This is a genomic window from Pseudomonas sp. 2848, assembly GCF_003253945.1.
GTDB lineage: Bacteria > Pseudomonadota > Gammaproteobacteria > Pseudomonadales > Pseudomonadaceae > Aquipseudomonas.
Window position 1 is genome coordinate 1 of the sequence record NZ_QKZD01000015.1, and the last position, 56310, is coordinate 56310.

Sequence of the window (56310 nt, forward strand, 5' to 3'; positions counted from 1 at the left end):
GCCCGTCACCTCCCTCCGCAAGACCTCCGTTCGGCCTCCTGAAGTCGCGAAGTTACGGGCGGCGCCTGCACTAACGCAGCTAGTCGCTAGTTGCCAGCGTGGGAACTCTAGATCAACATCGCGGGGCAAGCCCGCTCCCACCATAGTTTGACTACGTGATTCAATGTGGGAGCGGGCCTGTCCCGCGATGGCGTAATGAAGAACAACATAACAGCCACTAACAAAACCAACATATCTGCTCTTGATCTGCTCTTGATCTGTAAGCGTCCGGCGAATTCACCTTCCGAACTCCAGCTTTAAGGGCGATGGTGTCCGCGTATTTTTAAGCGGACGCAATCACCCTTATCGCCAGGATTTCCATGCGCCAACGAAGCTCTTATCCGAAACCCTTCAAAGCCCAGGTCGTTCAGGAATGCCTGCAACCTGGGGCGACCGTATCCAGTGTCGCCATCAGCCACGGCATCAACGCCAATGTCATCCGCAAATGGATGCCGCTCTATCGAGACCAGCCTGCAACAACCTCGCTGCCAGCCTTCGTCCCGTTAAAAGCCGCACCTAAACGGCCAGCCGAAGCGTCAGCGATCATCGAGTTGCCCATGGCCGGGCAAGTGATGACCGTCAAATGGCCAACCTCAGATCCCGAGGGCTGCGCGCAATTTATCCGGGCTGTCGCTCGATGATCCGCATCGATGCGATCTGGCTGGCCACCGAGCCGATGGACATGCGCGCCGGCACCGAAACGGCATTGGCCCGGGTGATTGCGGTGTTCGGTGCGGCGAAGCCGCACTGCGCTTATCTGTTCGCCAATCGCCGGGCTAACCGGATGAAAGTGCTGGTGCACGATGGCGTCGGCGTCTGGCTTGCCGCGCGTCGACTGAATCAAGGCAAGTTTCACTGGCCCAGCATTCGCCATGGTTGCGAGGTCGAACTCGACAGTGAACAACTCCAGGCGTTGGTACTGGGCCTGCCGTGGCAACGAGTCGGCGCAGGTGGTGTGATCAGCATGCTGTAATCGCCGGCCATTTGACTGGTCTGCTTGTCGTCGTCCTGCGCCTGCTCTGGCACAATCGGCAGCATGACTTTCTCGCCCAATCTCGATCAGATGACCCCGGAACAGCTTCGTGCCTTGGCGGCACAGGCGTTGCAGTTGCAGTCTCAGGTCGAGGCGATGAGCAGGAAGATCCAGAACGATGAAATCCTCATCGAACAGTTCAAGTTCGAAATCGCCCTGCTCAAACGCCACAAGTTTGCCAAGCGCAGCGAGCAAATCAGCCCGGCACAAGGCAGCTTGCTGGATGACCTGCTCGATACAGACCTTGAAGCTATCGAGGCAGAACTAAAACAGCTTCTTCCCGCTTCGTCACAGGCCGAGCCACGGCAATCACCCAAACGTGCACTATTGCCGCCGCAATTTCCGCGTACCGTGATTCGCCACGAGCCAGAAAACACTCTGTGCGCCTGTGGCTGCCAACTTCAGCGTATTGGGGAAGACGTCAGCGAGAAGCTGGATTACACGCCGGGCGTGTTTGCCGTCGAGCAACATGTGCGTGGCAAATGGGCCTGCCGTCAGTGCGAAACTCTGATTCAGGCGCCGGTGCCCGCGCAGGTCATCGACAAAGGTATTCCAACCGCAGGCCTGTTGGCCCATGTGATGGTGGCCAAGTTTTCCGATCACTTGCCGCTCTACCGGCAGGAGAAAATCTTTGGCCGCGCCGGGCTGGCGATTGCTCGCTCGACTTTGGCCCAGTGGGTTGGACAGACCGGCGTGCGACTCCAGCCGCTGGTCGATGCGCTGCGTGAAGCTGTCCTGAAACAGGGTGTGATTCACGCTGACGAAACACCGGTGCAAATGCTTGCGCCGGGCGAGAAGAAAACCCACCGGGCTTACGTCTGGGCCTACAGCACTACGCCGTTTTCGGCACTCAAAGCTGTGGTTTACGATTTCAGCCCCAGTCGTGCAGGCGAACATGCGCGCAACTTCCTGGGCGACTGGAACGGCAAGTTGGTCTGCGATGACTTCGCTGGCTACAAAGCTGGTTTTGAGCAAGGCATCACTGAAATCGGCTGCATGGCCCACGCCCGTCGCAAGTTTTTCGATCTGCATGTTGCGAACAAAAGCCAGTTAGCCGAACAAGCGCTGCACTCGATCAGCGGCTTGTACGAGATCGAACGCCAGGCGCGGGACATGAGTGATGAAGATCGCTGGCGAATACGTCAGGAACTGGCGGTACCGATCAGCAAAACACTGCATGACTGGATGTTGGCCCAGCGCGACCTGGTGCCCAACGGATCAGCCACAGCTAAAGCCCTCGATTACAGCCTGAAACGCTGGGTAGCGCTGACGCGCTACCTGGACGATGGGGCTGTGCCCATCGACAACAACCAGGTCGAGAACCAGATACGGCCGTGGGCACTCGGACGCTCGAACTGGCTGTTTGCCGGGTCACTGCGCAGTGGCAAGCGGGCGGCTGCAATCATGAGCCTGATCCAGTCAGCGCGCATGAATGGGCATGATCCGTATGCCTACCTTAAAGATGTGCTGACGCGGTTGCCGACGCAACGGGCCAGTGAGATCGGGCAGCTACTTCCGCATCAGTGGGTATCGGCCTAGCTGCAACAAGGTGATTTCTGAATGGACAATAGTTCGAAAATCCAAGCGATTATCTCAGATGACCCCATTCGGTGGCGGTTACTCGAAATAGTGCGCTCCTTGGGATTGCCAGACTGCTGGATCGGAGCAGGCTTTGTACGAAACGCGGTTTGGGATTATCTGCACGGGCGCGATTCATCCCCGATTTCAACAGACGTTGATGTCATCTGGTTTGATGCACAACGCTGCACACCAGAGCAAGATGAAGCCCTGGAAGCAGTTCTCAGAGGTCTAGAGCCGAACGTATTATGGTCTGTGAAAAATCAAGCGAGAATGCATGCTCAGAACGGCGATAAGCCATATCTCTCAGCGACCGACGCAATGCGCTACTGGCCAGAAACCGCAACGGCGGTAGCCGTAGCACTGCGAGAGAAAGGCTCATGCGAGGTCGCGGCGCCCTTGGGGCTTGATGATCTTTTTGACTTGATTATCAGGCCAGCGGGGAGGTTCGCCACGGAGAAAACTGCGATCTATCAAAGCCGCCTCAATTCCAAAAATTGGGTGAAAATCTGGCCGCAGCTCAAGCTTGCGCTCGTAGCGGTACCTCCCATCCCTCCGACAAAGTAACTTAGCCGGACGCATATCTTTTAGGAGAGAACCATCAAGGCTTTATCAATTGTACGGCCCAGTGGCAGTCGAATCGCTTCTGGCCAGAAAACACTCGAAGTCCGTCGTTGGCATCCAGACTTACAACCTACCGAGGATCTTCTGATTGTCGAAAATGGGCGTTTTCTTCATGCCGACGGGGAGGAAGATGATGACGGTATTGCGGTCGCGATTGTGCGCGTAAAAGCCGTGCGTCCGTTCATCCTGGCTGACATGGAAGCAGCCTGCGCAAGTTATTTTGAAGACGGCTGGCTCGCATGGGAGTTGAGTGACATAAGACCAATATCCCCTGTTACCATCCGCGCGGCGCGGGGTATCTACGAGGTAGATTTCCTGCATACAGAAGAACCCTGAACATTGAGCAAGATGTGTTGGGCAGACGCTTACCTTGATCTGCTCTTGATCTTGCTTCTAAGCGCGCGGTAGTTCAGGCGACACAAATTGCGACTTCAGGAGGCCGAGTGGAGTTCTTGCGTAGTGGGGCGACGGCCATGGATGGCCGTCGAGCGCTGCGCCCCAGGATGGGGCGTTCAGCGCGGTACCCACGGGAGCAAGAGCGGAGCGAGGGAACCCCGTAGCGAAGCGTAGGGGCCGTATGAACGGAGCCGAACGGTTTTGCCTACTTTTGTCAAGACAAAAGTAGGTCGCCGTAAAGGCGAAAGGGTGACTAAGTGTCGACATCTTCTACGAATGCGCTCACAAAAAACAAAACAATCGCCCCGAACCCAACCCAAAGAAAAAAAGGAACCGCAGCGCCAGGGGAGATCCAACGCCACGGTCCAAGGGGAAACCCCGTCACTGCTGGGTAACAGTCGCCATATTGGCATTCCCGAACTGCGTAACAGTGGCCGTCTGACTAGCCCCACTCTGGTCGACAAACGCCTGGTTCCCATTACCCCCCTGGGTCACGTAGGCGAGGTTGACCCCATCGGTCTGCTTGATGGTCGCCTCGTTGCCACTGCCATACAGCTGATAGGTGTAGCTCTGGTTGCCACTACCCGACTGCTCGAGGGTGATACTGCCGCCATTGCCCGCAGCCAGGCCCTCGGCGTAGTTGGCGGTGCCGCGCTGGTCGGCGATGAGCAGGTTGTCGCTGCCGTTCTGCTCGAAGTACAGCTCGTTGTTGCTGTCGGCCTGGCGGGTCTCCATCTGGTTGCGGTTGCCATCCTGATTCAGCCGGGCGATCTGGCTGTTGCCTTCCTGGGTGAGGTTGACCCCGTTGCCATTGCCCGCCTGGTTGATCTGCGCCTGCTGGCCGACACCGAATTGCCCGCCAGACTTCTCGCCCTTCCAGTTGCTGGCCATGATCTTGTTGGCGTTGCCCACCGTGCTGATGGTCAGGCTGTGGTTGTCGCCGGTCTGGTAGGTGAAGTGCAGGTTGTTGTTGCCCGTCTGGGAAATGCTGGTCACCGCCTGGTTGGTCTCGAACTGGTCCGACCAGCTGGCGTTGCCACGGCCGGTCTGGCTGAGACCTGCGCTGTTGGCCTGGCCGAAACTCTGGTCGATGTAGCCTTCGTTGCTCTGGCCGTTCTGGTAGACATTGGCTTGGCTGGCGGCCTGGTTGTCCTGCCACACCTCCACCGAGTTGCCGGTGCCGTACTGGTTGATGCCGATGGTGCCGCCCAGGCCGTCGCGCTGGTCACCGTAGGCCCAGTTCTGCCGGCCTTCCTGGTAGATGGCGATATCGCCGTCCTGGTGGGTCATGTGCTCGGCGGCGGCCTGGTTGTCGCTGCCACCCTGCATGATCACGCTCTTGTTGTTGCTGCCGCCGAACAGCTGCTCCACCGTGGCGTCGTTGCCATGGCCGGACTGCAAGGTGGTGGCCTGGCTGCCGTACTGGGTGTCCTGCCAGATGACCGAACGGTTGCCGCTGCCTTGCTGGACCTGCAGGGCTTCGTTGTTCTCGCCCACCGACTGGCTGGCGAAGGCGTCGTTGAGGCTGCCGCCGGACTGCTGGGTGATCTGGCTGCCGTTCTCGAACAACTGCTCGGCGTAGCCGGCGTTGAACGAGCCGGTGGCGCTCTGCTGGATATGGCTGGTGCTGCTGTCCTGCAGCGCCATGTGATTGTGGTCGTGGCCAGCCTGGTTCTGCGTGGCCGAGGCGAACGGTGCCTGGGTCTGCTTGACCTCGGCGATGTTCTGGTTGCCCTGTTGGGACTGGGTCGAAGTGCTGTCGTCGGCCATGGCCTGGCCGGCAAGGGCCAGGACGATGGCAGCGCTCAGAGGGGCGAGCTTGTGCATGGTATTGCCTCCAGATCTGTCGATGAGGGCCTAGCGGTACTGGGTGATGTGGACCTGCTGGCCGTTTCCGGCCTGGGTCACGGCGCTGTTGAGCCCCGTGCCGCGCTGGTCGATGGTGGCGCTGTTGTGGTTGCCGATCTGCTCGATGGCGGCGCTGTTGCCGCTGCCACTCTGGCGGATCGTGGCGTCGTTACCCTGGCCCTGCTGGCTGATCGCGGCCGTCAGGTCGCTGCCTTCCTGCAGGATGTAAGCCTCCTGCGCGCCCCCGGCCTGGACGATCCGGCCGAGCAGGGCCTGGCCGTTCTGGTCGAGGGCAGCGCGGTTGCCGGTGCCCAGTTGCTCGATCACCGCGACCTGGCCGGCGCCGCTTGGCAGCAGGCGCAGCACCAGTGGCTCGCCCAGGTCGCTGCCGGCGGCGAGGTCGGCGTTGTCCATCAGGTCGTCGGCTAGAGCCTGGCCGGTAAGGGCCAGGCACAGCAGCAGCGGGTACAGGGCGTTCATGGCATCCTCCCGGGGGTTACTGCACCACCACGTTGACCGTGCGCGTGCTGCCCTGGCTGCTGGTCACCGTGGCAGTCGGTGCGGCGGTGGGCACCAGCGTCGTGCTGTTGCTCACCGACAGGCGCCAGCGGCCGGTGACCGGTACGGTGGTGGTGCCCAGGGTCTGCACGCCGCTGGTGGTGGTCACCCGCACCGTGATGGTGTTACCGGTGGTCACCGAGGACGTTCCGCTGATGTCCCAGTTGAAGCGGTTGTTGGAGCGCGCCGTGACTGTCGCCGCGGTGACCGCGAAGGTCTCCTGGGCCGGTCGTGGCGATACCTGCACCGTGACTGTGCCGGGCGTCGAGGTGGCGCCGATCGCGTCACGGGCGACGTAGGTGAAGCTGGTGGTGAACGCCGCAGTGACCGTGGCCGGTGGCGTGTAGGTGATCACGTTGCCGTCGGTGCTCACCGTGCCGCGCCCGGTCGGGGTCGGCTGGGTGACGCTGGCGATGGTCAGTGGCAGGTTGCCTTCCGGGTCGGTGTCGTTGGCCAGGGCGTTGATGGTCAGTGGCACGCCGAGGGTGGCGGCGCTATCGGCCACTGCGGTTGGTGGACGGTTCGGCGCGACGTTGACGGTCACGATGGTGACCGGCGACTTCAGGCCCTTGGCGTCTTGCGCGCGGTAGCTGAAGGTCGCCACCAGCGGCGAGGTGGCCCCGGCCGGTGGGGTGTAGGTGACCGCCGTGGTGCCGTTCATCAGCACGCCGCCCAGGCCGGTGCCCGGCTGGGTGAGGTCGGTGATGCTCAGCGGCACGTTGCCGTCCGGGTCGCTGTCGTTGGCCAGCAGGTTGAGGGTGATCGGTATGCCGACACTGGTGCTACCGCTGTCGGCCTGGGCCACGGGGGCTTGGTTCTCGGCCTGCACCGGGGCGCTGCCGACCACCACCACCGGTTCCACGTCGACACCGCCATGTGCCGACTTGACCGTGATGCTGGCAGGCGGCTGGGCCAGGTCGTTGACCGTGAGGCTTTGCTGGACACCGGACTTGGACATCCGTCCGAAGCCCTGGACCAGCAAATCCGGCACCACGACTTCGTCGCTGGACCGGGCCTCGACCAGCAACCGCTTGGCGCTCCAGTCATAGCGTGCCGTACCCACCTTGACCACATCGCTGAGCTTGCTCGACAGCGATGTCGGGCGCGTGGTGCCGGCCGGGCTGCTGGCGGTGACCACCACCACCGACGGTGGCACTGCCTGGCTCAGTTGCTGGTTGAAGAACAACCCGTTGTTGTCGGCGAGCATGCTGAACTGGCAGGGCGAAGGCGGCGAGCCGACCAGCGCCAGGCCGTTGCGCAGGCACAGGCTGGCGCTGTTCGGCGCCTTGGCGAAGACTTCGACGCGGGTGCCCGCGGCGTTGCGCTGGTAGGTGGCGCGTTCCAGCGTCGCCGGGGTTTGCTGGCGTTGGTCGAGGACCTTGCCGGAAACGGTGAAGACGTTGGTCTGGATGGTGCCCGCCGGGCCCTGGATGCGCACGAAGTTGGTGTTGTTCGGGCTGCCGGTCACCGCCTCGGTGATGTTCGGGTCGCCGACGAAGGTCTCGGTGGCGCCGGTGTCCGGGTTGACCTCGGTGTAGGGGCCGCCGACACCGCGCAGGAACGGGCCGAGGTTGCCGTTCAGCGCACCGCTGAAGTTGCCGGGGGCACCGATGCCGATGTCGCGGGTGATGTTGATCGCCCGCCGGCCCGCCGTGGTCACGTTGACCGTCTCGACCCCATAGGGGTGGGTGATGGTGTAGGTGCCGGTGCTCGGCACCGAGGCGCGGATGCGGATGCGGGCGAAGCTCTGCTGGTCGCCATTGACCGGATTCTCGGCGGCGAAGGCTGCCTCAAGGCCGGCAACGTAGACCTCCAGCTCGTAGCCACTGTTGCCTACCTGGGGTATCTCGGTCTCGGCCAGGAACCAGAACATCTCCGGTGGCCAGTTGTCCGGGAACACCAGCGGCAGGGCATCGTCATAGACCCCGGGCTCGGGCAGTAGGGTGCACATGTAGGCCGGAGCGCCCGGGCCGCCCGGTGACCGGGTGCTGGTGGCGCGCGACTGGCACAGCTCCAGGGCGAGGTTGTTGGCGTCCTTGTACCACATGGGGTAACCCCCGGTGGCGAAGGTGTAGGGGCCGGGATCGACCTCCGACAGCGCGGCCCAGGCCGCGCTGCTGAGGGTGAGGGTGAAACCGGCGGCGCAGAGTGCGCGACGCGACCAAGTATTCATGCTGCCTCCTTGAAGGCGTGTCCTGTTCATGGCACCAGCACCACGTCTTCGCTGTCGCTGCCGCCATGGGCGCTGGTGACCTGCACCGTCGCTGGCGGGATCGGCGAGAGCCCGGTGGTCAGGGTCTTGACCGCGCCGTTGCCGCTCAGGCTGCCGATCAACGCACCGTTGCCGGTGCGGGCGGTGAGGGCCGGCGGGCTGGTCTCGTCGCTGCTGCTGGCCACCAGGGTCAGCTGGCCACTGCCCAGGCTGTATTCGGCGCGGCTGATGGTCACCAGGTCGGTCAGCGGCATCGGTGCGCTGGTCGGGGTGCTGGTGGCGATGGCCAGGCTGTTGTCGGCGGTCACCTGCAAGGTCAGCGGCAGGGTCGGGTTGAGTGGCGACTGGGCGTACCAGGCACCGGTGCCGTTGGCCTCGCCGAGGGCCAGGGTGGGGGTCTGGCTGGTCAGGGTGACCGTGGCGGGCGCCGGCGGCGCCATCACGAACACATCCTGCTGGGCGCGCAGGTCGCCATTCACGGTGTGCCGCGAATAGGTGCTGCGCAGCGGGATCAGCGGCGTTGGGCGGTTGACCGTGGACAGCTTGCCGGAGATGGCGAACAGCTCGGTACGCAGGTCGATACCGTTGGGCCCTTCGATGCGCACGTAGTTGGTGTTGAACGGGCTGCCGGTGACCGGCTCCTCCAGGTTCGGGTCGCCGATGAAGCGTTCGCTGGCGCCTGTACCTGGGTTGGTTTCGGTATAGGGGCCGTTGACGCTGCGCAGGAACGGCCCGATGTCGCCCCTGAGCGCGCCGCTGTAGTCGCCTGGCGAGCCGATGCCGATGTCGCGGGTCATGTTGATCGCCCGGCGCCCGCCGGCCGCCACCTCGAACACATCGACACCGTAAGGGTGAGTGATGGTGTAGGTACCGGCCACCGGCACATCGACGCGGATGCGCACCCGGGCGAAGCTGACCTGGTCGCCATCCACCGGCTCCTCGGCGCTGAAGGCGGCCTCGATCGCCGATACATAGGTCAGATCGATGCCGCGGGCGGCATCGACGATGGCGGCGTCGGCGGTGAACCAGAACGCTTCGTCGGGGAAGTTGCTGGGGAAGACGATCGGCTGGGTGTCGTCGAACACGCCGGGTGTGGGCAGCAGCGTGCACATGTACGAGGGCGCGCCGGGAGCACCGGCGACCCTGGAGCTCACCGCCTTGGTCAGGCACAGGTCGAGCACCCGGCCATGGCTGTCCTGGTACCAGGCGGGGAACTTACCGGTGGGCAGGGTATAGGGGCCGGTATCGACCGCATACAGCGCAGCCTGGGCCGGAAGCTGGAGCAGGCCGGCGAAGATCGCCACGGCCAGCGGGTGGGGTGTCGGTCGGTGCATGAGTTGCTTCCTCCTGCAAACGGGCCCATGGGTTGGGGCGTCTGGGGAGGGATCGGCAACTGTTGTGCCAGGTTTTGCAGAGGGGCGTCCAGGGCTTTTGCGACGAGGGTTTCAGCGTCCCGACAACGGTCTGGCGAGGTAGCCATGGTGGGCGGGTGGCCCCAGCATTGGGGAATGGGGTGAGGCTCGGTCTCTGTCGTAGCTGATGACTGCCAACCAATTCTGACGCACACTGCCGAAAAATCCGATGCCCGTTGCCCCGCCTGAGCGGGGCACACCAGGAGCACGCAATGGCGCGACAACTTCCAACAACAACCGCCAACGACCCCTTGCAGCAGTCTCGCCTGGTCCGCCTGAAGCTTGCCAGCGAAGGCGAACTGCCCTGCGGCATGCTGCGCGACGAGATCGACGCCTCTTGGCGACGCAGCCTCGGCCATGGCCTGGACTGTCTGCAGGGCGAGCAGGTCGGCCTGGGTATTCGCCACGGCCTGGACCTGGACACGCTGCTGGAACACAACCGCCTGCTGATCGACGCGGCCACCCCTGAGCTGGACTACCTGATCAAACGCCAGGGCAAGAGCGGCATCGTCATCCTCGGTGATTCCCAGGCCAACGTGCTGACGATTGACGGCCAGAAGCATGTGCTCGAGCGCGAGGGCCTGCGCGACCTGCACCCTGGCAGTTGCTGGAGCGAGGCCCTGCGCGGCACCAATGCAATCGGCACGGCGGTGGTCGAGGGCCAGCCGACCCTGATCAACTGCGGCGAGCATTACCTGGATCGGCTCAGCCCGTTCTCCTGCACCTCGGTGCCGCTGCGTGATCCGCGTGGCGACGTGATAGGCGTGCTCGACGTGACCCGTGAAGGCGTCATGGCCCAGCCCCAGGACAGCCTTTCCACGTTGCTGCTCGCCGCCGGCAATATCGAGAGCCGGCTGTTCGGGCTCTACCATCCCGAGCATCTGGTTCTGGCCTTCCATAGCCGCCCGCAATACCTGGCCAGCGCCTGGCAGGGCCTGCTGGCACTGAGCCTGGAAGGCGAGGTGATGGCGGCCAACGACAATGCCTGCCAGTTGTTGCAGATGCCACGCCAAGCGCTGATCGGGCGACGCTGCGGTGACCTGCTCGGCGAGCGTTCGCCGGCGTTTATCGCGCGCCTGTGGCAGAGCGGCGTCAGCAGCGTGCAGACGGCAGCGGGCGAGTTCTTTTTCCGGGCGCTGCAACTGCCGCGGCATGGTCGCGTCAGTGGCCCGTCCGCGATCGCCAAACCAGCACTGCCGAAAACCGAGGCACTGGAAGCGCTGGCCGGTGGCGATGCGCGTCTGGCGCGTGCCTTGCGCATGGCCCGCCAGGGCTTGGCAAACGGGTTGCCGGTCCTGCTGCTGGGTGAAACCGGCACTGGCAAGGAGGTGGTTGCCCGTGCCCTGCACCAGGCCGGTCCGCGTGCCGACAAGCCATTCGTGGCGGTCAACTGCGCGGCGATTCCCGAGGGGCTGATCGAGTCCGAGCTGTTCGGCTACCGCGACGGCGCCTTCACCGGCTCGCGCCGGGGCGGCATGGTCGGGCGGCTGATGCAGGCCCATGGCGGCACGCTGTTCCTCGACGAGATCGGTGACATGCCGCTGGCCCTGCAGGCGCGCCTGCTGCGTGTGCTGCAGGAGCGCCGCGTGGCGCCCCTTGGCGCCGGCGACGAGCAGGACATCGACGTGGCGCTGATCTGCGCCACCCATCGCGACCTCAAGCGCCGGGTTGCCGACCAGCACTTCCGCGAAGACCTCTACTACCGGGTCAACGGCGTGTCCCTGCGTCTGCCGGCACTGCGCGAGCGCGACGACCTGGCAACGATCATCCAAGGTTTGCTGGACAAGTCCGGAGCCGGCAGTGTGAGCCTCGACCCAGCGCTGGTGGCGCTGCTGGAGAACTTCGACTGGCCGGGCAACATCCGCCAGCTGGAAATGGTGGTGCGCACCGCCCTGGCAATGCGCGAGGAGGGCGAGCAGGTGCTGACCCTCGACCACCTCACCGACTGCCTGCTCGATGAACTGGCCAGCGGCGCGGCGCCGTCCGGCAGCCTGCGCGACAACGAACTGGAACTGATCCGCGCTGCCCTGGCCCGGCACCAGGGCAATGTCTCGGCCGCGGCCGAGGCCCTGGGTATCAGCCGGGCGACGCTGTATCGCAAGCTCAAGCAGTTGCGTGGTTGAGCCATGGGCGGACTGTTTTTCCGATTGATCGAATCCAGCGACCCGCAGTTGATGCGCCAGGCCCTGGCCTGGCTCTACGGCTTCGTGCGTCCGCAGCGTGGCGCCATCGGCGTGCTCCTGGGGCTGTCCCTGGGCGCCTCGCTGCTGGCCCTGGCGCAACCCTGGCTGGTCAAGACCTTGATCGACGAAGGCCTGCTGGCCAAGGATTACCAGACCCTCTGGCACATGGCGGCGATCATGATTGTCGCCGGCCTGCTCGGCACGCTGCTGGCTGGGGTCAACCGCTACCTGCACACGCGCCTGTCCGGGCGCATCCTGTTCGCCCTGCGCGACGACTTGTACCGACACCTGCAACAACTTTCGCCGACCTTCTACGGGCGCCGGCGCACCGGTGACATCCTGTCGCGGCTCGATGGCGATGTCGCCGAGATCCAGCGTTTTGCCGTGGACTCGTTGTTCTCGGCGGTATCGGCACTGATCGGCCTGGTCGGTGCGGTGGCCTTGATGCTGATGCTGTCCTGGCAGCTGTCGCTGCTGCTGGTGTTGCTGATCCCGCTCGAAGTGCTGTGGCTGCGCTGGATGCGACGCAAGGTCGAGCGCGAAGTGCGCAGCCTGCGCGAACGCTCGGCGGACGTGTCGTCGTTCCTGGTCGAGACACTGCCGGCGATGAAGTTCATCCAGGCCGCCGGCCAGCAGCGGCGTGAGGCCGAGCGCCTCGATCAGTTGGGGCAGGGCTACATGGGGCAGCTGCTCAGGGTGCAGGTCACCGAGTTCTTTACCCAGGCGGTGCCCGGCACGCTGACGTCCTGGTGCCGGGCCTGCGCATTCCTGGTCGGCGGCTGGTGGGTGATCCAGGGCACCTGGCAACTGGGTGCGCTGATCGCCTTTTCCACCTACATGGGCATGGCCGTCGGTCCGGTGCAGAGCCTGCTGGGCCTGTACGTGGCGGTGCAGCGGATGGCCGTGAGCCTGGGGCGGGTGATGGAGCTCAAGCGGGAGGCGCTCGCGGTGCGCGAGGCGGACGATCCCCGGCCCATGCCACAAGGGGCCGGGGAGCTGCGACTGGACGGGGTATCTTTCGCCCACGACGGGCGCCAGGGTGGGGTGCTGGACCAGGTGCAGGCCAGTCTGCCCGGCGGCGCCAAGATCGCCATCAGCGGCGCTTCCGGCGTCGGCAAGTCGACCCTGATCGACCTGCTGCAGCGCTTCTACGACCCGGATGACGGGCGCATCCTGCTCGACGGCGTCGACCTGCGCGAGCTCGACCTGCAGGCCCTGCGGCGGCGCATCGCCGTGGTCAGCCAGGACATTGTGCTGTTTCGCGGCACCCTGGCGCAAAACCTGGCCTACAGCACGCCCCAGGCCAGCCGTGAGGAGCTCGAGCAGGTGGTGCGGCTGACCCGCCTGGACAGCCTGGTGCAGAGCCTGCCGCTGGGGCTCGATGGTCTGCTGGGCGAACGCGGCCAGCAGTTGTCCGGTGGCCAGAAGCAACGTATCGCCATCGCCCGGGCGCTGCTGCAGCAACCGGCGATCCTGGTGCTCGATGAGGCCACCTCGGCGGTGGACGAAGCCACCGAGCGTGAAGTGATTGCCGCCATCGACCAGCTGTTCGCCGGGCGTACGCGGATCCTGATCAGCCATCGTGCCTCGACCCTCGCCGATGCCGACCTGCACCTGGAACTGCGTGACGGGCAATTGCGCAGCAAGGAGCCCGCCGACCATGGCCGCTGACCTGTGCATTGGCGTGATCGACAGTGGCTGCTCGGCGCAGCAGGCGGATAGCCTGCTCGGCGCGCGGCGCTTCTGGCTTGAGGACGGCGTGCTGTGCGAGGGCGAGCCGCTGCCGGATGCCCTGGGCCACGGCAGCGCGGTGCTGGCGCGGCTGCGGGCCGAGTCCGGCGGCCAGCCGGTGCTGCTGGCCCAGGTATTCGCCGGGCAGGGCAGCACCAGCGCCTTGCAGGTGGCCGCTGGCTTGTTGTGGCTGGTGGAGGCGGGCGCGACCGTGGTCAACCTGAGCCTGGGCCTGCGCCAGGATCGCCCAGTGCTGCGCCTGGCCTGCGCCGAGGCCGTGGCCGCTGGCGTGCTGCTGTGCGCCTCCAGTCCGGCGCGGGGCGAGCCGGTGTATCCGGCCAGTTATCCCGGGGTCATTCGCGTCACTGGCGATGCCCGCTGCGCCGCTGGGCAATGGTCGTGGCTGGGCACTCCCCAGGCCGACTTCGGCGCGGCGGTTGGCGCCGCTGGGGTGGCCGGGGCCAGTCTGGCCTGTGCCGCGTTCACTGGGCGGGTGGCGGCCCTGCTGCGCGAGGAGCCCGGCATGACCCGGCAGGCACTGTTGCACTGGCTGGAGCGGCACGCGGCGTTCGTCGGCCCTGAGCGCAAGGAGTCGACCGATGCCTGAACCGAGCATCCTGGTACTCGGTGCCGGACCTGCGGGGGCGACTACTGCCCTGGGGCTGCGGCGGATGGGCTACCCCGTCACCGTGGTGTCCGACTGGCGCCGTTTCGCCGCGGTGGAAGGTGTTTCGCAACGTGTGCTGGAGGGCTTGCGCCATGCGGGCCTGGGCGCTGCCCTGGCCGAGGCGACCACGCCGGCCACGCGGCAGGTGCACTGGAACGGTGAGCGGCTGCAACCGAATCAGGAGTGGCTGCTGGATCGCCAGCGCTTCGACCAGGCACTGCGTGATGACTTGAATCGTGCCGGTGTCGAGCTCGTCGAAGGGCGTGTGCACGAGGTGGTGCAAGGGGTGGGGCATCGGGTGTCTCTGGACGACGGGCGTACCTTGCACGGCGATTTCCTGGTCGAGGCCCGTGGTCGTCAGGCCCCGTTGAGCGAAGGTCGCCTGCGCGGGCCGGAGACGGTCAGCCTGCTCAACCTCTGGCAGGCCGAGCCCGGCACGCCGGCCTCGGCAGTAGAGAGCCTGGACGACGGCTGGGCCTGGATGGCGCGGCTGGCCGATGGTCGCTGCTACTGGCAGGTGACGCTGGACGTGACGGCGGCGCGGCTGCCGGGCAAGACGGCGTTGCCCGAATACTGTGCCGGGCGCCGCCGTGGTTCGACGCTGGTGGCGCAACTGTTCGGCGAGCAGGCCTTCGCACCTGCCCAGGTGCATGCACGCAGCAGCACAGCGATTCTTGTCGGCAACTGCGCGGGCCGTGATTGGCTACGGGTTGGCGATGCGGCGATGGCGGTTGATCCGCTGTCGGGCAATGGCATCTTCCAGTCCTTGTCCTCGGCGCTGCAGGCGCCCGTGGTGATCAATACCCTGCTGCAACGGCCCGGGCAGGCGGACCTGGCACAGCGTTTCCATCAAACTCGGATCGAACAGTTGTTCCTGCGTTTCGCCCGGATCGGGCGCGACTTCTACGCCCAGGAAGCGCAACGTGGCACGCAGCCGTTCTGGGCTCGCCGCCGAGGCTGGCCGGATGCGCAACCGCTGCACGCGGCGGCGGACTGGCAGGCGGTGCGGGTGGAGCGCCGCCCGGTGCTGCGCGAGGGTTGGGTGGAGGAGGCCGAAGTGGTGGTGACGGCTGATCAGCCGCTGGGGGTGTGGCACCTGCAAGGTATCGAGCTGGCGCCGGTGGTACGCGGGGTGCAGGCTGGCATCGGCCTGGAGCGCCTGGTGACACAGACGCACCAGCCGATGATTGCGCGTTGGTTGCGCGAACAGGGTTTTTGCTGAGGACTCATCGCGGGGCAAGCCCGCTCCCACCGCTGCTGCATCAGCCAGCAAACCCTGCGTGGGAGCGGGCTTGCCCCGCGATAGGGCCGCTGGCTTAGAAGAATGTCCCCACCACCAGTTGCAGGTAGGCCCCGCTATCCCGGCCACCCAACTGCACGCCGCCATCCTGCGCGCTGCGCTGCGGGGTGTAGAACCCCACCAGCGGGCTGATCAGCCAATGCTCGTTGACCATCCACTCCACATACAGGTCCACCTCGCGCCCACCCAGGTTGCCCTGGTCGGTGCTGAGCGGGTCGAAGTCGAAGTACAGCGCGCCCACGGTCAGCCCCTCCCGTGGCGTGGCCTTGAGCGCCACATGGTGCACTTGGGTATTGCTGTTGAATGGCCCGGCGTAGTTGGCCGCCACCTCGCCCTGGAACCAGGTGCCATAGCCCCGGCTCAGGCCATAGAACAGCGGGTCGAAGTGCTCCGAGAAACGGCTGTAGCGGTAGGTGGCGGTGGGCGACCAGGGCAGTCCGGAGAAGGTCCAGTTGCCCTCCAGGTACCAGGCGTTCTCGCGCCCGTCGGTGCGGTCCTGGGTGACATACTCGGCGGCCAGTTCGAGGTCTTTCACTCCCAGGTTGCCACGCCCGCGCAGGCTCACCGTGTCCATGCCGTCGCGGTGTTCCAGGCCAAGGATCTCGGCGTAGCGGCGGTCGACATCCAGGCCACGGATCCAGCTCAGGCCCACGGTGCCCGCGTCGGCGACATGCTCGAGGTTGGCCACCGCCATGGAGGTGTCGGCCTGGAACGGGTTGTCGGACTTGAGCCACATCAGGTCGCCACGCCAGCCCTGCTTGCCGCCCAGACGTAACACGGCGGTGCGGTCGAACGCCTTGCGCGCCGCCAGGTAGTAGGCGCCGCCTCGGTCGAAATCGGCGCCCAGGTCGACGTTGCCGGCATTGACCGGGTCGCCCTGGATCAGGAAACCGTCGCCGAGGGTGATGACCTGGCGCCCGCCGGAGAGATCGATGCCGTCTTCGCCAAGCGCCGGAAACAGGGTGCCCGAGCGCCATCCAAGGTAAGCGTCCTCGACGCTGGTGCGACGTTCGTCACCGAGCGTGAAACCCGCGGCGTCGCCATCGCCCCAGGTGGCCGAACTGAGCAGGCTGAAGGCGCCGTAAAGCTTGCCGTTGCTGGCCAGCGCCTGGCTGGCGCTCAGGCCGTACTTGACGTAGCCCTCGCGCCAGTTGCTGCTGCCGGCCTGGCGGTTGCCGAACTGGTCGAAGCTTTCGTCGCTGTGGAATACGCCGAACAGCGCTTCGAGGTTGGCGTCCAGGGTGGTGCCGGCGTGGTTGTAGAGTTCGTGGGCCTGGGTGAGGGGAGAGGCCAGCAGCAGGGCCAACGTGCAGGCGAGCTTGTGCGTCATGGTGTGCTCCATGTTTTTGTTGTTTTCTGGCTTTTACATTGCCTGGCCGGACCTTATCGCCGGCTTGCCGGCGATAAGGTCAGCACCGGTGAAATCAGAGCTTGATCAGCACCGACTTCAGTTCGGTGTAGTGCTCGATCGCCGCCGCGCCCATCTCGCGGCCGACGCCGGAGAGCTTGTAGCCGCCGAACGGCAGCGCCGGGTCCAGCGCGCTGTGACAGTTCACCCACACCGACCCGGACTTGATCCGCGGGATCATCCGGTGCACCGCGGCCAGGTCGTTGGACCAGATGCTCGCGCCCAGCCCGTAGGGGTTGTCGTTGGCCAGGCCCATCACCTCGTCGAGGTCGTCGAATGGCATGGCCACCAGCACCGGGCCGAAGATTTCCTCCTGTACCAGGCGGTGGCGCTGGTCGACATCGACGATCACCGTCGGCTTGACGAAGTAGCCAGGCCCAAAGCCTTCGCCGCCGCAGGCGATGGTCGCGCCCAGCTCGCGGCCCAGGTCGATGTAGCCGGTGACCCGCTCCTGCTGCCTGGCCGAGATCAACGGGCCCATCTGTACGCTAGGGTCCAGGCCGTTGCCCAGTTTCATGGCATTGGCGATGCCGGCGATATCGGCCACCACGTTGTCGAAGTGCTTGCGGTGCACATACAGCCGGGAGCCGGCGCAGCACACCTGGCCCTGGTTGAAGAAGATCGCCGTGGCGGCGCCGGCGGCGGCCTCCTGCAGGTTGGCGTCGGGCAGGACGATGGTCGGCGACTTGCCGCCCAGTTCGAGGGTGACGCGGGTCATGTTGTCCATGGCCGCCTTGCCGATCAGCTTGCCGACTTCGGTGGAGCCGGTGAAGGTCAGCTTGTCCACGCCCGGGTGGCGGCTCAGTGCGGCACCGGCGTTCAGCCCGGTGCCGGTGATCACGTTGAACACGCCGTCCGGGTAGCCGGCCTCGCTTACCAGTTCGGCGAGCTTGAGCGCGGTCAGCGGGGTTTCATCGGCAGGCTTGAGCACCACCGTGCAGCCGGTGGCCAGGGCCGGGCCGAGCTTCCAGCAGGCCAGCAGCAGCGGGAAATTCCAGGCGACAATGGCGCCGACCACGCCCACCGCCTCGCGGCGCACGAACGCGTGGAAGTCGTCATTGGGCATCAGCGGCAGCGACGGCTCGACTGTGCTGCCTTCGAGCTTGGTCGCCCAACCGGCCATGTAGCGCAGGAAGTCGATGGCCAGTTGCACGTCCATCACTTGGGCTACGGCGGCACTCTTGCCGTTGTTCAGGCATTCCAGCTCGGCCAGCTCCTGGGCATCGCGCTGCATCAGGTCGGCCAGGCGCCACAGCAGGTTCTGCCGCTCGCGCGGACGCATCCGGCTCCAGGCCGAGTGTTCGAACGCCTGGCGGGCGGCCTGCACGGCGCGGTCCACATCCTGTGCCTCGGCCGCGGGCACCTCGGCGAGGGCCTCGCCACTGGCCGGGTTGCGCAAGGTCATGGTGCGGCCGCTGGCAGCGTCCTGCCAGTCCGCGCCAATGCGCATCTTCAACTGGCGTGCGAGGAAGGCACGGGTGGCGGGCAGGATCGGCAGTTCGGAATGCATGGGGCGGTGCCTCTTGTCATGGTTGTGACCAGGGCAGGGCAATGGGCGTGCCAAGCCGGCCAGCGCGTTCACAGCCCTTGATACATGTGGTTTTCGCGTTACATGGCATGCAGTCAGGGAGGCTTGAGCTGTTGCACATTGAGACTGAGTGAGACGGAGATGAAACGGACCGCTGTGTGGGCCAATCGCCGGCCTGCGCAGCAGGCCCCGTGTCTCAAGGTGAAACACCCCGTCGCGAAATGGCACGTTCGGTCACAGCCTGCGCTGCTGGGGTTCGCCCCTGCTCTGCGCTCAAATCGTTGATGCGAAACATATTTGCCGCAATTGGCACACTTCCTGTATCGCTACTGTCAGATGCACACCGCAGCGTGCGAATAACGATAAGAACGATACCGTGGAGGTCTGACCTTGAAGACGACTCGACTCCGGCGGCAGGCGGGCACACTGGCGCTGGTCGCCACCGCACTGCTGTCCGCCCAGGCCATGGCGGCCGAGCAGGGCCCGAGCCTGTTGCAGAACAAGTGCATGGGGTGCCATATCCCCGAAGGCAACGACAGCTACAGCCGCATCAGCCACCAGCGCAAGACCCCCGAGGGCTGGCTGATGAGCATCGCCCGCATGCAGGTGATGCATGGCTTGCAGATCAGCGACGACGACCGCCGCACCCTGGTCAAGTACCTGGCCGACAAGCAGGGCCTGGCGCCCAGCGAGACCGACGGTGTGCGCTACGCCATGGAACGCCGGCTCAATACCGTCGAACACTTCGACGACCCGCTCAGCCAGATGTGCGGCCGCTGTCACTCCGGCGCCCGGGTCGCCCTGCAACGGCGTCCGGCCAAGGAGTGGGAGCACCTGGTCAACTTCCACCTCGGCCAATGGCCGTCCCTCGAATACCAGGCCCAGGCCCGCGACCGCGACTGGCTGGACATCGCCCTCAAGCAGATGGTGCCCGACCTGGCCAAGCGCTTCCCCCTCGACAACCCGGCTTGGGCCGAGTGGCTCAAGGCCCGGCCCGAGTCCAAGGTCCTGGCCGGACAGTGGGCGTTCAGTGGCCATATGCTGGCCAAGGGTGACGTGCGTGGGGTGATGACGGTCAGCGCCGAGCAGGGCGATACCTTCAAGGTCGAGGTCAAGGGCGCCTACGCCGACGGCACGCCGTTCAACGGCAGCGGTTCGGCGATCCTCTACAACGGCTATGAATGGCGCGGCAACGTCAAGGTGGGCGAGGCCAACCTGCGCCAGGTGTTCGCCGCCATCGACGGGCAGATGAAGGGCCGCATGTTCGAGGCCGAGCACGACGAGCGCGGCCTGGACTTCAGTGCGGCGAAGGCCGGGCAGGGGCGCCTGCTGGCGGTCCAGCCGGCGTTCATCAAGGCTGGCAGCGACAGCGAGATCACCCTGGTGGGCAGCGACCTATCCGGCAAGCCCGACCTGGGCGCGGGCGTGCAGGTGACCGAAGTGCTGGAGTCGACGCCGACGCTGATCCGGGTCAAGGCCCGCGCCGCCAAGGAAGCCGCCGCCGGCCAGCGCGAGGTGGCGGTGGGCGCGCTCAAGGGCGTGCAACTGGCGGTGTACGACAAGGTCGATGAGGTCAAGGTGGTGCCGGCGTTCTCCATCGCCCGCATCGGCGAGAACGGCGCCTCGGTGCCCAAGGTGCAGGGCCGTTTCGAGGCTGAAGCCTGGGGCAAGGACGCCAGTGGCCAGCCGCTGCGCATCGGCTACCTGCCGGCGACCTGGAAAGTCGAGCCGTTCAACGAACGGGCGGTCGAGGACGAGGACGTCAGGTTCGCCGGGCAGATGCAGGCCGACGGCGTGTTCGTGCCGGGCGGGGCAGGGCCCAACCCCGAGCGCAAGATGATGACCAACAACGCCGGCAACCTGAAGGTGATCGCCACCCTCGCCGACGGTGGCCAGCAGGGCGAGGGCCACATGATCGTCACCGTGCAGCGCTGGAACAATCCGCCGCTGCCATAGGCATCAACCTGACCAATTGCTTATCGGGAGGTCGCCATGGGCGCACTACTGAACCTGGTCGAACGCAACCTGCACGAAGTGCAGGTCGATGCCGACCGCATGCTGTTCCATATCCCCAGCAGTTCGCTGTTCGCCACCGACGCGGTGACCGGCGGCATCATCGACACCCTGCGCCGCCAGGGCTGTTCCGCCGAGGAACTGCTGCTGCAGCTCGGCCAGCAATTCGACGGGCAGGACATCGAGGAAACCCTGCGCGAGCTGATCGCCCTGGAAGTGGTCAGCGACGGCTCGCCGCTGACCCCGGAAATCGCCCTGAAACAGGTCGAGCGCACCGCGCTGAACACCGTGGTGCTCAACGTCAACACCGGCTGCAACCTCAGCTGCACCTACTGCTACAAAGAGGACCTCGACAAGCCCTCCGCGGGCAAGAAGATGAACAGCGCCACCGCAGAAGCCTCGGTGGAGATGCTGCTCAAGGAGTCGCCGAACGAGGAGCGCTACAGCGTGGTGTTCTTCGGTGGCGAGCCGCTGTCCAACCGGGCGTTGATCGAGCACATGGTGGCGTACTGCGAGCGACGCTTCGCCGAGGCGGGCAAGCAGGTCGAGTTCATCATGACCACCAATGCCACGCTGCTCACCGAAGAGATTGTCGACTGGCTCGATGCGCATCGTTTCGGCCTGTCGATCAGCATCGACGGGCCCAAGACCGTGCACGACCGCAACCGCATCACTGTGGGCGGGCAGGGCACGTACGACGTGGTGCGGCGCAAGGCCGACATGCTGCTGTCGCGTTACCGCAGCCGGCCGGTGGGGGCGCGGGTGACGCTGACCCGTGGCATCACCGATGTCGAGACCATCTGGAACCACCTGTTCAACGAGATGGGCTTCGCCGAGGTGGGGTTCGCCCCGGTGACCTCCGGTGACATGGCCGACTTCAACCTCACCGGCGACGAGCTGGTGCAGGTGTTCGCCAACATGAAGGCCCTGGGCCGGCGTTACCTGGAGGCGGCGCTGGCGCACCGCAACATCGGTTTCTCCAACCTGCACCAGCTGATCACCGACATTCACGAAGGCCACAAGAAGGCCCTGCCATGCGGTGCCGGGCTGAAGATGCTGGCGGTGGACCACGAGGGCGAGCTGAACCTGTGCCACCGCTTCACCGGCTCCAGCCTGCCGACCTTCGGCAATGTGCACCAGGGCGTGAAGCAGGCGCAGCTCAACGATTTTCTCTCGCAGCGCCTGGACCGCAGCGGCACCGGCTGCGACAGCTGCCGCATCCGCAACCTGTGTTCCGGCGGTTGCTACCACGAAAGCTACGCCCGCTACGGCGACCCGCAGCATCCGACCTACCACTATTGCGAGCTGATGCGCGACTGGGTCGACTTCGGCATCGAGGTCTACAGCCGCATCATGGCCGCCAACCCGGCTTTCATCGATCGCTACATCACACCCCGGAAGGCGCACTGACATGAAGCACCTCAAACCGCTGAACAACAAGGCGCGCATCCTCGAGCAGGCGGCCGCCGAAGACCGCGTCGAGGACGTGCTGGCGATGAGCGCCGTGGCCGGCTGCACCGCCACCACCGACCCGGGCTGGGAAGTGGACGCCTTCGGTGGCGTCAGCTCGCTGTGCCAGCCGATGGAGGCCGACCTGTACGGTTGCTCCGACCCTTGCTGGTGGCCAGCCCAGGTGCCGGACATGATGAGCACCTACCAGGACTGGAACGCCCAGGCGACCAACTCCGCCGAAGACTGGCGCAACCTCGGCACCGTATTCCCGAAAGACAAATAGAACGACAAGGGGAAACCGCATGAAACCTGGATTCTGCGCGCAACTCGCGCTCACCGTCGCCGCCACGGCCTGCGCCTGGGCGGCCCAGGCCGACGACGCAAGCAAGGCCCTGAAGCCCGGCCATGAATACCTGATCGCCACCAACTACCCGAACAACCTGCACGTGGTCGAGGTGGCCAGCGACACGCTGTACAAGACCTGCCGCATGCCCGATTCGTTCGGCCCCGGCACGGCGATGATGGCGCCGGACAACCGCACCGCCTACGTGCTCAACAATCATTTCGCCGATATCTATGGCATCGACCTGGACAGCTGCAAGACCACCTTCCACGCCAACCTGTCCAGCGTGCCGGGCGAGGTCGGCAAGGCCATGTACTCCTTCGCCATCAGCCCCGACGGCAAGGAGGTGTACGCCACGGTCAACCCCAGCCAGCGCCTGAACGACCACTATGTGGTCAAGCCGCCGCGCCTGGAGGTGTTCCGCACCGGCGACGGCCTGGATGCCAAGCCCGTGCGCACCTTCCCGATGCCGCGCCAGGTGTACCTGATGCGCACCGCCGACGACGGCAGTCTCTATGTGGCTGGGCCAGACATCTACAAGCTGGACGTCAACACCGGCAAATACACCGTCGCACTGCCGCTGCGCAGCTGGAACCGCCCGGGCTACAGCGCGCCGGACGTGCTGTATTTCTGGCCGCACCAGAGCTCGTTGCACGAGTTCTCGATGCTCTACACCATCGCCAGGTTCAAGGACGCCAAGCAGGACCCGGCCAGCGCCGAGCCGCTTTACGGCTACCTGAGCATCGACCTGAAGACCGGCAAGGCCCATACCCAGGAGTTCGCCGAGCTGACCGAGCTGTACTTCACCGGCCTGCGCTCGCCGAAGGACCCGAACCAGATGTACGGCGTGCTCAATCGCCTGGCCCGCTACGACATCGCGCAGAAGAAGCTGGTCAAGGCCGCCAACCTGGACCATACCTACTACTGCGTGACCTTCGACAAGGCCGGCGACAAGCTTTACCTGGGCGGGACGTTCAACGACCTGGCGGTGTTCGACCCCAATACGCTGGAGAAGGTGGGGAACATCAAACTGCCCGGTGGCGACATGTCGACCACCACGCCGCAGGTGTTCGTTCGCTAACGCCATCGCGGGGCAAGCCCGCTCCCACGCCGACCACACTGGACCGGTGGGAGCGGGCTTGCCCCGCGATAGGGCCACGTCAGGCAAAACAAAGACAAGAGACAGCCCATGCCACAGCCCAGCCACACCCAAGGCTCTAATGTCACTCCATTGCTCACCCAGTGCATCGGTGACGCCTTCGACGCCACCGTCGCCCGCTTCCCCGACCGCGAGGCCCTGATCGTCAGCCACCAGCAGTTGCGCTACACCTGGCGACAGCTGGCCGATGCGGTCAACCAGCATGCCCGCGCGCTGATGGCCCTGGGCGTGCAGGTCGGCGACCGCTTAGGGATCTGGGCGCCCAACTGCGCCGAATGGTGCATCACCCAGTTCGCCAGCGCCAAGATCGGCGCGATCCTGGTCAACATCAACCCGGCCTACCGCACCAGCGAACTGGAATACGCCCTGGGCCAGTCGGCCTGCCAGTGGGTGATCTGCGCCGACGCCTTCAAGACCTCCGACTACCACGCCATGCTGCTGGACCTGGTGCCCGAACTTCGCGCCTGCCGAGCGGGCGAGCTGCAAAGCGCGCGCCTGCCCGCGTTGCGCGGGGTCATCAGCCTGGCGGCCACGCCACCTGGTGGCTTCCTGGCCTGGTCGGCGTTGCAGGCCCGTGCCGGTGAAACCGCCCTCGGGCAACTGGCCACACGCCAGGCCAGCCTGCACCGGCACGCGCCGATCAACATCCAGTACACCTCCGGCACTACCGGGTTTCCCAAGGGCGCGACCCTCAGCCACCACAACATCCTCAACAACGGCTACATGGTCGGCGAAAGCCTCGGATTGACCGAGCACGACCGGCTGGTGGTGCCGGTGCCGCTGTACCACTGCTTTGGCATGGTCATGGCCAACCTCGGCTGCATGACCCACGGCAGCACCCTGATCTACCCCAATGACGCCTTCGATCCGCTGCTCACCCTGCAGGCCGTGGCCGAAGAACGCGCCACCGCCCTGTACGGCGTGCCGACCATGTTCATCGCCGAGCTCGATCACCCGCGTCGCCATGAGTTCGACCTGTCCAGCCTGCGCACCGGGATCATGGCTGGCGCCACCTGCCCGATCGAGGTGATGCGCCGGGTAATCGACGAGATGCACATGGGCGAGGTGCAGATCGCCTACGGCATGACCGAGACCAGCCCGGTGTCGTTGCAGACCGGCGCCGCCGACGACCTGGAGCGCCGGGTGACCAGCGTCGGCCGCACCCAGCCGTGGCTGCAGAGCAAGGTGATCGACAGCGCAGGCACTACCCTGGCACGCGGCGAGGTCGGCGAGCTGTGCACCCGCGGCTACAGCGTGATGCTCGGCTACTGGGACAACCCCAAGGCCACCGCCGAGAGCATCGACGCCGAGGGCTGGATGCACACCGGCGACCTGGCGGTGATGGACGAACAGGGCTACGTGCGCATCGTCGGGCGCAGCAAGGACATGATCATCCGCGGTGGCGAGAACATCTATCCGCGGGAGCTGGAGGAGTTCTTCTTCACCCACCCGGCGGTGGCCGACGTGCAGGTGATCGGCATCCCCTGCAGCCGCTATGGCGAGGAGATCGTCGCCTGGATTCGCCTGCACCCGGGGCAGACCCTGGGCGAGGAAGAACTGCGAGAATGGGCGCGGGCGCGCATCGCGCATTTCAAGGTGCCGCGCCATTTCCGCTTCGTCGATGAATTCCCGATGACGGTGACCGGCAAGGTGCAGAAGTTCAGGATGCGCGAGATCAGCATCGAGGCGCTGGCGGGCGGGCAGGGGCGGTAGCCGCCCTCAGCGTCAGGCCTGGGCCCGCGCGCCGTTGAGGAACAACTGTTCCACGGTCTGCGCGGTGTTGGCGCTGGCGGCGCGGCCCCGGCGCTCGGCATCGACCATGCCGTAGATCATGGTCATGAACATTTCGGTGAACACCGCCGCGCTGATGTCGATGCGCAGCACGCCCAGTTGCTGGGCGCGCAGGAAGAACGCGTCCATGGCCTGGGTGTAGGCCTGCCAGCGCAGATCCTCGGCGTTGTTGAGCAAGGTGTCGGGGCGGTACTGGAACATCAGGAACACCAGCATTTCGCGGTGCTTGAGGTGCTCGGCGATCAGGTGGCGAATGCCGACCAAGGGTTCGGTGCGCTCCAGGTCGGCTTCCTGGATGACCTGGTTTAGCACGTGCTCGCCATGGTCCTCGAGCAGGTTCACCAGGTTTTCGCGGGTGCCGCAGAAGCGGTGCAGGGTGGCCTTGCTGACCCCGGCGGTTTCCGCCAACTCTTTCAGGGTGGCGCGGGGATGGACGACAATGGCATGGGCCAGCGCCTTGAGCAGGCGTTCTTCTTGGAGGGATCTGCGCATGTGGGACCTCGAGTCGGGGTTCGGCTGTCGGGCAGGCGAAAAGAGACGAAAGATCCATTACTGTATCATATGAGACGAATAAATCTCATTGGTTGAACAATTCATCGCGGGTCAAGGCTGCTCCACCTTGGGAGCGGGCTTGACCCGCGATGGGTACGTCAGATCGGATAATGCTTCAGCTCACGGGCGATCAGCATCCGCTGGATCTCGCTGGAGCCCTCGTAGATCTGGGTGATCCGTGCATCCCGATAGTACTTCTCCACCGGATAGTCTTCCAGGTAGCCGTAGCCGCCATGCACCTGGATCGCCATCGAGCAGACCCGCTCGGCCATCTCGGAGGCAAACAGCTTGGCCTGGGAGGCCTCCGACAGGCAAGGCTTGCCCGCGCTGCGCAGACGCGCGGCGTGGAGGATCAGCAAGCGGCTGGCGTTGATCTGCACCTGCATGTCGGCCAGCAGGTTGGCGATGCTCTGGTGCTCGTTGATCGGCTTGCCGAACTGGATGCGCTCGCGTGAGTAGGTAAGTGCCGCCTCGAAGGCCGCGCGGGCGATGCCCAGGGCCTGGGCGGCGATACCGATGCGCCCGCCTTCGAGGTTGGACAGGGCAATGGCCAGGCCCTTGCCGCGCTCGCCGAGCAGGTTGGCGGCCGGGATGCGGCAGTTGTCCAGGGTCACCGCGCAGGTGTCGGAGGCGCGGATGCCCATCTTGTGTTCGCTGCGATCGACCTTGAACCCAGGGTTGTCGGTGGGCACCAGGAACGCCGAGAGGCCTTTCTTGCCCAGCTCCGGGTCGGTGACGGCGAAGACGATGGCCAGCTTGGCGCGGCGGGCATTGCTGACGAACTGCTTGGCACCATTGATCACCCACTGGCCATCGACCAGTGCGGCGCGGGTGCGCAGGTTGTGGGCCTCGGAGCCGGCCTGGGGCTCGGTCAGGCAGAAGCAGCCGATCACCTCGCCGCTGGCAAGTGGCGGCAGCCAGGCTTGCTGTTGTTCAGGCGTGCCGTAGGCCAGCAAGGGGCCACAGCCCACCGAGTTGTGGATGCTCATCAGCGCCCCGATGGCGCCGTCGCCGGCGGCGATCTCCTCGACCGCCAGGGCATAGGCGACGTAGTCGGTGTAGCTGCCGCCGAAGTCTTCCGGCACCACCATGCCGAGCAGGCCCAGCTCGCCCATCTTGCGTACCACGTCGTCATCGATCCAGGCGGCCTTCTCCCAGGCCTGGGCATGGGGGGCGATCTCGCCGCGGGCGAAGTCGCGCGCCATGTCGCGGATCATGATCTGTTCTTCGCTCAGTTCCAGGTCTTGCATCTGTGTACTCCCGGGCTCACAGGCCTTCGAAGAATTGGTCGACGCGCTGCGCGGTGAGTTCGCCCAGGGTCGGCGGGTTCCAGCGCGGCTGCTTGTCCTTGTCGATGATCAGGGCGCGCACGCCCTCGATGATGTCGCCGTGGGCGAACCACTGGCGGTCGATGTGCAGTTCCATGGCGAAACAGTCTTCCAGGCTCAGGTGGCGGCCACGGCGCAGCAGCTCCAGGGTCACGGCCATGGCCAGCGGCGAGCGGGTCTCCAGCAGGGCCGCGGTGTCCAGTGCCCATTGATGGCTGTCACCGATGGTCACGGCGCGCAGCTGTTCGATGATGCTGGGCAGGTCGGGCAGGGCGAAGAAGTGGTCGATCACCGGGCGCAGGCGCGCCAGCGGGGCGTCCTCGAGCACCTGGGTGCCGAGCTTGGCCAGCAGGCCCTGCAGGTCCTTGAGCGGGTGCTCGCCGAACACCAGGCGGTCCAGGCCTTCATCCAGCGCGGCCAGCCTGGCGCTGTCCAGGTACCAGTCGGCGAGGCCGCAGTACAGGGCGTCGGCGGCCTTGACCTGGGTACCGCTGACGCCCAGGTAGATGCCCAGCTCGCCGGGCACGCGGGACAGGAAGTAGCTGCCGCCGACGTCCGGGAAGTAGCCGATACCCACCTCGGGCATTCCCAGGCGGCTGCGCTCGGTGACGATGCGCAGGTCGCAGCCCTGGGCCAGGCCCATGCCGCCGCCGAGGGTGAAGCCGTCCATCAATACCAGCACCGGCTTGCGGTAGCGGTGCAGGCACAGGTCCAGGGCATATTCCTCGACGAAGAAGTCCTCGTGCAGCTTTTCGCCGGCCTTGAAGCTGTCGTGCAGCGAGCGGATGTCGCCGCCGGCGCAGAAACCCTTGGGCCCCTCGCCACGCAGCATCACGGCCTGCACCTGTGGATCCTGCGCCCATTGGTCGAGGTGGTGCTGCAGGCTGCGCACCATGTCCAGGGTCAGGGCGTTGAGGCCGGCGGGGCGGTTGAGGGTGAGGTGGCCAATGTGGTTGCGGACCTCGGCCAGTACCTGATCCGTTGCCGAGGGTTGAGCGTGCGCGGTCATCGCGGTCTCCCTGCTTTGTTATTGATTTTCCAAGTGAAGTCCTGGAGTGCGCGAGCGGATCGGTCGATCCTGTCATGCAAATTTACCTTGCACAATTGGCAAATCTGCAGGGCTGCCCTGCATTTTTGTCGTCACGCGCGCTCTTGGCCGAGGCACCCACTGTAGCAACTACAGGTTACCTGTAGGAGCGGAGCTTGCCTCTCGATGGCGTCGCTACAGGCTGAACGACGGTCGCCTCTCACCCCGAAGGGTGATAGCCGCCCTGTCCCCCCCATGAAACAATCCCGGCCAGCACTCACCCTGGCGGGGAAGACAATAATGAGCAATGCCCAGCTGAATTCGCCCAACTGGTATGCGCAGATGGCCCGCGTGGTCGACGCCATCGGCACCCCAGGCTTCGTCGAGGCACTGTTCGCCGCGCTTAACCAGCTGGCAGCGTGCCAGGCCATCACCGTGTTCCTGTATCCGCGCAAGGGCCTGCCGTCGGCGCTGTTCGCCAAGGACGACGAGGGGCCCTGGCTGCCCGAGGGCAACGTGCAGAAGTACCTCGAAGGCTACTACCTGCTGTGCCCGTTCTACCGCGCCTGCATGGACGGCGTGCCCGCCGGTTGCTATCGCCTGAGCGATGTCGCCCCCGACCACTTCAAGCGCAGCGAGTACTACACCTCGTTCTACCAGCACGCGCACCTGGAGGACGAACTCAACTACCTGGTGCCGCTGGACGCCCAGCTGACCATCGCCGTGGCCCTGGGTAGCACCCGGCGCCTGGGCAGTCGCCAGGTGGCCGAGCTCAAGTGCGTCGCCGCCTGGGTGGCGGCGGTGGTGCGCCGGCACTGGGGGCAGCTGGATGCCGAGGCCCTGGGCGGGCGCTTCGAAAGCGCGCTTGGGCGGCAGATCAACGCCGCGCTGAACAACTTCGGCTCGTCCTTGCTCACCGAGCGTGAGTGCCATGTTGCCCAGTACCTGCTGCGCGGCCATTCCACGCGTTCGCTGGCCGAGCGCCTGGGCATCAGCGAAGACACGGTCAAGACCCACCGCAAGAACCTCTACGCCAAGCTCGATATCGCCACCCAGGCCGAGCTGTTCTCGCTGTTCATCGCCTCGCTGGCCCAGGCCCAGGAAGGCTTGAGCAAGGACCCGCTGGAAAGCTACCTGCGACGGCGCTGACACACCGCTTCACCTCATCCAGACAACGACAATCACCGGCCCGGGTGTGGCCGGAGGGGAGACCTGCGTGCATACGAAAAGCGATTGGCTGCAGCGCGCCGCGCGGCAAAGCTTCATCACCACCGCGTTGATCGACGGACGCCCGGTGGTGGCCCGCGACGGCGCCACCTTCGCCGCCATCAACCCGGCGACCGAGCAGTGCCTGGCCCAGGTCACCGCCTGTGCCGACAGCGAGATCGACCAGGCGGTGAGCGCCGCCCGCCGCGCCTTCGAGCACGGTCCCTGGGCACGCATGGCGCCGGCCGAGCGCAAGCGCGTACTGCTGCGCCTGGCCGAGCTGATGTTGGCCCACCGCGAGGAACTGGCGCTGCTCGATTCGCTGAACATGGGCAAGCCGGTGATGGATGCCTACACCATCGATGTGCCCGGCGCGGCCCAGGTGTTCGCCTGGTATGGCGAAGCGCTGGACAAGCTCTATGACCAGGTCGCCCCGACCGCCGCCAGCGCCGTGGCGATGATCAGCCGCGAGGCGTTGGGCGTGGTCGGCGCGGTGGTGCCGTGGAACTTCCCGCTGGACATGGCCGCCTGGAAGGTCGCCCCGGCGCTGGCCGCAGGCAACAGCGTGGTGCTCAAGCCCGCCGAGCAGTCGCCATTCTCGGCCCTGCGCCTGGCCGAGCTGGCCCTGGAGGCCGGGTTGCCGGAGGGCGTGCTCAACGTGGTACCGGGCCTGGGCGAAACCGCTGGCCGTGCCCTGGGCCTGCACCCGGACGTGGATTGCCTGGTGTTCACCGGCTCCACCCAGGTGGGCAAGTACTTCATGCAGTATTCGGCGCAGTCGAACCTCAAGCAGGTGTGGCTCGAATGCGGCGGCAAGAGCCCGAACCTGGTGTTCGACGATTGCCGCGACCTCGACCTGGCGGCGCAAAAGGCCGCGTTCGGCATCTTCTTCAACCAGGGCGAGGTGTGCTCGGCCAATTCGCGGCTGTACGTGCAGCGCTCGATCCACGACGAGTTCGTCGAGCGTCTGCTGCGCCAGGCCCGTGAATGGCTGCCGGGCGACCCGCTGGATCCGGTCAGCCGTGCCGGGGCCATCGTCGATGCCACGCAGACCGCGCGTATCGAAGCCGCCATCGGCCAGGCCCGGGAGCAGGGCGCACGACTACGCTGCGGCGGTGAGCGCCTGAGCGTGAACGGCTCGCGCAACTTCATCACGCCGACGATCTTCACCGACGTGCGCCAGGACATGGCCTTGGCCCGCGACGAAATCTTCGGCCCGGTGCTGGCGGTCAGCACCTTCGACGACGAGGAAGAGGCCATCGCCCTGGCCAACGACAGCGTTTATGGGCTGGCCGCGTCGGTGTGGAGCGACGATCTCAACCGTGCCCACCGCGTTGCCCGACGGCTCAGGGCCGGCACGGTGTCGGTCAACACCGTCGACGCCCTGGATGTGACCGTGCCCTTCGGGGGCGGGCGCCAGTCCGGTTTCGGCCGCGACCTCTCGCTGCATTCGTTCGACAAGTACACCCAGCTCAAGACCACCTGGATCCAGCTGCGCTGATATTCACCCGAGGAGAACAACAATGAACGCACCCATCACCCCGGCGACCGGCAAACGCGATACCCGCGACTACCAGGCTGGCGACGCCGCCCACCACATCCATGCCTTCCTCGACCAGAAGGCGCTCAACGCCGAGGGACCGCGGGTCATCACCCGCGGCGAGGGCCTGTACCTGTGGGACAACGACGGCCGCCGCTACCTGGACGGCATGTCCGGCCTGTGGTGCACCCAGCTCGGCTATGGCCGCAAGGACCTGACCGCCGCTGCGGCCGCACAGATGGACCAGCTGCCGTACTACAACATGTTCTTCCACACCACCCACCCGGCGGTGATCGAGCTGTCCGAGCTGCTGTTCAGCCTGCTGCCCGGCCACTACAGCCACGCTATCTACACCAACTCCGGCTCCGAGGCCAACGAGGTGCTGATCCGCACCGTGCGCCGTTACTGGCAGGTGGTCGGCCAGCCGCGCAAGAAGATCATGATCGGCCGCTGGAACGGCTACCACGGCTCGACCCTGGCGGCCACGGCGTTGGGTGGCATGAAGTTCATGCACGAGATGGGCGGGTTGATCCCGGATGTGGCGCATATCGACGAACCGTACTGGTTCGCCGCCGGTGGAGATCTGACCCCGGCGGAGTTCGGCCGCCGTTGCGCCCAGCAACTGGAGGAGAAGATCCTCGAACTGGGCGCCGAGAATGTCGCAGGCTTCATCGCCGAGCCGTTCCAGGGCGCCGGCGGCATGATCTTCCCGCCCGAGAGCTACTGGCCCGAGATCCAGCGCATCTGCCGCCAGTACGACGTGCTGCTGTGCGCCGACGAGGTGATTGGTGGTTTCGGCCGCACCGGCGAATGGTTCGCCCACCAGCACTTCGGCTTCGAGCCGGATACGCTGTCCATCGCCAAGGGCCTGACCAGCGGCTACGTGCCCATGGGCGGCCTGGTGCTGAGCAAGCGTATCGCCGAGGCCTTGGTGGAGCGGGGCGGGGTGTTCGCCCACGGCCTGACCTATTCCGGCCACCCGGTGGCGGCGGCGGTAGCCATCGCCAACCTCAAGGCCTTGCGCGACGAGGGTATCGTGCGCCGGGTCAAGGACGACACTGGCCCGTACCTGCAGCGCATCCTGCGCGAGGTGTTCGCCGATCACCCGTTGATCGGTGAAGTACAGGGCACCGGCTTGGTGGCAGCCTTGCAGTTCGCCGAGGACAAGGCCACGCGCAAGCGCTTCGCCAACGAGAACGACCTGGCCTGGCAGTGCCGCACTTTCGGTTTCGAGGAAGGGGTGATCATCCGCTCGACCCTGGGGCGGATGATCATGGCGCCGGCCCTGGTGGCCAGCCGTGGCGAGCTGGACGAACTGGTGGAGAAGACGCGTATCGCGGTGGACCGTGTAGCACGATCGGTGGGCCGAGGCTGAAACCCGGGGCGCGCAGGCGCCCCTTCGCCGGCAAGCCGGCTCCCACAGGGTCCGCGCAATTCGTGAGTTCCGCGCTGTACCTGTGGGAGCCGGCTTGCCGGCGAGGGGTTGCGTAGCAGCCCCAGTGACGCGAACTGACAGACATTACCCTTTCGCCCGTGATGGTTTCAGCGCCGCTCGCGCTGGCGCAGCGCCGTCACAGTCTCACCCGCGACCCCCCAGTTGTCGGTGGGCACCTCCTCGATGACCACGAAAGTGCTTGCCGGTGGCTTGTTCAGCACCTGTTCGAGCAAACGCGTGGTGCCTTCGATCAGCTGGCGTTTGTGTTCGGCCGTGACGCCTTCTTCGGTGACGCGGATATGGACATAAGGCATGTGCGTGGCTCCCGTTTCAGTGCCAGGTGCCGGCGGTGCTGCCACCGTCGACGGGCAGCACGGCGCCGCTGACGAAGCGCGCGTCGGTCAGGTACAGCACGGCGTTCACCACGTCCTCGGGCTGGCCGGTGCGTCCGCTCGGCGACAGTGCGCCGAGGCCTTCGGTGTTGCCGTTGTGCAGCGGGGTGTCGATGATCCCCGGGGCCACGGCGTTGACCTGCACGCCGCTGGCAGCCAGTTCCAGCGCCAGGCCCTTGACCGCCTGGTTCAGCCCGCCCTTGACCAGCACCGGCAACAGTGCCGGCACGCGGGTGTCCGGTTGCAGCGCCACCGAAGCGGTGATCGCGACGATATGCCCGTGCCCTTGGGCCTTCATCACCCGGGCGGCGGCCTGGGCGGGGTAGAAGAAGCCCTTGAGGTTGGTGCCGACCAGCGCGTCGACATCGGCCTCGGTGTAGTCGGTCACAGGTTTCGGGATGAAGATGCCGGCGTTGTTGACCATGATATCGACCCGGCCAAAAGCTTCCTGGGCGGCGGCGAACAACCGCTCGGCGGTGGCTTTCTCGGCGATGTCGCCGGCCACGCCGATAAAGCCACGCGGGTTGCCCAGGCGGGCGGCGGCCTGGTCCAGGCGAACCTGGGTGCGGGCGTTGCCGACCACGTTGTCGCCACGCTCGAGGAAGGCCTGGGCCAGGGCGAAGCCCAGGCCGCTGGAGGCGCCGGTGATGATGACGGTTCTTGCGGTGCTCATGGGGAAAATCTCCGGTGGATCGAGCCAGTGCTCGGGTGTGCAGCCACTCTAGGCTGCAACGCCGACTTGAAAAATGAGGCCTGTGGTATTTCAATCGATACATCATGTAATCAATCGAGCCGCCCATGACCCGCCACTTCGATGATCTGCAACTGGGCAGCCTGGAGCTGTTCTGTCTTGCTGCCGATGCCGGCAGCTTTACCGAGGCCGCGACCCTCGCCAGTGTCACCCCCGCGGCGGTGAGCCGCTCGGTGGCGCGCCTGGAGGAACGCCTGGGCGTGCGCCTGTTCGTGCGTACAACCCGGCAGATGCGCTTGAGCGAGGCTGGCCAGGCCTACTACCAGCATTGCCGCCAGGCATTGGGTCAATTGGTCGAGGCCGAGCGCCAGGTCACCGGTGGCCAGCTCGAGCCGGCAGGCTGCCTGCGCATCAGCGCGCCGACGCCTTATGCTCATCACCGCCTGTTGCCACTGTTGCCGCGCTTTCGCCAACGCTATCCGCGGGTGCAGGTGGATGTGCACGTGAGCAACCGCAACGTCGATTTCGCCGAAGAGCATTTCGACCTGGCGATTCGCGGCCGCGCACCGGCCGACTCGCGGCTGGTGGCCCGGCGCCTGGAGGATGCCGAGCTGGTGGTGGTCGCCACCCCGGGCTACCTGGCCCAGGCCGGTGTGCCACAGACCCTTGAGGACTTGGCCGGGCACCAGTGCATCCAGTTCGAACTGCCCAGCAATGGCCGGCGTCCCCCCTGGAGTTTTCGTCGCCAGGGGCAATGGGTCGAGCTGGAAACCCAGGGTGACTTCACCTGCCTGGGCGACTTTCTCGCCACCACCACCCTGGTGCGTCACGGCGGCGGCCTGATGCAGGCCTACCGGTTCACCGTGCAGGACGCCCTGGACAGCGGCGAGCTGGTGGAGGTGCTGGCCGGATATGGCGGCACGTCGCGGCCGTTCATGCTGGTCTATCCCCAGGCCCGGCACATGCCACTGAAGGTCCGCGTGCTCATCGACTTCCTGGTGGCCGAGGTGGGTCTGCCGTTGGGCTGAAGCCCTGTGGCGCCGACCTTGGCGGACTATGCTCTGAGCAGCTCCGGCAATCGGTCGGTTGGGCCTCTCGCGGGCTCTGGTGTAAGCTCTCCCGGTCCTTCTCACGAGACCGCCGCATGACCTCGCCCAGCCCGCGCCTGGACTGCCTGCTCACCGGCAGTGCCCGGCCATTCACCCGCCCAGGTTCCCTCAGCGCCATCGACAAGCAACCCCGCCAAGGCCCCTTGCGGGTGACCTTGCTCGGTATCGCCGGCGACGAACAGGGCGATCTGCGCGTGCACGGCGGCGTCGACAAGGCCATCCATCATTACCCCCGCGATCACTACCCCGACTGGGTCGCTGAACTCGGCGAACACCCCTTGCTGACCCGGCCCGGTGCCTTCGGCGAAAACTTCAGCAGCAGCGGCTGGCGCGAGACCGATGTGTGTCTGGGCGACCGTATCCGCGTCGGCACGGCGTTGCTGGAGATCTCCCAGGGGCGCATGCCGTGCTGGAAGCTCAACGACCGTTTCGACGTGGCGCAGATGGCGCTGCGGGTGCAGCAGAGCGGACGCACCGGCTGGTACTACCGGGTGCTGGAGGAGGGCGAGGTACAGGTGGGCGATGCCCTGCAACTGGTCGAGCGGCCCTATGGCCAGTGGTCGGTGGCGCGGCTTTCGGCGGTGCTGTTCGACAAACAGCTGGAGCCCGGCCTGTTGCGTGAATGCCTGGAACTGCCACTGGTGCCGAACTGGCGCCGGACCCTGGAAAAACGCCTGGAGCAACGCCAGGTCGAGGACTGGACTTCGCGCCTGCACGGCCGCAGCGACAGCTGAACGGCATCGCGCAGAACATCTACCCACACAAGGAATGCCCCATGGCCTTCGAACTGGATGATCGCCTGGTCATCGGTGTCGCTTCCAGCGCCGTGTTCGACCTGAGCGAGTCGGACGCCGTGTTCCGCCGCGACGGCGAGGCACAATACCGCAAGTACCAGGAGCAGCACCTGGATGAGCCGCTGGGCAAGGGCATTGCCTATCCCTTCATCAAGCGCCTGCTGGCGCTCAATGACCTGCGCGGCGACCCCGAGGACCCGCTGGTGGAGGTGGTGTTGCTGTCGCAGAACGACCCGGACACCGGCATGCGGGTGATGAAGACCATTGGTCACTACGGCTTGAACATGACCCGGGCAATCTTCACCCAAGGCCGCTCGCCGTATGAGTACATCCCGGCGTTGAACATCGCGCTGTTCCTGTCCGCCGACAAGCAGCACGTGGACGCCGCGATCAAGGCTGGTTACCCGGCGGGGCAGGTGCTGGATTCGAAGTTCGACGACGATGAAAGCGACGATAACCTGCGCATCGCCTTCGACTTCGACGGTGTGCTGGCCGGCGATGAGTCGGAAGCGGTGATGCAGTCGGGCGGCCTGGGCAGCTTCCACGCCCATGAAGTGATCAATGTCACCCAGCCGCACAACCCCGGCCCGCTCAAGGAGTTCTTCGTGCGCATTGCCCGCATCCAGGCGGCCGAGGAGCAGCACAAGCTGGCCAATCCCACTTACGAGAACCGCCTGCGGGTGTCGATCGTCACGGCGCGCAACGCACCTTCACACGAGCGGGCGCTCAATACCCTGAAAAGCTGGGGGGTTATGGCCAACGACGCGTTTTTCCTGGGCGGCATCGAGAAGCGCAGGGTATTGCAGGTGCTCAAGCCGCACATCTTCTTCGATGACCAGTCCGGGCACCTGAAGAGCACCAGCACGGTGGTGCCGTCGGTGCATATCCCGTTCGGTGTGACCAACCGCCCGGGCTGACTGGCGCCGCGCAAGCGGCGCCAGGTCGCCCTCGTCCATCAGTGATCCGCCAACCTGTCATCCTGCGACAGCAGCGCCTGGGCCAGCTCTTCGTCACTGGCCTGCAGCCCCGGATTAGCCTGGCGCACCTGGGCCAGCGCCGCTTCCAGATAGGCCCCGCGTATGGCACCGCCGCTGGCGACGAAGGCGGACAGCTCGTCGCGGGCCGGGATGATCCGTTTGTCGTCCTTGAAGGTCGAGTACAGCGAAGCGGAGACACCCGCCGAGGTGGCGACGTCCCCGGCATCGACGCGGGCCAGGGCGGCTCCGGCAGGGAGCAGGAGCAGGAGCGAGGGAACGAGCAGTAAGTGGCGCATGGCGAGTCCTCCGGAAAGGTGATGCCCAAGGGTGTTACTGCATGCAGTTAAGAGCACCTGAGGTATCAGGGAGTTCCGCCAAGCTCGCGAACGTAATGCCTCATTGCTTAGGGTCTGTACGAAATGTGTCTGCGCGAAGGCCAGACAAGGAGAAACGGGGTGAGGAAGCGGAGTGTACTGGAGTACATGAGCATTCCGAGCCCCGTTTCAACGCAGTATGGGCGAGTGCAGATACATTTCGTACAGAGCCTAGTCATGCGTCGTTCTGACGGTGCTCGTCGAGGTTGAAGGTTGAGACAGCGTTGATGGCATGGGTTGCTTCTGGACATTAGAAGAGCTCGAGCCGGGCTGCTGATACATGTTGTTGCGGGCGCTGTAGTTAGGGTTGTTGTGCGTGTTTGCGACTTGTTCCAAGTAGCTTTGTTGTACCAGCAGGGGCTTATGTTTTTGAGTCGAGCTGTCAGGTTCTGCAGAGCTGTAAAGCGGCTGTGGTTCAAATTGCTTGCTGGCGAAACTGCTCCTGCTCGCCCCTACGCTGGCGCTCACATGATAAGGCATTGGAGCGGGTTGCCGGATGGGGGCAGGGGGACTTGGCGGCTTCCATTCGTTGGAGCTCGTTGAAGATGATCGCCTCATCATATGCCCGGAAGGATCGACACTGTTGACTGGATCATTCTGGCAGTAGGCATAGGCATTGGCGTCACCCTCACCAAATGGACTCAAGTCATCGGTCGAGAGAAACCGCATCAGCACAGGGCTGTAGGCACGGTATCCGTTGCCCAGCAGGTAACACCCGGTAAGCTCTCGCACCTGTGCCGTGAAGCGCAGTAGCGATGACCTGCGATCCGAGACCGGGTCGTGGCCGAATACGCTGTAGCTGATGGTCTCGGGGTGCTGGCTGCACGGATACCACAGGGTCGAGCCTTGGGCGTCAGCGGCCGATATCACGACCCACTGCTTACCTGTTTTGTGCTGGGTCATGGTATTTCCTGGCTAGGGGACCCTTTTACTTTGGCGTTGTCAGTGGCGCTCGACAACTGACAGATTTGTCAGGTACGCGCCAGCAATTGCCAGCCATGGCGACATTGACCCATAACCCTTGCCCATGATCTGCTCGCTGTCCTGCAGCCTGCCAATCAAAGGAACCGGATGCCATGGCCGAATATACGCTCCACTGCTTTGCCGAGTCGGGAAACGCCTACAAGGTCGCGCTGATGCTGGAACTCACCGGCCAGGACTGGGCGCCGGTGTTCGTCGACTTCTTCCACGGGCAGACCCGTGGGCAGGACTGGCGTGACGCGGTCAACGAGCAAGGGGAGGTGCCGGTGCTGGAACATGCCGGCGAGAAGCTTACCCAGTCGGCGCTGATCCTCGACTACCTGGCCGAGCACACCGGCCAGTTCGGCCCGCGTGACGATCACGAGAGGCGCGAAATCTGGCGCTGGATGCTGTTCGACAACCACAAATTCACCAGCTACTACGCGGCGTTGCGCTTCATCTACTGCCTCAAGCAAATGGGCGAGTCGGATGTCACCCGCTTCCTGCGCGAGCGTGCCAGGGCGGCCTACCAGATCGTCGATGCGCACCTGGCGAAGACGCCGTTCATGGTGGGTGGGCGGCTGACCATCGCCGATCTTTCGCTGGCGGGCTATGTATACATGCCCGAGGACACCGGCCTGGCGGTTGCTGAGTTCGGGCATATCGAAGCCTGGAAGCAGCGGATCCAGGACATGCCAGGGTGGAAACACCCCTATGACCTGATGCCGAAAGCCGCAGGTTGAGGCAACGCGACCCTAGTGTCCTGTCTCGGAAATACGTTCTCTTTTGGCGAGTGGCTTGGGTGTTCGGCCAAGGCGCCGCGACGAGTCATAGCAGGGCTATGGCGAGGAGTGGCAACGCGGGCCGGGCGCCCAAGACGCCGCCAAAAGTGAACAGCTTATTTCCGCGACAGGACACTAGCTGTGCGGGATGTTCCTGGGCTGCTGCACTCCGGCATACCGGTCTTTCAAATGCCCCTGCTCATCCAGCAGGTAGGCATCCATCACCTCCCGCACCACCGGCCCCGCCACACGACCACCGGCTTCACCGTTCTCGATCATCACCGCCACCACCAGCGCCGGGTGATCGGCCGGGGCAAAACCGACGAACAGGGCATTGTCGCGGTGGCGCTCGAGGGTCTTGTTGCGGTTGTAGCGCTCACCCTGCTTGATCGCCACCACCTGCGCGGTGCCGCTCTTGCCGGCGATGCGGTACTGGGCGCCGGCGGCGGATGCGCGGGCAATGCCGCGCGGGTCGTGCATGACCATCTGCATGCCCTGGCTGACCTGGTCCCAGGCATGCTTGTCATGCAGCACGATATCGGCCATCGGGTGCGGGTCGACCGGCGCCTGGCCGCCGATCGTCAGGGCCAGGTGCGGACGGTGCCACACGCCCTTGCTGGCCAGCAGGCTGGTGGCCTGGGCCAGCTGCAACGGGGTTACCTGCATGTAGCCCTGGCCAATGCCGAGAATCAGCGTTTCGCCGGGGAACCAGGCCTGGCGCCGGGTGGCGCGTTTCCACGCCTGCGACGGCATCAGCCCCGGCGCTTCCTCGAACATGTCAAGCGAGACCTTCTGGCCGAGGCCGAACTCGGCCATGTAGTCGTGCAGGCGGTCGATGCCCAGCTTGTGCGCCAGGTCGTAGAAGTAGGTGTCGTTGGAGCGCATGATCGCGCTGTACAGGTCCACCCAGCCATCGCCCGTGCGGTTCCAGTTGCGGTACTTGTGCTCGTAGTTGGGCAGCTCGTAGTAGCCAGGGTCGAACACCCGGCTGCCGGGGGTGATCACGCCGCTGTCGAGGCCGGCGATGGCCACCTCGGGCTTGACCGTCGAGCCTGGGGCATACAGCCCGCGCAGCACGCGGTTGAACAGTGGCCGGTCGATGGAGTCTCGCAGGGCAGCGTACTGCTTGAAGCTGATGCCCTTGACGAACAGGTTGGGGTCGAACGCCGGGTTGCTGACCATCGCCAGCACGTCGCCATTGGCCGGGTCGAGCACCACCACCGCGCCGCGCCGATCGCCCAGGGCCTTCTCGGCGGCTTGCTGCAGGTGGGCGTCGAGGCTCAGCACGATGTCCTTGCCCGGCACCGGGTCGTGATGATTGAGCACGCGCATCACCCGGCCCTGGGCGTTGGTCTCGACTTCCTCGTAACCCACCTGGCCGTGCAGTTGGTCCTCGTAGAAACGCTCGATGCCGGTCTTGCCGATCGACTGGGTGCCGCGGTAGGCGGTGCTGTCGAGGCTCTTGGCTTCTTTCTCGTTGATGCGTCCGACGTAGCCGACCGAATGGGCGAAATGTTCGGCCAAGGGATACTCGCGAATGAATTGCGGCTCCACCTCCAGCCCCGGCAGGCGGAACTGGTTGACCGCGATCAGGGCGATTTGCTCCTCGCTCAGACCGACCAGCAGGGTCACCGGCTCGAACGGCTTGCGGCCGCGGCGCAGGTCCTTGTCGAACTGCTGACGGTCGTCCTCGGACAGTCCCAGGACTTGCGCCAGGTTGTCGAGCACCTTCTTCGAATCGCCGGCCCGCTCGCGGGTCATGGTCAGGTTGAAGCTGGGCTTGTTGTCGGCCAGCACCACGCCATTGCGATCGTAGATCAGGCCGCGTTCGGGCGGGATCGGCAGCACGTGCACGCGGTTGTTTTCCGACACCGCCGACTGCTGGTCGTGCTGCAACACCTGCAGCACGTAGAGCCGGCCTACCAGTACCGCCACCAGGCCGAGCACCAGCAGGGCGCAGGCCAGCAGCCGGCGGTTGACCAGGTGCTTTTCCTTTTCGTGGTCCTTGAGGGGAATGGGTTGCGGCATGAGCACAGGGGAGCGGCGGGTGGGGCGGCGATGCTACGCGGGCAGGCGGTGAGGCTCAAGACGGGAGCGCCGCCCTGCGCAGCCCAGGCATGGGCCTGGCCCGCAGGCAAGGGTGCTGCGGCGATCATGAAGTTTCCTTCATGTGAGCTGCGGGAAACACCTGACGCCACAACTAGGCAATGAATTCAGTTTCTCCGGTGACCTCAGCAACTTCACCTTCATCCTGGCGAACGCTGAGCACCACGGCACCTGCGCACAAGCCCAGCAGCCCGACGCTGGCCACCACGATATCCCCCATTCCCATGCCGGCGAGCATTAGCACCAGGCTGATACGAAACAGAGCGGTCATGGCGATCTCCAGGGCAGGGCGAGCGAAGTCCGAAGTATCACCATACCGCTCTGAAGGCCGAGGTACAGGGCAGGAGGGAGGGTTTGGCAGTGTATGCGCCTGCTTTGGCACAAAGCCCGCCACTTGACGGCATGGGCCATCCCTGATTTCATTGAAACCGGTTTCATCAACCCTGCACAAACACCTACAAGAAGGGCTCAGGGGTGGATAAAGACGCAGTTCCCGTCCGCGGGCGGGTCACTATCAGCGAGGTCGCGAAGGCGGCCGGCGTCTCCAAGGCAACCGTCTCGCGCTATATGGGCGAGGATCGGCAACTGCTCGCCGAGGCGACCGCGCAGCGGATCGAAGCCGTCGTCGAGCGCCTGGGCTATCGCCCCAACCGCATGGCCAGTGCCCTCAAGCGCGGCCGCACCGGGCTGGTCGGCATGCTCCTGGCGGATATCCGCAACCCCTATTCCGTGGCAGTGATGCACGCTGTCGAGACGGCCTGTCGGCAGCACGGCTACAGCCTGGTGGTGTGCAACACCGACTGTGACGACGCCCAGGAGCGCAGCCAGCTGCAGGCCCTGCAGTCGTATAACGTCGACGGCCTGATCGTGAACACCCTGGGCCACCGCGCCGGGGAACTGGCCAGCCTGGCCCGCGACCTGCCCATGGTGCTGGTCGACCGGCAACTGGCGGGCCTGCCGGTCGATCTGGTGGGCCTGGACAACAGCGACGCCGTCGAGCAGGCGCTCGATCACCTTGAACACAACGGTTATCGCGACATCCTCGCCGTCACCGAGCCACTCGATGGCACCAGCTCGCGGCAGGAGCGCGTGGATGCCTTCCAGGCCTCCATCGCCCGGCGTCGTGGGTTGCGCGGGCAGGTGCTGGAGGTAGGCCCGGGCCTCGCCGAGCAGCTGGGCGCGTTCATCGCCGGGGCAGGGCACGGCCCGCAGGCGCTGTTCAGTTGCAACGGTGTCGCTACCCTGGAGCTGGTGCGGGTGCTGCACGCCAGGGGCGGGCCGCTGTTCCAGGACCTGGGCCTGCTGGCGCTGGACGACCTGGACTGGTACCCGCTGGTGGGCGACGGCATCAGCGCATTGGCGCAACCCACCGGGCGCATCGGCGCTGCGGCGTTCCAGTGCCTGCTGGAGCGCTTGCAAGGCAGCCCTCTGCCGGCCCGGCGCCTGGATTTGCGCGCGCAGCTCATTGCGCGGGGCTCTACCCGATCACACCACTGACGGCGCCCCGGACGCCGTTGTTGCCGGGAAAAAATGAAACCGGTTTCATCTACAAGAACAAGGACTACCACGATGCGCACGCACACTGTTTCCATCAGCTTGTCGAGTTTCGGTGCCGATGCCGTGAGGCGGTTCGGTCAGGCCAGTTACCTGCCGTTGCTCGCCGCGGCCGGGGCGCGGCGGGTGGAGTGGCGCGAGGAGCTGTTCGACGCCGCGCCTGATGCCGCTACCTTGGCCAACCTGGCCGCCGAGCATGGCCTGCAGAGTCTCTACTCCACGCCACTGGAACTGTGGCGCGAGGACGGCAGCCTGGAGCCCGCGATTGCCCAGCGCCTGCAGTTGGCGGGTGAGATCGGTGCGGTGGCGCTCAAGGTGTCGCTGGGTCATTTCCAGGCTGGCTGCGATTTGCAGGCGCTGGCGCCACTGTTGCAGCACAAGACGGCGCTGTACGTGGAAAACGACCAGACGCCCTACGGCGGGCGGCTGCAGACCTTGGTGAAGTTTTTTCGCGAGGCCCAGGCCCAGGGCGTGGCGCCGGGCATGACCTTCGACATCGGCAACTGGTACTGGCACGACGAGTCGCCGCTGCTGGCCGCGCAATTGCTGGGGCATTGGGTGCGCTACGTGCACTGCAAGGCGGTGGCGCGCCGCGCCGACGGGCGCCTGGTGGCCGTGGTGCCCGAGGACCTCGACCTGGCCCAGTGGCGCGAATTGATGACGCATTTCGCCCCGGGCCTGCCGCGTGCAATCGAGTACCCCCTGGCCGGCGAGGACCTGCTGGCACTGACGGCGCGCCAGGTCGCGCAACTGGCCGAGCTGGAAGGGCAGGTGTGCCATGGCTGAGCATGACGTGCTGTGCTTCGGTGAAACCATGGCCATGTTCGTGGCGGCGCAGCCGGGCGACCTGGCCCAGGTCGAGGGCTTCGGCAAACGCATCGCCGGTGCCGACAGCAATGTGGCCATCGGCCTGTCACGCCTGGGCCTGCGGGTGCAATGGCTGAGCCGGGTCGGTGACGACTCGCTCGGTGCCTTCGTGCTCGACAGCCTGCGCCGCGAAGGCCTGGACTGTTCCAGTGTCGAGATCGATGCCGGGCACCCCACGGGGTTCCAGCTCAAGGAGCGCTGCGACGATGGCAGCGATCCGAAAGTCGAGTATTTCCGCCGTGGCTCGGCGGCCAGCCGGCTGTCGCCCGCGCTGCTGCGGCCGGCGTTGTTGCAGGCCCGGCACCTGCATGCCACGGGCATTCCGGCGGCGCTTTCAGGCAGTTGCCGCGAACTGTGTCACCAGTTGCTGGACGGCATGCGAGCCAATGGCCGCAGCATCTCCTTCGACCCCAACCTGCGTCCCTCGCTGTGGCCCGACCGCCAGACCATGGTGCGCGAGGTCAACGCCCTGGCGGCCAAGGCCGACTGGGTGCTGCCAGGGCTGGAGGAGGGGCGCCTGCTCACCGGCCGGCAGTCGCCGCAGGCCATCGCCGAGTTCTACCTTGAACAGGGCGCGCAGTACGTGGCCATCAAGCTGGGGGCCGAAGGCGCCTACTGGCGCGATGCCCAGGGTGCCCATGGCGTGGTGCCCGGCCAGCCGGTCGCCCGGGTAGTGGACACCGTGGGCGCGGGCGATGCCTTCGCCGTCGGGGTGATCAGCGCCTTGCTCGAAGGCTTCCCGCTGCGCCGCGCCGTGGCCCGCGGCAACTGGTGCGGCAGCCGCGCGGTGCAGAGCCGCGGCGACATGGAAGGCCTGCCGCAACGTCATGAACTGGACCACCACGAAAACCCTGCGCGCGAAGCACGCTGAAGCGCCGACCTGTGCGCAACCTGATGTGACAAGAACAACAAGACCAGGAGAACACCCATGCAGATCGATCGACTCGCACCCAGACGCTGGTGGTACATCATGCCCATCGTCTTCATCACCTACAGCCTGGCCTACCTCGACCGGGCCAACTACGGCTTCGCCGCGGCCTCGGGCATGGCCGACGACCTGAAGATCACCCCGGCGCTGTCGTCGCTGCTCGGCGCGCTGTTCTTCCTCGGCTACTTCTTTTTCCAGGTGCCGGGCGCCCTGTACGCGCAGAAGCGCAGCGTGAAGAAGCTGATCTTCGCCAGCCTGATCCTCTGGGGCGGGCTGGCCACGCTGACCGGGATCGTCCACGACGTCTATTGGCTGATCGCCATCCGCTTTCTCCTGGGCGTGGTCGAGGCGGCGGTGATGCCGGCCATGCTCATCTACCTCTGCCACTGGTTCACCCGCGCCGAGCGCTCGCGGGCCAACACCTTCCTGATCCTCGGCAACCCGGTGACCATCCTGTGGATGTCGGTGGTCTCGGGCTACCTGGTGCAGCAGTTCGACTGGCGCTGGATGTTCATCATCGAAGGCGCGCCGGCCATTTTCTGGGCGTTTATCTGGTGGCGCCTGGTCGATGACCGACCGGAGCAGGCCAAGTGGCTCGATGCCCGGGAGAAGGCCGCGCTGCGCGAAGCGCTGGAGGCCGAGCAGCAGGGCATCAAGCCGGTGAAGAACTATGCCGAGGCATTCCGTTCGCCCACGGTGATCATCCTGTCGTTGCAGTACTTCTGCTGGAGCATCGGCGTGTATGGCTTCGTCCTCTGGCTACCGTCGATCCTCAAGCAGGCCGCCGCGCTGGACATCGTCACCGCCGGCTGGCTGTCGGCGGTGCCGTACCTGGGGGCGGTGCTGGCCATGCTCGGGGTGTCGTGGGCCTCGGACCGCCTGCAGAAGCGCAAGCGCTTCGTCTGGCCGCCGTTGCTGATCGCCGCGCTGGCGTTCTACGGCTCCTATGCCCTGGGTACCGAGCACTTCTGGTGGTCATACGCCTTGCTGGTGATCGCCGGCGCCTGCATGTACGCGCCCTACGGGCCGTTTTTCGCGATCGTTCCCGAACTGTTGCCGGTCAACGTCGCCGGGGGCGCCATGGCGCTGATCAACAGCATGGGCGCGTTGGGCTCGTTCTCGGGCTCGTACCTGGTCGGCTACCTCAATGGTGTCACCGGCGGCCCCGGCGCTTCGTACCTGTTCATGTGCGGTGCACTGCTGCTGGCCGTGGCCCTGACCGCCGTCCTCAACCCCTTGCAACAGGCGCGCCGGCACAGCCTGGCGCCGAGCCGATAGGAGCCTCAGCATGAAAAAGCGCATCGTCGCCTACAAACGCCTGTCCGATGAACTGATGGAGCGCCTGCACGCGCAGGCCGAGGTGACCCTGGTGGAAGCGCCGGCCGCCGATGGCCTGGCGCGCTTGCGCGCTGCGCTGCCGGGCGCCCATGGCCTGCTGGGCGCCAGCCTGCGCCTGGACCGCGCGCTGCTCGACCTGGCGCCGCAGCTGGAGGTGATCTCCAGCGTGTCGGTGGGCGTGGACAACTACGATATCGAGGCGCTGGATCAGCGCGGGGTGCTGCTGACCAACACTCCCGACGTGCTCACCGAAACCACCGCCGACACCGGTTTCGCGCTGATCCTGGCCTGCGCCCGGCGCGTGGTCGAGCTCGACGGCTGGATTCGCGCCGGCCACTGGCGGGCCGGGATCGGGCCGGCGCACTTCGGCTGCGACGTGCAGGGCAAGACCCTGGGCATCGTCGGCATGGGCCGTATCGGCGAGGCCCTGGCCCGGCGCGCGCATGCCGGCTTCGGCATGCGCGTGCTGTACCACACCCGTCAGCCGCGGCCCGAAGTGGAGGCGCGGTTCGGCGCTGGCTATCGCAGCCTTGACGCGTTGCTGGCCGAGTCCGATTTCGTCTGCCTGTGCCTGCCGCTGACCGGCGCTACGCACAACCTGATCGGCGCGCGCGAGCTGGCCCTGATGAAGCCCTCGGCGATTCTGGTAAACATTTCCCGCGGCCGCGTGCTCGACGAGGCGGCACTGTTGCAGGCCCTGGCCGAGCGGCGCATTCGTGGCGCCGGGCTGGACGTGTTCGTGCAGGAGCCGCTGGCGGCCGATTCGCCGCTGCTGCAACTGGACAACCTGGTGGTCACCCCGCATATCGGCTCGGCCACGCTGGAGACCCGCGAAGCCATGGCCCGCTGCGCAGTGGACAACCTGCTGGCCGCGCTGGCTGGCGAGCGGCCGACGAACCTGGTCAACCCTGTGGCCTGGGAGCGGCGAAACAACTGAACCTGGTGAGCGTCGTGCTTGCCTCATGCCTACCAAAACAACAGCCTTTGTCTGGTTCGAGATCCCGGGGTCGCTCTGCGACCCCTTGGCAATTCAAGGCCGGCCGCGCAAGACAGCGCTGTCTTGCACGGCCGGCGCCGGGATCTTCATTGGCGAAAAGGGCGACGATTCCCGTATGACCTGATCAACAGAGAGACATCCTCATGTCCAAGGACCAACCCGCCTCCGTGCAACCGGCGCGCCGGGCGTTCCTGCGCCAATCCCTGACCCTGATCCCGGTGGCGACCCTCGCCAGCACGGGACTGGGCGGTGCAGTGCTCGCCGACAGCGCCACCCCGGCAGCCGCCGAACCGGCCCGGCCGGTTACCGCGCGCGCCTACCAGCCGACCTTCTTCACCCAGGAGGAGTGGGCCTTCGTCAGCGCCGCCGTGGCCGTGCTCATACCCACTGATGCCCTGGGCGCGGGCGCGGCCGATGCCGGCGTGCCCGAGTTCATCGACCGCCAGCTCAACACCCGCTACGGCAGTGGCGGGCTGTGGTACATGCAGGGGCCATTCCACCCCGACGCCCCCAGCGAGCTGGGCTACCAGCTCAAGCTCAACCCCCAGGAGATCTACCGGCTGGGCATCGCCGAGACCGACGCCTGGTGCAAGGCGCAGTTCGGCAAGGCGTTCGCCCAGCTCGGTCTTGCGCACCAGCAGCAGGTACTGGAAGCCCTGGACGGCGGCACGGCGACGTTTGCCTCGTTGCCGGCGGCCACCTTCTTCAACATGCTCTGGCTCAACACCCGCGAAGGCTTTTTCAGCGACCCGCTGCACGGCGGCAACCAGGGGTTGGTCGGCTGGAAGCTGGTGGGCTTCCCCGGCGCCCGCGCCGATTTCATGGACTGGGTGGAGCGCGACGAGCGTTATCCGTTCCCGCCGGTCTCCATCAGCGGCGAGCGGGGTTGAAGCATGAGCCAGATGAAAAAAGTCGATGTGGTGATCGTCGGGTTCGGCTGGGCCGGGGCAATCATGGCCAAGGAGCTGACAGAGGCCGGCCTGCAGGTGCTCGCCCTGGAGCGAGGCCCGGCCCGGGACACCTACCCGGACGGCGTCTACCCGCAGACCATGGACGAGCTGACCTACAACTCGCGCAAGAAGCTGTTCATGGACATCTCCCGCGAGACCGTGACCCTGCGCCACAGCGTCAACGACGTGGCCGTGCCGTATCGCCAGTTCGGCGCCTTCCTGCCCGGCACCGGCACGGGTGGGGCGGGGCTGCACTGGTCCGGCGTGCATTTTCGCGTCGACCCGGTTGAGCTGCGCCTGCGCAGCCACTATGAGGAGCGCTACGGCAAGGCCTTCATCCCCGACGGCATGACCATCCAGGACTTCGGCGTGAGCTACGAAGAGCTGGAGCCGTACTTCGATTTCGCCGAGAAGGTGTTCGGCACCTCCGGCACGGCCTGGTCGATCAAGGGCCAGGTGGTGGGCCGCGACAAGGGCGGCAACCCGTTCGCCGCCGACCGCTCCAGCGACTTCCCGCTGGTGGCGCAGAAGAACACCGTGTCGGCGCAACTGTTCGAGAAGGCCGCCCGTGACGTCGGTTATCACCCCTACAACCTGCCGTCGGCCAACACCTCCGGGCCGTACACCAACCCCTACGGCGCGCAGATGGGGCCGTGCAACTTCTGCGGTTATTGCAGCGGCTATGCCTGCTACATGTACTCCAAGGCCTCGCCCAACGTGAACATCCTGCCGGCCCTGCGCCAGGTGCCCAACTTCGAGTTGCGCAACAACGCCCATGTGCTGCGGGTCAACCTGACCGAGGACAAACGCCTGGCCACCGGCGTGACCTATGTCGACAGCCAGGGGCGCGAGGTCGAGCAAGCGGCCGACCTGGTGATCCTCGGTGCCTTCCAGTACAACAATGTGCGCCTGATGCTGCTCTCGGGCATTGGCAAGCCTTACGATCCGGTCAGTAACCAAGGCGTGGTGGGGCGCAACTTCGCCTACCAGAACATCTCCACCGTGACCGCGTTCTTCGACCGCGACAGCCACCATACCAACCCCTTTATCGGTGCCGGCGGCAACGGTGTGGCGGTGGACGATTTCAACGCCGACAACTTCGACCATGGCCCCCACGGTTTCGTCGGCGGCTCGCCGTTCTGGGTCAACCAGGCGGGCGCCAAGCCGATCTCCGGCACCAAGGTGCCGCCGGGCACGCCGAAATGGGGCAGCGCCTGGAAGGCCGCGGTGGCCGACAGCTACCGGCACATGCTGTCGATGGACGCCCACGGCGCGCACCAGTCCTACCGCGACAACTACCTCGACCTGGACCCGGTGTACAAGGACGCCTACGGTCAGCCGCTGCTGCGCATGACCTTCGACTGGAAGGACAACGACGTGAAGATGAACCGCTTCATGGTCGAGCGCATGGGCAAGATCGCCGAAGCCATGGGGCCCAAGGCAATCAGCGCGGGGAAAAAGGCCTTCGGCCAGCACTTCGATGCCTCCACCTACCAGACCACCCACCTCAATGGCGGCGCAATCATGGGCACCGACCCGAAGACCAGCGCGCTCAATCGCTACCTGCAATGCTGGGACGTGCACAACGTGTTCGTGCCTGGCGCCTCGGCCTTCCCCCAGGGCCTGGGCTACAACCCCACCGGGCTGGTGGCGGCGTTGACCTACTGGTCGGCGCGGGCGATCCGCGAACGCTACCTGAAGAACCCCGGCCCACTGGTGCAGGCATGAGGAGGCCGGTCATGAAACTCAAGACACTGTTCATCGCCATGCTCGGCCTGGGTGCGAGCACCTTGCTGCATGCCGCCGACGGCGTCGATCCAGCCTTGGTCAAGCAGGGCGAGTACCTGGCCCGTGCCGGCGACTGCGTGGCCTGCCACACCGCCAAGGGCGGCAAGCCCTTCGCCGGCGGGCTGCCGATGGAGACGCCGATCGGCACCCTCTTTTCGACCAACATCACCCCGCACGCCAGCGGCATCGGCCAGTACCGCTACGAAGACTTCGAGCGCGCCGTGCGCCAGGGCATCGGCAAGGATGGCAGTACGCTGTATCCGGCCATGCCATACCCGTCCTATGCCCGGGTCAGCGATCAGGACATGCAGGCGCTGTATGCCTACTTCATGCACGGCGTGCAGCCGGTGGCGCAGCAGAACAAGGCCAGCGACATCCCTTGGCCATTGAGCATGCGCTGGCCGCTGGCGTTCTGGCGTGGGTTGTTCGCGCCCGAGGTCAAGCCGGTCGAAGCCGCAGGGCGTGATCCGGTGGTGGCGCGGGGTGCCTACCTGGTCGAAGGGCTGGGCCATTGCGGCGCCTGTCATACGCCACGGGCGATCACCCTGCAGGAAAAGGCATTGGATACCACCGATGGCGACGCTTTCCTGGCCGGCAGCGCACCGCTCGAGGGCTGGATCGCCAAGAGCCTGCGCGGCGACCACAAGGACGGCCTGGGCAGTTGGAACGAGGCGCAGATCGTCGCCTTCCTCAAGACCGGCCGCAACGAGCGCACGGCGGTGTTCGGCGGCATGAGCGACGTGGTCGAGCACAGCATGCAGTACATGAGCGATGCCGACCTGACGGCCATTGCCCGCTACCTGAAGACCTTGCCGCCGACCAACCCGGACGACCAGCCGTTCCAGGCGGACCCCAGCGTGGCCCGGGCGCTGTGGCAAGGCAATGACGGCAAGACGGGCGCGGCGTTGTACGTGGACAACTGCGGGGCTTGCCACCGTACCGACGGCCAGGGCTATGCCCGGGTGTTCCCGGCGCTGGCAGGCAATCCGGTGGTGCAGGGGCAGGATGCCACCTCGCTGATCCACATCGTGCTGGAAGGCGCGACCCTCCCGGCCACGGCGAGCGCGCCGTCGACGTTCAGCATGCCCGGCTTCGGCTGGCGGCTGTCGGACCAGCAGGTGGCCGATGTGGTCAACTTCATTCGCAGCAGCTGGGGCAACCAGGCCGCGGCGGTGACTGCGGGGCAGGTGGCGGCGCTGCGCAAGGCGGCACCGCTGCCGCTCAAGGCGCAGACACTGATCGGCGATACCACGGGGATTGCGGAGCCTTGATCGACAGGCCTGATTGACAGGGAGGTGTTGTGGGAGGGGGCTTGTCCCGCGATGGCAGCTTGGCCAGATCGTTGGGCAAGCCCGCTCCCTCGGCTGCCGACTACGCCGCCGAATACCTCGAAACCACTTCAATATATGCTAATAAATTACATTTCATATAGCTCATAACCATATGAATTATATGAACTATTTTTTAGCAACTGCATGCTGGGCACATTGCTCGTAGTACGTCTGCTTGATCGCCGCCGGCTTAAGCCGCGAGCGGCTGTTGTACGTCTGCTCGGTGATCCCGAACGCCGTCATGCGCATCCATGGCTTGGCGAACTTGCGTACCTGCAGCTTCTTGCGCGTGGCATACAGGGTCACCCCGGAAAGCTTGGCCTGTTGCGCCTCGGCGGCGATCTGCGCGCCCCAGCCGCATACCTGGCGATCGTTCTGGCTCAGGGCCCGGGCCTGGGCGCCGAAGGCGGTCGTGGCCAGCAGGCAGCCAGCCACGGTTGCTAGAATTACGCGCATGTTGCTGTCCTAAGCATCTGAAGGAAAACGAAGTTTGCCCGCGCTTTCGACGCCTGGGGGCCAGCAGTTTGCCGTCAGGCGATGGCCATTTGCAGGCCATCGCGGGAACGCCAGCGCAACGATTGCAGGGCCAAGGCGGCAACCCACAACACGCTGATGCCGTAGTTGAGGCGCTGGTACAGGCCGAACAGTTCACCGCCTTGCGCGGCCTTGGCCATCAGCACCAAGGTGATCATCGCCAGCACCGAGCACAGCAGTGACCACCTTCCCAGCCACGGGGAGCCTGCCACGCGTTTGCCCAGCCAGATCCACAACACGCTGGCCAGGGTCAGCGAGAGGAACATCAGCAGGCCGCTGAGATTGTGCATCTGTTGCGAGAACGACGGCTCCAGCGGCGCGCAGCCCTGGTCGCAGGGGAACCAGCCGGTACCCAGGCTGCCGACAGCGTGCAACAGCACCAGCCCCGCGCTCAACCGAGCCAGCCCCGAGTACCGCCAGCGCCGCGCCAGGCCCCAGGCGAACAGGCCGAAGAGCAACGCCAGGGGGAAGTTGTTGACCCAGGGCGAGAAGCCATGGGTCGGCGCGCCGACCGCGCCGAGCTGGCTCATGGCCTGCTGCAGATGGTCGTAGCCGGGATAGGCCAGGGCGGTCAGGCCAACGCCCGACAGCAGCCAGAGCGGGATGAGCAGGCCAGTGGCGAGCAGCAGGCGATCGAACGTCTTCATGCGGTTTCCTTCCTTGGAGAGAGCAGGTCGCAACCTACAGCGCGGGCATGTCCGATGGCCAGGCTCAATCGCCAACGAGCAGCATCACCAACAGTACGCAGGCCAGCAGCGCCAGGTAGGCCCGGGCATGCACGTGGTCGGGGATGCGCCCCAGCAAGGGGGCGGCCAGGTGCATGCCCAACCAGGCGCCAGCTGTCATCACCAGCGCGGCGCGCAGGTCGATCAGCCCGAGCAGGCCGGCGTCCAGGTCAGACTGACTGCTCGGCACCAGGGCATAGACCAGCGTGGCCGCCAGGGCCATGGGCAGCGACAGCGGATTGGCCATGGCGGTGGCGGTGCGCATGCTGGCGCCGCGGCGGCGCATCAGCGGCACGGTCATCACGCTGCCACCGACGCCAAGCAGCGCCGCCAGCGCGCCGATGGGCAGGCCGGCCAGGGTCGCGCTGGCATGGCTCATCGCAGCCCGGGCCTGCCCGCCTGTGCGGACAAAGCCCGGGCGCAGCCAGGCATCGAGCAGGCTGAGCAGCAGGTAGGCGATGAACAGCCCGCGCAGCCAGGCGCTGGTCACGTACAGGGCGGCCCAGGCGCCGAGCAGGGCGCCGACGGCAATGGCCGGCGCCAGGGGCCGCACCAGGTCCCAACGCAGGCTGCCGGCGCGGTGGTGGCGCCAGGTGGCCAGGGCGCTGCTGAAGATCATCACCGTGGCCGAGGTGGCCACGGCGATCTGCATGGCATGCTCCGCCACGGCCGTGCCGGCGCCGTGGCTGGTGAGCAGCAGGGCATAGAGCAGCGGCACGGCGAAGAACCCGCCGCCGAAGCCGAACAGCAAGGTGGTGACGCCGGCACACAGGCCGAACAGGCCAAGCAGGGGGTAGAGCATGGGAGCAGCCTCAGGGCCAGGACGGGGGCTCCCAGCGTAGGCGCCTGCCCCTTGGCCGGCTTGCGCCAGTTGGCCAATAATCATCGCATTACGGCCAGAGCCTGTTGTCATGCGCAATGTTCCCCTGTCCCAGATCGATGCCACCCCCCGTGCGGTACTGGCCATCGCCACCGATTACCCGCCCGACACCCTGTTGCCCAGGCATGTCCATCGCCGGGCGCAATTTCTGTATGGGATGAGCGGGCTGATGGAGGTGCTTACCGACGATGGCGCCTGGGTCATTCCTCCCGGCAGCGGCGTGTGGATTCCTCCCGGCAAGCCGCACCAGGTGCGCATGCGCGGCGTGAGTACCCGCAGCCTGTACATCGAGCCGGCAGCGGTGCCCCGGCCGGGCGCAGTGTGCGAGGCATTGCGGGTCGAGCCGCTGCTGCACCAGCTGTTGCTGGCCAGCGCGGAGGTGCCGGCCCTGCATGACGAGGCGGGGCGCGACGGCCTGCTGCTGGGGCTGCTGCTGCACGAGCTGGGCCAGGCCGAGCGCCTGCCGCTGTTCGCGCCGATGCCGACGGAGCCACGTTTGGCGGCCCTGTGCCAGGCGTTCCTGGCGCAGCCGTTGATCCATGCCCGCGCCGAGGCCTGGGCGCGTCAACTCAACTGCAGCCCGCGCACCTTCAGCCGGCGTTTTCGCGAGCAGACCGGGCTGTCGTTCGGCCAATGGCGCCAGCAGGCCTGCCTGATGGCGGCGGTGACACGCCTGGCGGCGGGCGAGGCGGTGACGGCCATCGCCCTGGACCTGGGCTACGAGAGCCCCAGCGCATTTTCCAGCCTGTACCGCAAGGTCATGGGCCACACGCCCTCGACGGCGCGGCAGGGCGCATGAAAACCCGCCCGGACGTATGTGATCGTACAACTGCTTGCGCTATCATCGCGCCTGTCTTCCACAACCAGACAGACAGGGCATGACAGAGCAGCAGGTACAGGCACGGACCCGGCGCAAGCCACGCAGTCTGGCCCAGGAACTGGTCACGGTGCTGACCGAGCGCATTCGCAGCGGCCAGCTCAAGCGCGGCGACAAGTTGCCCACCGAATCGCAGATCATGGCCGAGGAAGGGGTCAGCCGCACCGTGGTGCGTGAGGCCATCTCGCGGCTGCAGGCCGCGGGCCAGGTCGAGACCCGCCACGGTATCGGCACCTTTGTGCTGGACGCCCCAAGCACCGGGGGTTTTCGTATCGACCCGGCGACCATCGTCACCCTGCGCGAGGTGCTGGCGGTGCTGGAGTTGCGCATTGCCCTGGAGATCGAGTCGGCGGGCCTCGCGGCCGAGCGTCGCAGCGACGAGCAACTGGCCGGTATGCGCGCCGCGCTGGACGAGCTCAACGAGGGCGCGGCCCATGCCTCGGATGCAGTGTCGGCGGACTTCCAGTTCCACCTGCGCATCGCCCAGGCCAGCGGCAATCACTACTTCGCCGACATCATCAATCACCTGGGCACCAGCATCATCCCGCGTACCCGGCTCAACTCGGCGCGCCTGGCCCATGACGACCAGGCGCATTACATGAGCCGGTTGATGCACGAGCACGAAGCGATCTACGAGGCTATCGCCCGACGCGACAGCGAAGGCGCCAAGATGGCCATGCGCATGCACTTGAGCAACAGCCGCGAACGCCTGCGCCAGGCCCATGAAGAGGCCGAGGCGCAAAGGGACTGATCACCTTGGTAGGGGCTGCGTAGCAGCCCCAAGTGACGCTTTCAGGGCGCTCAAATCGCCTGATCGGACCACTGCCCATTCACCAGGCGCCGCACGCCCAGCGGGTTGCCGTCACGCAACGCCTCCGGCAGCAAAGCCTGCGGGTAGTTCTGGTAGCACACCGGCCGCAGGAAGCGATCGATTGCCAGCGTTCCCACCGAAGTACCACGAGCATCCGAGGTCGCCGGGTAAGGCCCGCCATGGACCATGGCGTCGCACACCTCGACCCCGGTCGGGTAGCCATTGACCAGGATGCGCCCGACTTTCTCTTCGAGCAGAGGCACCAGCCAGGCAAAGGCTTCGAGATCCTCCGGCTCGCCGATCAACGTGGCGGTGAGCTGGCCGCGCAGGCCGAGCAGGGCGGCGCGCAACTGTGCCTCGTCGGCAACCTCCACGGCCACCGTGGCCGGGCCGAACACCTCCTCCTGCAGCAGCGGGTCGGCCTCTGCCAGCAGGCGGGCATCGGCCTTGAACAGCTGGGCGCGAGCCTGATCGCCTTGCTGCGGCTGCCCCGCCAGATGCTGGATGCCGGCGTGGGCCTGCAGATGTTCCAGGCCGCCGACATAACTGCGCAGGCCACCGGCATTGAGCAACGTCTGCCCGGCCTGCTGATCCAGGTGTCGGCCCAACTCGCCCAGCAGTTGGCTGAAGCCTGGGGACTGCAAGCCGATCACCATCCCGGGATTGGTGCAAAACTGGCCGGCGCCCAGGCACACCGAGCCTGCCAGTTCGCGGGCGATGGCCTCGCCGCGCTTGGCCAGGGCGCCGGGCAGGACGATCACCGGGTTGATGCTGGACATCTCGGCGAACACCGGAATCGGTTGCGGCCGCTCGGCGGCCATGCGGCACAGCGCGTCGCCGCCTGTCAGCGAGCCGGTGAAGCCGACGGCCTGGATGGCTGGGTGCTTGACCAGCCATTCGCCGACACCACCGCCGAACACCATGTTGAACACGCCCTTGGGCATGCCGGTGCGGTCGGCGGCGCGCAGGATGGCGCAGGCCACCAGGTCGGCGGTGGCCATATGGCCGCTGTGGGCCTTGAACACCACCGGGCAGCCGGCGGCCAGGGCCGCGGCGGTGTCGCCGCCGGCGGTGGAGAAGGCCAGCGGGAAGTTGCTGGCACCGAACACCGCCACCGGGCCGACCCCGATGCGCATCTGGCGGATGTCCACCCGTGGCAGCGGCTGACGCTCGGGCAGCGCCAGGTCGATGCGCGCACCGAGGTAGTCACCGCGACGCAGCACCTGGGCGAACAGGCGCATCTGGCTGCTGGTGCGGCCGCGCTCGCCCTGGATGCGCGCGGCGGGCAGGGCGGTTTCACGGCAGACGATGGCGACGAAGTGGTCGTCGAGTTCGTCCAGTTCGGCGGCGATGGCTTCGAGGAACTCGGCGCGGCGGGCCGGGGGCAGTTGGCGGAACGCGCTGAAGGCGTCGGCGGCGGCGCGGGCGGCACGGTCGATTTCGCCCTCGGTGGCCTGGACGAAGCTGTAGGGCAGGGCTTCGCCGCTGGTGGCGTCGAGGCTGTGCAGGCGTTGCGGGCCAAGGGCGCTGCGCTGGCCGGCGATGAAGTTGTGGCCGAGGATTTCGGGCATGGAATGCTCCTGTAGATGAATGGCTGGGTTCAGGGCCTGGGCGAGTGCTACGCACTCGTTTCGCCAGCAAGCCGGCTCCCACAGGGGGCGTGTTGTCGGCGAAGGGCCCAGGCACGCTTCGTCAGGTGATGGGGGCCGGATTGAACAGGGTGATGTCGTTGTGCAGCCGGTGCTGTTCGGCCCAGGTCTGCCTGCGGCCGCTGGCCACGTCCAGGTAGTAATGGAACAGCTCCCAGCCCAGCTCCTCGATGCTCACCCGGCCGCTGGCGATGCGCCCGGCGTCGATGTCGATGAGGTCCGGCCAGCGCTGGGCCAGCTCGCTGCGGGTGCACACCTTGACCACCGGCGCCATGGCCAGGCCATAGGGCGTGCCGCGACCAGTGGTGAACACATGCAGGTTCATCCCGGCCGCCAGCTGCAAGGTGCCGCAGACGAAGTCGCTGGCCGGGGTGGCGCAGAAGATCAGGCCCTTGCGCGTTACCCGCTCGCCGGGCCCGAGCACGCCCTGGATCGCGCCGCTGCCGGACTTGACGATCGAGCCCAGGGCTTTTTCGACGATATTGGACAAGCCGCCTTTCTTGTTGCCCGGCGTGGTGTTGGCGCTGCGATCG

The 56310-nt window shown here is 66.0% G+C and carries 51 protein-coding genes (1 of these 51 only partly in view); 31 read left to right on the forward strand and 20 right to left on the reverse strand.

Annotation, left to right across the window (positions count from 1 at the left end; translation table 11 throughout):
• Positions 1-359: 359 nt before the first annotated feature.
• The 5 genes from DFS21_RS23375 to DFS21_RS23395 all read left to right on the forward strand — a co-directional run bounded on the left by DFS21_RS23375 (position 360) and on the right by DFS21_RS23395 (position 3610).
• Entirely contained in the window at positions 360-680 is a 321-nt protein-coding gene (locus tag DFS21_RS23375) for a transposase (RefSeq protein ID WP_110606734.1), read from the forward strand.
• The gene (gene tnpB / locus DFS21_RS27075) at positions 677-1012 is read left to right on the forward strand and encodes an IS66 family insertion sequence element accessory protein TnpB (protein WP_014861582.1); all 336 of its coding nucleotides are present in this window, start codon (positions 677-679) and stop codon (positions 1010-1012) included. Before DFS21_RS23375 ends, tnpB begins: the two co-directional genes overlap by 4 nt.
• A gap of 63 nt (positions 1013-1075) precedes the next feature.
• On the forward strand, positions 1076-2611 hold the full coding sequence (locus DFS21_RS23385; RefSeq protein ID WP_014861581.1) for an IS66 family transposase: 1536 nt from the start codon (positions 1076-1078) through the stop codon (positions 2609-2611).
• Positions 2612-2632: 21 nt separating this feature from the next.
• The gene (locus tag DFS21_RS23390) at positions 2633-3217 is read left to right on the forward strand and encodes a nucleotidyltransferase family protein (RefSeq protein ID WP_111533227.1); all 585 of its coding nucleotides are present in this window, start codon (positions 2633-2635) and stop codon (positions 3215-3217) included.
• 48 nt (positions 3218-3265) lie between these two features.
• A complete protein-coding gene (locus DFS21_RS23395) occupies positions 3266-3610 on the forward strand; it encodes an ASCH domain-containing protein (RefSeq protein ID WP_256591574.1) in 345 nt (114 codons plus the stop codon).
• A gap of 441 nt (positions 3611-4051) precedes the next feature.
• On the opposite strand, the gene DFS21_RS23405 is transcribed toward DFS21_RS23395, so the two are convergent.
• From DFS21_RS23405 to DFS21_RS23420, 4 genes are read right to left on the reverse strand one after another with little or no spacing between them, the layout of a single operon-like run.
• Positions 4052-5497: a curlin gene (locus DFS21_RS23405; protein ID WP_111533228.1), complete on the reverse strand. Its 1446-nt coding sequence runs from the start codon at positions 5495-5497 to the stop codon at positions 4052-4054.
• A 30-nt stretch (positions 5498-5527) separates the two neighbouring features.
• A complete protein-coding gene (locus tag DFS21_RS23410; protein ID WP_110703969.1) occupies positions 5528-5998 on the reverse strand; it encodes a curlin in 471 nt (156 codons plus the stop codon).
• Between the two features lie 16 nt (positions 5999-6014).
• A complete protein-coding gene (locus DFS21_RS23415; RefSeq protein ID WP_110703971.1) occupies positions 6015-8249 on the reverse strand; it encodes an Ig-like domain-containing protein in 2235 nt (744 codons plus the stop codon).
• A 26-nt stretch (positions 8250-8275) separates the two neighbouring features.
• Positions 8276-9622, reverse strand: a complete 1347-nt coding sequence (locus DFS21_RS23420) for a hypothetical protein (RefSeq protein ID WP_111533229.1) — start codon at positions 9620-9622, stop codon at positions 8276-8278.
• A gap of 290 nt (positions 9623-9912) precedes the next feature.
• Here DFS21_RS23420 and DFS21_RS23425 point away from each other — a divergent pair, with 290 nt between their 5' ends.
• From DFS21_RS23425 to DFS21_RS23440, 4 genes are read left to right on the forward strand one after another with little or no spacing between them, the layout of a single operon-like run.
• The gene (locus tag DFS21_RS23425) at positions 9913-11823 is read left to right on the forward strand and encodes a sigma-54-dependent Fis family transcriptional regulator (RefSeq protein WP_111533230.1); all 1911 of its coding nucleotides are present in this window, start codon (positions 9913-9915) and stop codon (positions 11821-11823) included.
• A gap of 3 nt (positions 11824-11826) precedes the next feature.
• Positions 11827-13554 (forward strand): ABC transporter ATP-binding protein, encoded by a 1728-nt coding sequence (locus tag DFS21_RS23430; RefSeq protein WP_111533231.1) that lies wholly within the window; start codon positions 11827-11829, stop codon positions 13552-13554.
• Positions 13544-14221, forward strand: coding sequence for a S8 family serine peptidase (locus tag DFS21_RS23435; RefSeq protein WP_111533232.1), 678 nt, complete (start codon positions 13544-13546; stop codon positions 14219-14221). Before DFS21_RS23430 ends, DFS21_RS23435 begins: the two co-directional genes overlap by 11 nt.
• A complete protein-coding gene (locus tag DFS21_RS23440) occupies positions 14214-15503 on the forward strand; it encodes an NAD(P)/FAD-dependent oxidoreductase (protein WP_111533233.1) in 1290 nt (429 codons plus the stop codon). Before DFS21_RS23435 ends, DFS21_RS23440 begins: the two co-directional genes overlap by 8 nt.
• A 94-nt stretch (positions 15504-15597) precedes the next feature.
• Here DFS21_RS23440 and DFS21_RS23445 read toward each other — a convergent pair whose 3' ends face one another.
• A complete protein-coding gene (locus tag DFS21_RS23445) occupies positions 15598-16911 on the reverse strand; it encodes a hypothetical protein (protein ID WP_111533234.1) in 1314 nt (437 codons plus the stop codon).
• Positions 16912-17005: 94 nt separating this feature from the next.
• Positions 17006-18499 (reverse strand): aldehyde dehydrogenase, encoded by a 1494-nt coding sequence (locus DFS21_RS23450; RefSeq protein WP_111533235.1) that lies wholly within the window; start codon positions 18497-18499, stop codon positions 17006-17008.
• Between the two features lie 408 nt (positions 18500-18907).
• Between DFS21_RS23450 and peaA the strand changes: the two genes are divergently transcribed.
• The 5 genes from peaA (at position 18908) to DFS21_RS23475 (ending at position 25197) form a co-directional block, all read left to right on the forward strand.
• Entirely contained in the window at positions 18908-20473 is a 1566-nt protein-coding gene (gene peaA, locus DFS21_RS23455) for a quinohemoprotein amine dehydrogenase subunit alpha (RefSeq protein WP_111533236.1), read from the forward strand.
• Positions 20474-20509: 36 nt separating this feature from the next.
• Positions 20510-21940: a quinohemoprotein amine dehydrogenase maturation protein gene (peaB, locus tag DFS21_RS23460; RefSeq protein ID WP_111533237.1), complete on the forward strand. Its 1431-nt coding sequence runs from the start codon at positions 20510-20512 to the stop codon at positions 21938-21940.
• Position 21941: 1 nt separating this feature from the next.
• Entirely contained in the window at positions 21942-22265 is a 324-nt protein-coding gene (qhpC, locus tag DFS21_RS23465) for a quinohemoprotein amine dehydrogenase subunit gamma (RefSeq protein WP_094012540.1), read from the forward strand.
• A gap of 19 nt (positions 22266-22284) precedes the next feature.
• On the forward strand, positions 22285-23406 hold the full coding sequence (gene peaD, locus DFS21_RS23470) for a quinohemoprotein amine dehydrogenase subunit beta (protein WP_111533238.1): 1122 nt from the start codon (positions 22285-22287) through the stop codon (positions 23404-23406).
• 108 nt (positions 23407-23514) lie between these two features.
• Complete coding sequence (locus tag DFS21_RS23475; RefSeq protein WP_111533239.1) at positions 23515-25197, forward strand: AMP-binding protein; 1683 nt, start codon at positions 23515-23517, stop codon at positions 25195-25197.
• A gap of 12 nt (positions 25198-25209) precedes the next feature.
• On the opposite strand, the gene DFS21_RS23480 is transcribed toward DFS21_RS23475, so the two are convergent.
• The 3 genes from DFS21_RS23480 to DFS21_RS23490 all read right to left on the reverse strand — a co-directional run bounded on the left by DFS21_RS23480 (position 25210) and on the right by DFS21_RS23490 (position 28164).
• Positions 25210-25767 (reverse strand): TetR/AcrR family transcriptional regulator, encoded by a 558-nt coding sequence (locus DFS21_RS23480; protein ID WP_110703995.1) that lies wholly within the window; start codon positions 25765-25767, stop codon positions 25210-25212.
• 158 nt (positions 25768-25925) lie between these two features.
• Positions 25926-27077: an acyl-CoA dehydrogenase family protein gene (locus tag DFS21_RS23485; protein ID WP_110703996.1), complete on the reverse strand. Its 1152-nt coding sequence runs from the start codon at positions 27075-27077 to the stop codon at positions 25926-25928.
• A gap of 16 nt (positions 27078-27093) precedes the next feature.
• Positions 27094-28164 carry an enoyl-CoA hydratase/isomerase family protein gene (locus tag DFS21_RS23490; protein ID WP_111533240.1) on the reverse strand — a complete coding sequence of 357 codons (1071 nt, stop codon included), beginning with the start codon at positions 28162-28164 and terminating at the stop codon, positions 27094-27096.
• Positions 28165-28482: 318 nt separating this feature from the next.
• Between DFS21_RS23490 and DFS21_RS23495 the strand changes: the two genes are divergently transcribed.
• The 3 genes from DFS21_RS23495 to DFS21_RS23505 all read left to right on the forward strand — a co-directional run bounded on the left by DFS21_RS23495 (position 28483) and on the right by DFS21_RS23505 (position 32303).
• Entirely contained in the window at positions 28483-29331 is an 849-nt protein-coding gene (locus DFS21_RS23495) for a helix-turn-helix transcriptional regulator (RefSeq protein ID WP_110704000.1), read from the forward strand.
• Between the two features lie 67 nt (positions 29332-29398).
• Complete coding sequence (locus DFS21_RS23500) at positions 29399-30889, forward strand: aldehyde dehydrogenase (RefSeq protein ID WP_111533241.1); 1491 nt, start codon at positions 29399-29401, stop codon at positions 30887-30889.
• A gap of 22 nt (positions 30890-30911) precedes the next feature.
• Positions 30912-32303, forward strand: a complete 1392-nt coding sequence (locus DFS21_RS23505) for an aspartate aminotransferase family protein (protein ID WP_111533242.1) — start codon at positions 30912-30914, stop codon at positions 32301-32303.
• Between the two features lie 167 nt (positions 32304-32470).
• On the opposite strand, the gene DFS21_RS23510 is transcribed toward DFS21_RS23505, so the two are convergent.
• Positions 32471-32677: a 4-oxalocrotonate tautomerase family protein gene (locus DFS21_RS23510; protein WP_046855364.1), complete on the reverse strand. Its 207-nt coding sequence runs from the start codon at positions 32675-32677 to the stop codon at positions 32471-32473.
• Positions 32678-32693: 16 nt separating this feature from the next.
• A complete protein-coding gene (locus tag DFS21_RS23515; protein WP_111533243.1) occupies positions 32694-33428 on the reverse strand; it encodes an SDR family NAD(P)-dependent oxidoreductase in 735 nt (244 codons plus the stop codon).
• A 125-nt stretch (positions 33429-33553) separates the two neighbouring features.
• On the opposite strand from DFS21_RS23515, the gene DFS21_RS23520 reads away from it, so the two are divergent.
• The 3 genes from DFS21_RS23520 (at position 33554) to DFS21_RS23530 (ending at position 36266) form a co-directional block, all read left to right on the forward strand.
• Positions 33554-34474 carry a LysR family transcriptional regulator gene (locus DFS21_RS23520; RefSeq protein ID WP_111533244.1) on the forward strand — a complete coding sequence of 307 codons (921 nt, stop codon included), beginning with the start codon at positions 33554-33556 and terminating at the stop codon, positions 34472-34474.
• Between the two features lie 116 nt (positions 34475-34590).
• Positions 34591-35289 (forward strand): MOSC domain-containing protein, encoded by a 699-nt coding sequence (locus DFS21_RS23525; protein ID WP_111533245.1) that lies wholly within the window; start codon positions 34591-34593, stop codon positions 35287-35289.
• A gap of 41 nt (positions 35290-35330) precedes the next feature.
• Positions 35331-36266 (forward strand): 5'-nucleotidase, encoded by a 936-nt coding sequence (locus tag DFS21_RS23530; protein WP_102684840.1) that lies wholly within the window; start codon positions 35331-35333, stop codon positions 36264-36266.
• Positions 36267-36304: 38 nt separating this feature from the next.
• Here the strand turns inward: DFS21_RS23530 and DFS21_RS23535 are convergent, their stop codons facing one another.
• Positions 36305-36622, reverse strand: a complete 318-nt coding sequence (locus tag DFS21_RS23535) for a DUF2388 domain-containing protein (protein ID WP_111533246.1) — start codon at positions 36620-36622, stop codon at positions 36305-36307.
• A gap of 249 nt (positions 36623-36871) precedes the next feature.
• Positions 36872-37603: an RHS repeat-associated core domain-containing protein gene (locus DFS21_RS23540; protein ID WP_110704014.1), complete on the reverse strand. Its 732-nt coding sequence runs from the start codon at positions 37601-37603 to the stop codon at positions 36872-36874.
• A gap of 173 nt (positions 37604-37776) precedes the next feature.
• On the opposite strand from DFS21_RS23540, the gene DFS21_RS23545 reads away from it, so the two are divergent.
• The gene (locus DFS21_RS23545; RefSeq protein ID WP_111533247.1) at positions 37777-38403 is read left to right on the forward strand and encodes a glutathione S-transferase family protein; all 627 of its coding nucleotides are present in this window, start codon (positions 37777-37779) and stop codon (positions 38401-38403) included.
• Positions 38404-38577: 174 nt separating this feature from the next.
• Here the strand turns inward: DFS21_RS23545 and mrdA are convergent, their stop codons facing one another.
• Both mrdA and DFS21_RS26795 read right to left on the reverse strand, forming a co-directional pair.
• Complete coding sequence (mrdA, locus tag DFS21_RS23550) at positions 38578-40470, reverse strand: penicillin-binding protein 2 (protein ID WP_111533248.1); 1893 nt, start codon at positions 40468-40470, stop codon at positions 38578-38580.
• Positions 40471-40642: 172 nt separating this feature from the next.
• A complete protein-coding gene (locus DFS21_RS26795) occupies positions 40643-40819 on the reverse strand; it encodes a hypothetical protein (RefSeq protein WP_178082055.1) in 177 nt (58 codons plus the stop codon).
• A gap of 203 nt (positions 40820-41022) precedes the next feature.
• Between DFS21_RS26795 and DFS21_RS23555 the strand changes: the two genes are divergently transcribed.
• The 8 genes from DFS21_RS23555 (at position 41023) to DFS21_RS23590 (ending at position 50241) form a co-directional block, all read left to right on the forward strand.
• Positions 41023-42045 carry a LacI family DNA-binding transcriptional regulator gene (locus tag DFS21_RS23555; RefSeq protein ID WP_110704020.1) on the forward strand — a complete coding sequence of 341 codons (1023 nt, stop codon included), beginning with the start codon at positions 41023-41025 and terminating at the stop codon, positions 42043-42045.
• Between the two features lie 72 nt (positions 42046-42117).
• A complete protein-coding gene (locus tag DFS21_RS23560; RefSeq protein ID WP_110704022.1) occupies positions 42118-42888 on the forward strand; it encodes a sugar phosphate isomerase/epimerase in 771 nt (256 codons plus the stop codon).
• On the forward strand, positions 42881-43840 hold the full coding sequence (locus tag DFS21_RS23565; RefSeq protein WP_111533249.1) for a sugar kinase: 960 nt from the start codon (positions 42881-42883) through the stop codon (positions 43838-43840). Before DFS21_RS23560 ends, DFS21_RS23565 begins: the two co-directional genes overlap by 8 nt.
• A 57-nt stretch (positions 43841-43897) precedes the next feature.
• Positions 43898-45175, forward strand: a complete 1278-nt coding sequence (locus DFS21_RS23570; RefSeq protein ID WP_111533250.1) for an MFS transporter — start codon at positions 43898-43900, stop codon at positions 45173-45175.
• 10 nt (positions 45176-45185) lie between these two features.
• The gene (locus DFS21_RS23575; RefSeq protein WP_111533251.1) at positions 45186-46172 is read left to right on the forward strand and encodes a D-glycerate dehydrogenase; all 987 of its coding nucleotides are present in this window, start codon (positions 45186-45188) and stop codon (positions 46170-46172) included.
• A 203-nt stretch (positions 46173-46375) separates the two neighbouring features.
• Positions 46376-47122, forward strand: a complete 747-nt coding sequence (locus DFS21_RS23580) for a gluconate 2-dehydrogenase subunit 3 family protein (protein WP_102685241.1) — start codon at positions 46376-46378, stop codon at positions 47120-47122.
• Positions 47123-47134: 12 nt separating this feature from the next.
• Positions 47135-48910 carry a GMC family oxidoreductase gene (locus tag DFS21_RS23585; protein ID WP_111533252.1) on the forward strand — a complete coding sequence of 592 codons (1776 nt, stop codon included), beginning with the start codon at positions 47135-47137 and terminating at the stop codon, positions 48908-48910.
• A gap of 11 nt (positions 48911-48921) precedes the next feature.
• Positions 48922-50241 (forward strand): cytochrome c, encoded by a 1320-nt coding sequence (locus DFS21_RS23590; protein ID WP_110704032.1) that lies wholly within the window; start codon positions 48922-48924, stop codon positions 50239-50241.
• A gap of 186 nt (positions 50242-50427) precedes the next feature.
• Here DFS21_RS23590 and DFS21_RS23595 read toward each other — a convergent pair whose 3' ends face one another.
• The 3 genes from DFS21_RS23595 to DFS21_RS23605 all read right to left on the reverse strand — a co-directional run bounded on the left by DFS21_RS23595 (position 50428) and on the right by DFS21_RS23605 (position 52362).
• Positions 50428-50757, reverse strand: coding sequence for a hypothetical protein (locus DFS21_RS23595; protein WP_102685238.1), 330 nt, complete (start codon positions 50755-50757; stop codon positions 50428-50430).
• A 74-nt stretch (positions 50758-50831) separates the two neighbouring features.
• Positions 50832-51482 carry a DUF998 domain-containing protein gene (locus tag DFS21_RS23600; protein ID WP_111533253.1) on the reverse strand — a complete coding sequence of 217 codons (651 nt, stop codon included), beginning with the start codon at positions 51480-51482 and terminating at the stop codon, positions 50832-50834.
• Between the two features lie 64 nt (positions 51483-51546).
• On the reverse strand, positions 51547-52362 hold the full coding sequence (locus DFS21_RS23605) for a sulfite exporter TauE/SafE family protein (RefSeq protein ID WP_111533254.1): 816 nt from the start codon (positions 52360-52362) through the stop codon (positions 51547-51549).
• A gap of 109 nt (positions 52363-52471) precedes the next feature.
• On the opposite strand from DFS21_RS23605, the gene DFS21_RS23610 reads away from it, so the two are divergent.
• Positions 52472-53239: a helix-turn-helix domain-containing protein gene (locus DFS21_RS23610; RefSeq protein ID WP_110704038.1), complete on the forward strand. Its 768-nt coding sequence runs from the start codon at positions 52472-52474 to the stop codon at positions 53237-53239.
• A 79-nt stretch (positions 53240-53318) separates the two neighbouring features.
• Complete coding sequence (locus DFS21_RS23615) at positions 53319-54068, forward strand: FadR/GntR family transcriptional regulator (RefSeq protein WP_110704040.1); 750 nt, start codon at positions 53319-53321, stop codon at positions 54066-54068.
• A gap of 50 nt (positions 54069-54118) precedes the next feature.
• Here DFS21_RS23615 and DFS21_RS23620 read toward each other — a convergent pair whose 3' ends face one another.
• Positions 54119-55699: an aldehyde dehydrogenase (NADP(+)) gene (locus tag DFS21_RS23620; RefSeq protein WP_110704042.1), complete on the reverse strand. Its 1581-nt coding sequence runs from the start codon at positions 55697-55699 to the stop codon at positions 54119-54121.
• A gap of 121 nt (positions 55700-55820) precedes the next feature.
• Positions 55821-56310: the final stretch of a galactarate dehydratase gene (garD, locus tag DFS21_RS23625; protein WP_110704044.1), read on the reverse strand. The gene runs 1064 nt beyond the window's last position; only the last 490 of its 1554 coding nucleotides appear in the window; its start codon lies beyond the right edge, outside the window; its stop codon occupies positions 55821-55823.

Coding starts and splice junctions, on each gene's coding strand:
- DFS21_RS23375 (WP_110606734.1), top strand. CDS start 360: ATGCGCCAACGAAGCTCTTATCCGAAACCCTTCAAAGCCCAGGTCGTT.
- tnpB (WP_014861582.1), top strand. CDS start 677: ATGATCCGCATCGATGCGATCTGGCTGGCCACCGAGCCGATGGACATG.
- DFS21_RS23385 (WP_014861581.1), top strand. CDS start 1,076: ATGACTTTCTCGCCCAATCTCGATCAGATGACCCCGGAACAGCTTCGT.
- DFS21_RS23390 (WP_111533227.1), top strand. CDS start 2,633: ATGGACAATAGTTCGAAAATCCAAGCGATTATCTCAGATGACCCCATT.
- DFS21_RS23405 (WP_111533228.1), bottom strand. CDS start 5,497: ATGCACAAGCTCGCCCCTCTGAGCGCTGCCATCGTCCTGGCCCTTGCC.
- DFS21_RS23410 (WP_110703969.1), bottom strand. CDS start 5,998: ATGAACGCCCTGTACCCGCTGCTGCTGTGCCTGGCCCTTACCGGCCAG.
- DFS21_RS23415 (WP_110703971.1), bottom strand. CDS start 8,249: ATGAATACTTGGTCGCGTCGCGCACTCTGCGCCGCCGGTTTCACCCTC.
- DFS21_RS23420 (WP_111533229.1), bottom strand. CDS start 9,622: ATGCACCGACCGACACCCCACCCGCTGGCCGTGGCGATCTTCGCCGGC.
- DFS21_RS23425 (WP_111533230.1), top strand. CDS start 9,913: ATGGCGCGACAACTTCCAACAACAACCGCCAACGACCCCTTGCAGCAG.
- DFS21_RS23430 (WP_111533231.1), top strand. CDS start 11,827: ATGGGCGGACTGTTTTTCCGATTGATCGAATCCAGCGACCCGCAGTTG.
- DFS21_RS23435 (WP_111533232.1), top strand. CDS start 13,544: ATGGCCGCTGACCTGTGCATTGGCGTGATCGACAGTGGCTGCTCGGCG.
- DFS21_RS23440 (WP_111533233.1), top strand. CDS start 14,214: ATGCCTGAACCGAGCATCCTGGTACTCGGTGCCGGACCTGCGGGGGCG.
- DFS21_RS23445 (WP_111533234.1), bottom strand. CDS start 16,911: ATGACGCACAAGCTCGCCTGCACGTTGGCCCTGCTGCTGGCCTCTCCC.
- DFS21_RS23450 (WP_111533235.1), bottom strand. CDS start 18,499: ATGCATTCCGAACTGCCGATCCTGCCCGCCACCCGTGCCTTCCTCGCA.
- peaB (WP_111533237.1), top strand. CDS start 20,510: ATGGGCGCACTACTGAACCTGGTCGAACGCAACCTGCACGAAGTGCAG.
- qhpC (WP_094012540.1), top strand. CDS start 21,942: ATGAAGCACCTCAAACCGCTGAACAACAAGGCGCGCATCCTCGAGCAG.
- peaD (WP_111533238.1), top strand. CDS start 22,285: ATGAAACCTGGATTCTGCGCGCAACTCGCGCTCACCGTCGCCGCCACG.
- DFS21_RS23475 (WP_111533239.1), top strand. CDS start 23,515: ATGCCACAGCCCAGCCACACCCAAGGCTCTAATGTCACTCCATTGCTC.
- DFS21_RS23480 (WP_110703995.1), bottom strand. CDS start 25,767: ATGCGCAGATCCCTCCAAGAAGAACGCCTGCTCAAGGCGCTGGCCCAT.
- DFS21_RS23485 (WP_110703996.1), bottom strand. CDS start 27,077: ATGCAAGACCTGGAACTGAGCGAAGAACAGATCATGATCCGCGACATG.
- DFS21_RS23490 (WP_111533240.1), bottom strand. CDS start 28,164: ATGACCGCGCACGCTCAACCCTCGGCAACGGATCAGGTACTGGCCGAG.
- DFS21_RS23495 (WP_110704000.1), top strand. CDS start 28,483: ATGAGCAATGCCCAGCTGAATTCGCCCAACTGGTATGCGCAGATGGCC.
- DFS21_RS23505 (WP_111533242.1), top strand. CDS start 30,912: ATGAACGCACCCATCACCCCGGCGACCGGCAAACGCGATACCCGCGAC.
- DFS21_RS23510 (WP_046855364.1), bottom strand. CDS start 32,677: ATGCCTTATGTCCATATCCGCGTCACCGAAGAAGGCGTCACGGCCGAA.
- DFS21_RS23515 (WP_111533243.1), bottom strand. CDS start 33,428: ATGAGCACCGCAAGAACCGTCATCATCACCGGCGCCTCCAGCGGCCTG.
- DFS21_RS23520 (WP_111533244.1), top strand. CDS start 33,554: ATGACCCGCCACTTCGATGATCTGCAACTGGGCAGCCTGGAGCTGTTC.
- DFS21_RS23525 (WP_111533245.1), top strand. CDS start 34,591: ATGACCTCGCCCAGCCCGCGCCTGGACTGCCTGCTCACCGGCAGTGCC.
- DFS21_RS23530 (WP_102684840.1), top strand. CDS start 35,331: ATGGCCTTCGAACTGGATGATCGCCTGGTCATCGGTGTCGCTTCCAGC.
- DFS21_RS23535 (WP_111533246.1), bottom strand. CDS start 36,622: ATGCGCCACTTACTGCTCGTTCCCTCGCTCCTGCTCCTGCTCCCTGCC.
- DFS21_RS23540 (WP_110704014.1), bottom strand. CDS start 37,603: ATGACCCAGCACAAAACAGGTAAGCAGTGGGTCGTGATATCGGCCGCT.
- DFS21_RS23545 (WP_111533247.1), top strand. CDS start 37,777: ATGGCCGAATATACGCTCCACTGCTTTGCCGAGTCGGGAAACGCCTAC.
- mrdA (WP_111533248.1), bottom strand. CDS start 40,470: ATGCCGCAACCCATTCCCCTCAAGGACCACGAAAAGGAAAAGCACCTG.
- DFS21_RS26795 (WP_178082055.1), bottom strand. CDS start 40,819: ATGACCGCTCTGTTTCGTATCAGCCTGGTGCTAATGCTCGCCGGCATG.
- DFS21_RS23560 (WP_110704022.1), top strand. CDS start 42,118: ATGCGCACGCACACTGTTTCCATCAGCTTGTCGAGTTTCGGTGCCGAT.
- DFS21_RS23565 (WP_111533249.1), top strand. CDS start 42,881: ATGGCTGAGCATGACGTGCTGTGCTTCGGTGAAACCATGGCCATGTTC.
- DFS21_RS23570 (WP_111533250.1), top strand. CDS start 43,898: ATGCAGATCGATCGACTCGCACCCAGACGCTGGTGGTACATCATGCCC.
- DFS21_RS23575 (WP_111533251.1), top strand. CDS start 45,186: ATGAAAAAGCGCATCGTCGCCTACAAACGCCTGTCCGATGAACTGATG.
- DFS21_RS23580 (WP_102685241.1), top strand. CDS start 46,376: ATGTCCAAGGACCAACCCGCCTCCGTGCAACCGGCGCGCCGGGCGTTC.
- DFS21_RS23585 (WP_111533252.1), top strand. CDS start 47,135: ATGAAAAAAGTCGATGTGGTGATCGTCGGGTTCGGCTGGGCCGGGGCA.
- DFS21_RS23590 (WP_110704032.1), top strand. CDS start 48,922: ATGAAACTCAAGACACTGTTCATCGCCATGCTCGGCCTGGGTGCGAGC.
- DFS21_RS23595 (WP_102685238.1), bottom strand. CDS start 50,757: ATGCGCGTAATTCTAGCAACCGTGGCTGGCTGCCTGCTGGCCACGACC.
- DFS21_RS23600 (WP_111533253.1), bottom strand. CDS start 51,482: ATGAAGACGTTCGATCGCCTGCTGCTCGCCACTGGCCTGCTCATCCCG.
- DFS21_RS23605 (WP_111533254.1), bottom strand. CDS start 52,362: ATGCTCTACCCCCTGCTTGGCCTGTTCGGCCTGTGTGCCGGCGTCACC.
- DFS21_RS23610 (WP_110704038.1), top strand. CDS start 52,472: ATGCGCAATGTTCCCCTGTCCCAGATCGATGCCACCCCCCGTGCGGTA.
- DFS21_RS23615 (WP_110704040.1), top strand. CDS start 53,319: ATGACAGAGCAGCAGGTACAGGCACGGACCCGGCGCAAGCCACGCAGT.
- DFS21_RS23620 (WP_110704042.1), bottom strand. CDS start 55,699: ATGCCCGAAATCCTCGGCCACAACTTCATCGCCGGCCAGCGCAGCGCC.